Below are 47,984 nucleotides of genomic sequence, written 5' to 3'. Positions count from 1 at the left end.
GGTCCTCGCCACGCTCAACGGCAAGGGCAAGCTGGAGATGGAGCTGACCGTCGAGCGCGGTCGCGGCTACGTCTCCGCCGTGCAGAACAAGCAGGTGGGCCAGGAGATCGGCCGTATCCCGGTCGACTCCATCTACTCGCCGGTTCTCAAGGTCACGTACAAGGTCGAGGCCACGCGTGTCGAGCAGCGCACCGACTTCGACAAGCTGATCGTCGACGTCGAGACGAAGCAGGCCATGCGTCCGCGTGACGCCATGGCGTCGGCCGGCAAGACCCTGGTCGAGCTGTTCGGTCTCGCCCGCGAGCTGAACATCGACGCCGAGGGCATCGACATGGGTCCGTCCCCGACGGACGCCGCCCTCGCCGCGGACATGGCGCTGCCGATCGAGGAGCTGGAGCTCACGGTCCGCTCCTACAACTGCCTCAAGCGCGAGGGCGTCCACTCGGTGGGTGAGCTCCTCGCCCGCTCCGAGGCGGACCTGCTGGACATCCGCAACTTCGGTGCGAAGTCCATCGACGAGGTCAAGGCGAAGCTGGCCGGCATGGGCCTGGCCCTGAAGGACAGCCCGCCCGGATTCGACCCCACCGCCGCCGCCTTCGACGCGGACGACAACGGGGGTACGGGGTTCATGGAGACCGAGCAGTACTGACACGGCCGAGAACCCGGCCTGCCACGCCGGCCCCGTGGCCGCCGTGAGTACACGAACGGCCCCTTCGGAGACCACTCCGAGGGGGCCGTTCGGCGCATGTCGCCCAGGGGGCTTGATCGTTACGGGTTACTTCTTCTTGCCCTGGTTCTTGACCGCCTCGATGGCCGCCGCGGCCGCCTCGGGGTCGAGGTACGTGCCGCCGGGGGTGATCGGCTTGAAGTTCTCGTCCAGCTCGTAGGAGAGCGGGATGCCGGTCGGGATGTTCAGGCCCGCGATGTCGGCGTCGGAGATGCCGTCCAGGTGCTTGACCAGGGCGCGCAGCGAGTTGCCGTGGGCGGCGACCAGGACCGTGCGGCCGGCCAGGAGGTCGGGGACGATGCCGTCGTACCAGTAGGGGAGCATGCGGACGACGACGTCCTTCAGGCACTCCGTGTCCGGGCGCAGCTCCGGCGGGATGGAGGCGTAGCGGGCGTCGTGCGCCTGGGAGTACTCGGAGTCGTCCGCGAGCGGGGGCGGCGGGGTGTCGTAGGAGCGGCGCCAGAGCATGAACTGCTCCTCGCCGAACTCGGCCAGCGTGGCCGCCTTGTCCTTGCCCTGGAGGGCGCCGTAGTGGCGTTCGTTCAGGCGCCAGCTGCGGTGGACCGGGATCCAGTGGCGGTCCGCGGCTTCGAGGGCCAGCTGGGCCGTGCGGATCGCGCGCTTCTGGAGGGACGTGTGGAGCACGTCGGGGAGGAGACCGGCGTCCTTCAGAAGCTCGCCGCCGCGGACTGCCTCCTTCTCGCCCTTCTCGTTGAGGTTGACGTCCACCCAGCCGGTGAACAGGTTCTTCGCGTTCCATTCGCTCTCGCCGTGGCGGAGGAGGATCAGCTTGTACGGTGCGTCGGCCATGGGAAAGAGCGTAATCCACGGGTTCCGGGCGGCGCCGGGACCGGCCGATGGGTGGACGGTTGACGGCATCTGTTAAACGAGTGGCCACGGACAGACCCCGCAGGTAATTTGTGCCTACCGCTTGAGCCACTTACGGGACCCCTATCCGGGCGCCCCGCGATCCGTGGGGGGTCCTGTCATGTCCGCCGCTCGTCTCCGACGTGCCGCCCGGGAGAGCGTCTCCGGCCTCCCCCGCGAGTTCTGGTGGCTGTGGACCAGCACACTCGTCAACCGGCTCGGCGGTTTCGTGGCCACGTTCATGGCCCTCTACCTCACCCTCGACCGCGGCTACTCGGCCTCGTACGCCGGTCTCGTCGCCTCGCTGCACGGGCTCGGCGGTGTCGTCTCCTCGCTGGGCGGCGGGGTCATGGCCGACCGGCTGGGCAGGCGGCCGACCCTGCTGATCGCCCAGTCCGGCACCGCCGTCTCCGTCGCGCTGCTCGGTTTCATGACCGACCCGGTCGCCATCGCCGCCGTCGCCTTCCTCGTCGGCATGGCGTCCAACGCCTCCCGGCCGGCCGTGCAGGCGATGATGGCCGACATCGTCCGGCCCGAGGACCGGGTGCGGGCGTTCTCGCTGAACTACTGGGCCATCAACCTCGGGTTCGCCGTCTCCTCCATGGCCGCCGGGTTCATCGCCGAGGTCAGCTATCGCGCCGGGTTCCTGATCGAGGCCGGGATGACCCTGGCCTGTGCGCTCGTCGTCTTCCTGAAGGTGCCCGAGTCCCGGCCCACGGCGCACGTGAAGGAGAAGGACAGCGCCGTCAGCCTCGGGACCGTGCTCCGCGACGGGCGGTACATGGCCGTCGTCGGGCTCTCCTTCCTCGTCGCGCTGGTCTTCATGCAGGGCTCGGTCGGCCTGCCGGTGGCCATGGGGCGCGCCGGGTTCTCGCCCGCCGACTACGGTCTCGCCATCGCCGTCAACGGCGTCCTGATCGTCGCCCTGCAGATCCCGGTCACCCGGTTCATCGAGCACCGCGACCCGCGCACCCTGCTGGTCGTCTCCTCGGTGCTCGCCGGCTACGGCTTCGGCCTCACCGCCTTCGCCGGGTCGGTCGGCGTCTTCATGGTCACCGTGTGCGTCTGGACCCTCGCCGAGATCGTCAACGCGCCGACCCAGACCGGACTCGTCGTCCGGCTCTCCCCGGTGCACGGGCGCGGGCGGTACCAGGGCGTGTACACCCTGTCCTGGTCCGTCGCCGCGCTGGTCGCACCGATGATGTCCGGCGCGGTCATCGACCACCTGGGCGCACGGTGGCTGTGGGCGATGTGCGCCGCGCTGGGCACGGTCGCGGGGCTTGGGTACGGGGCGCTCATGCGCGGGCTGCCCGGGCAGAGCGCGACGGCGCCCGCCGCGGCCGTCGAATCCGAGCCCGAGGTCCGTACGGCCTGAGCGGCGCCCGGGGAGCCGCGGGACATGCCCCGCCCCGCACCGCGGACATCACGGTGCGGGGCGGGGCATGAAGGCACGGGCCGGCACTCAGTGCATGCTGGTCCGATCGAAAATGGATCCGACCTGGCCGAAGCCAGATGCATCCGGTCCGAAATCGGATTTGGCGTGCGAGGTGCTCCCGAAATCACCTCCGGCGTTCCCCATGGGGCTGCCCATGGAACCACCCCCCATGGGGTTGCTCATCTGGTTACTCATCGGGCTACCCATGTCGTCGTTGTCGTCGGCGAGGGCCTGGGCCGCACCTCCGAGCAGGACGGTCCCGGCGAGAGCGACGGCGGCCAGCACGGTGCGTGCGCGCATGAGCGTCTCCTTCGGTCGATGTGTGCTTGCGCCAGAGGTATGCCGTCGGCCCCCGTGCCGGAAGCGGTGACGTAGGCACAAGCACCCGAATAGGCGGCGCACGGGGCGCCACCCGCGTGGAACCCGTAGGCGTGTCACATTTCGCCCGGCGCTCGCGTCAGTGAGGCGCAAGCACAGCAGCCACCCCGCGGGAGCACGCCATGGACGTTCGTATGAACCTCTTCGCCAACCCTGTCACCGGCAAGTTCCTCAAGTACATGAACTCGGCGGGGAAGGTGGTCTCGGACTCCACCCTGCCGGCCGCGACGCAGGAGCTGGTGAAGATCCGCGCCAGCCAGATCAACGGGTGCGCGTTCTGCACCGACATGCACACCAAGGACGCCACCGCCGCCGGGGAGAGCGCGCAGCGGCTGCACCTGGTGGCGGCCTGGCGGGAGGCCGAGGTGTTCACCGACGCCGAGCGCGCCGCGCTGGAGCTGACGGAGCAGGGCACCCGTATCGCCGACGCGGCCGGCGGCGTCCCGGACGAGGTCTGGGCGAAGGCCGCCGAGCACTTCGACGAGGACCAGCTCGCCGCGCTCGTCTCGTTGATCGCCCTGATCAACGTGTACAACCGCGTCAACGTCCTCGTCCGGCAGCCCGCCGGCGACTACCGGCCCGGCATGTTCGACTGACCCGGCCCCCGGCGGCTCACGGGTGCATCCGCGCGCCCTTGAGCACCTTGTCCACGCCGCCCCGCGGGCCGTACACCGCGAGCCCCACCAGGTCCAGCTCGGCGGTCGGTACGGCCCGCACGGCCGCGCGGTTGTCGCGGTCGTTGCCCGTGGCGAACAGGTCCGAGGTGAAGACGGCGCGGGGCAGGGCGCGGCTCAGCGCCCTGCCGTGGGCCGCCTTCAGGGTCTCCTTCGAGCCCTCGAAGACCAACACCGGCTGGCGGAACATGGACAGGTAGCCGACGCCGTCCGCGTCCTCGTACGGCTCGCCGATCACCTCGGGGATCTGGTTGCCGAGGCCGCTGACCAGGAACGCGGTGACGTTGAGACGCTGCCAGGGCTCCAGGTCCCCGCGCAGCAGTACGGCGATCTTCGTGTCGAAGCGGACGGGCTCGGGGCGGGTCGGATCGGTGTTCATGCACTGAGACTGCCGGGCACCCGCAGCGCGGGTCTTGTACGTTCTTTGCGTGGCCGACCGGCAGGAAGTCTCCGCCTGGCGCCCGCGCGTACCGGGTGTCGTGGAGGTCTTCCACGCCCGCTTCACCGAGTACGCCTACCCGATGCACGTCCATGACGCCTGGACGCTGCTCATCGTGGACGACGGGGCCGTACGGTACGACCTCGACCGGCACGAGCACGGCACCCCGCTCGACGCGGTCACGCTGCTGCCGCCGCATGTGCCGCACAACGGCTCGCCCGCGACCCCGGACGGCTTCCGCAAGCGGGTCGTCTACCTCGACAGCAGCCGGCTGGCGGAGGACTTGATCGGGGCCGCCGTGGACGGGCCCGAGCTGCGCGATCCGCTGCTGCGCCGGCGCGTCGGGCAGCTGCACGCGGTCCTCGCCCTGCCCGGCGACGAACTGGAGGCAGAGAGCAGGCTGACCCTGGTCGGGGAGCGGCTGCGGGACCATCTGCTGCGGCGGCCGGACCCACCGCCGCACCGGCCCGATCCGGTGCTCGGCCGGCGGCTGCGGGAGCTGCTGGACGCCCGTGTCGTCGACGGCCTTCCGCTGGCGGAGGCCGCACGGCTGCTGCACGCCCATCCCGCCCATCTGGTGCGGGCGTTCAGCGGCGCGTACGGCATCGCCCCGCACCAGTACCTGATGTCGCGGCGGGTCGGACGCGCCCGGCGCCTGCTGCTGGACGGGCTGACGCCGGGCGAGGTGGCCTCGGCCACCGGGTTCTACGACCAGGCCCATCTCACCCGGCACTTCAAGAAGTCGGTCGGGGTGACACCGGGGCGCTACCGCAGCAGCTCGCGCTGAGCGTCGTGGAGGTTGCGCGGGCGCACGGCGTCCGTGGTGCCGTACAGCTCCAGGCGGGAGCGCAGATCGCCGGTGAAGTCGGGGACGTCGGTCTGGTCGAACTCGCTGACCGTGTTCAGCCCCACGGTCGCCGAGTACGGTGCCAGGCCGTCGATCTTCATCAGGCCCGCGCGTCCGTTGGTGACCCGGATGTTCCAGTGGGTGAAGCGGGCGCCGAAGAGCGGGCCCGCGTTGGCGTCGCCGCCGTGGCGGCCGTTGTTGTTCACGGTGATGTCCGTGCGGACGTCGGCGAAGGGCAGGCCGCGGTGGCTGTCGAAGGTGCCCATCTGCATGTCGCCGCGCGACCAGACGTTGTACGACGACAGTCCCTCGACGTTGATGCCGTGCAGCTGGGTGTCGGCCGGGGCCGGGACCGTGCGCTGCTCGACGGTGAAGTCCTCGACCAGGTTGTCGTGGGAGCCCTCGCGGCAGAAGTAGGGGTGGTGCGAGCCGCGGCCGGCGACGCGCGTGCGGCGCAGGGTGCAGGCGGAGGCGGCGACCAGGCCGAAGCCGTTGTCGACGTTGCGGACCGTGACGTCGTCCACCCAGCAGTCGTAGGCGCACTGCAGGACGACACCGTTGTAGCCCTTGTCGAGAAGGTGGGGGGACATCGGGGTCTCCACCACGTCCAGCGTCAGGCCCTCCACCCCTGAGCCGGTCAGCTCCTGGACGTGGGTGGTCAGTTGGGGGTTCCACTCGGGGCGCAGGTCGAGCGGGAGGGGGCGTTCGAGGGTGATCCGGCGGCCCCTGACGCGGGTGATGCGCACCGGCCATTCGTAGGGGACGTAGGACAGCAGTTTCGTCTTGTCGTCCCAGTGGTACGACGCCGGACCCGGGCCGCCGCCCGCCATGTGCTGCAGGAGGGTGTGCGCGGGGTCGTCGGCCAGGCGGAGGAGGACCAGCCGGCCGGGGTGCAGCGCGCCGGCGTCGGCGACGGTGACCGTCCAGGAGCCCTGCTTCGCCGGCTCCACCGCCGTCAGGGCCCTCCACTCGTCCCGCTTGTTGCCGGTCCAGCCCTCGAAGGGCCAGTCGCGGGCCCGGACGGCGGCGACGAGCGAGTCCCAACGGGCCTGCGGGGCCAGCCAGATGAGGCCGCCCGCCCAGGACCAGGCGGACTTGTCGCCGCCGTAGCGGGAGCCGTAGGCGCCGATCAGTTCGGTGAGGTTCTTCGTCGCGTGCAGGGTGGTGCGGCCGCTGCCGGCGCCGCGCAGGACGACGCCCGAGTCGCCGACGCGGATCAGGCCGTCGATGCGGAAGGCGCCGGGCGGGATGGTGACCGTGCCACCGCCGGCCCTTCCGGCGGCGGCGATGGCACGGTTGATCGCGGGGGCGCAGTCGGTGGTGCCGTCGGGCACCGCGCCGTGGTCCGTGACGTCGGCGACGATCCGGGGGCGCGGGAAGCGGGTGGCTCCGCCCCGGTGGCCGGCGCGGCCGACGTAGGGGATCTGGGGGTGGGTGAAGGGGGAGCGCCTGTACTCCTCCCAGATCCGCGGGACTTCACCCCGTTCGGCCGCTGCCGCCTTCACCGTCGTCGCGCCGAGCGCCACGGCCGTGGCAGCGGCCAGCAGGGTCCGTCTCGTCAGATGCGTACCGCTCATGCCCATCCGCCCCTTCATATTCATGCATATGAACGACGTTCAGGTTCTCGTCGGCCGTGAGCATGCCACTACCCCCGCAGCAGAGGGAAGGGGTCGTACCGTACGTCAGTCGGCGGAGCGTTCGATCAGATGCTTGAACGCGTCCAGGTTGCGCGTGGACTCGCCGCGGGACACCCGCCAGGCGTGCTCCTTGCGGATGGAGGTGGCGAAGCCCAGTTCCAGCAGGGTGTTGAAGGCGCCGTCGGCCGCCTCCAGGACCTGGCCGAGGAGGCGGTCGATCTCGTCGGGGGTGACGGAGGCGAGGGGGAGGCGGGCGGTGACGTAGATGTCGCCGAGGCGGTCGACGGCGTAACTCACGCCGTACAGCTTCAGGTTGCGCTCCAGGAGCCAGCGGTGGACGCCCGCCTCGTTCTCGTCGGGGTGCCGGACGACGAAGGCGTTCAGGGAGAGGGAGTGACGGCCGACGAGGAAGGAGACCGTCGTGGAGAGCTTGCGCGTGCCCGGAAGCCTGACCACGTAGTTTCCGGGCTCGGGGCTCTCCCATTCCAGCTCGGCGTCCTTCAGGGCATCTTCCAGGACCTGCCCGGTCTTCTCGACATCACCCATGGTGGGAGCGTACGCGACGGCGGTGCGAGTGGGTCGCGGCCGTGTAGACGTCGGCGGTCGCGGCGGCGGCCCGGTCCCAGCCGAAGGACTGCGCATGCCGGGCGGCGGCCGCGCCCATGGTCGCCGGGAGGGCCGGCTGGTCGGCGAAGCGGCTCAGCACGCGCGCGTAGTCGGCGGGGTCGTGACCGTTCACGAGGAAGCCGGTCTCGCCGTCGCGCACGGCCACCGGCAGTCCGCCGACGGCGGCCGCGAGCACCGGCGTGCCGGCCGCCTGCGCCTCGATCGCGACCAGCCCGAAGGACTCGCTGTACGACGGCATGACCAGCACGGACGCGGCCCGGAACCAGTCCGCGAGCTGCTCCTGACCGACCGGCGGGCGAAACCGTACGACGTCCGAGATGCCGAGCCGGGCGGCGAGTTTCTGCAGCCCCTCGGGCTTGGCGAGCCCGCTGCCGCTCGGGCCGCCGACGATCGGGACCTGGATACGGGAGCGCAGCTCGGGCCGCTCGTCCAGCAGCACCGCCACCGTGCGCAGCAGGATGTCCGGGGCCTTCAGGGGCTGTACGCGGCCCGCGAAGAGCGGGATCAGGGCGTCCTCGGGGAGGCCGAGGCGGGCGCGGGCGGCGGCGCGGCCGTCGGCCGGGCGGAAGCGGTCGAGGTTCACGCCCGGGTGGACGACGGCGACCTTCGCCGGGTCGGCGGCGTAGTGCCGGACCAGTTCGTCGGCCTCCTCGGCCGTGTTGGCGACGAGCCGGTCGGCGGCGGCCACGATCTGGGTCTCGCCGATGACACGGGCGGCGGGCTCGGGGGTGTCGCCGTCGGCCAGGTTGGCGTTCTTGACCTTGGCCATGGTGTGCATCGCGTGCACCAGGGGCACGCCCCAGCGCTGGGCGGCGAGCCAGCCGACGTGGCCGGAGAGCCAGTAGTGGGAGTGGACGAGGTCGTAGTAGCCGGGGCGGTGACCGGCCCAGGCCTGCATCACGCCGTGCGTGAAGGCGCACAGCTGGGCCGGCAGCTCCTCCTTGGCGAGGCCCTCGTAGGGGCCCGCGTCGACGTGCCGGACGAGGACGCCGGGAGCCAGCTCGACCGAGGGGGGCAGGCCGCCCGCCGAGGCCCGGGTGAAGATCTCGACGTCGATGCCCAGGGCGGCGAGCCGCTGGGCCAGCTCCACGATGTAGACGTTCATGCCGCCGGCGTCGCCGGTGCCGGGCTGGTGGAGCGGGGAGGTGTGCACGGAGAGCATCGCGACCCGGCGGGGTCGACGGTGGAGCCGGAGCCGTGACGCGGCCGACGGGGAGCGTCGCCCGAGCCTGCTGACGTACTGGCTCACGTGGCGGTCCTCCTTGCTGCGGGCATGCCGGACGGAGGAGCGACCTCGCCCTCCGAGGAGGTCCAACAGTGACCGGGTGCCTGCCATTTCCCGAACACGTACCTTTACTCAATCATGACCTTGATTCGATCAACCGTTCGGGTGCGGGTGAGGTCGGCGAGCCACCTGGCCGACCGCGTCCACGACCGGTGCCCGACCGGCCGCAGGAAGCTCTTCAGACCGGCCTTGACCTGCGACGACACCGTCTTCGACAGCCTGCCCACGGACCCTGGACACCGGCCGCCGCCCCCACCGGCCCCGGCCGGGCCGAGGCCGTACCGGCGCCCGCTTACCCTCGTAGACATGACAGCCCGCGCCGCGCCCCGCCCTCCCTCTCGGCTTCGCCCGAGCGGGGGGACCCCCGTCGTGGGAACGGTGACGCGCGGGACGACCAACCCCAACCGGCTGCGCCGCATGGACCGCTGGATCGCCGCCGCGCACGGCGGCGAACTGCGCCACGCCGAGGACCCGCTGGCGATCGACCTCGGCTACGGCGCCGCGCCCTGGACCGCCGTCGAGCTGCTCGGCCGGCTGCGGACCGTCGCACCCCGCGCGCGCGTGATCGGCGTCGAGATCGAACCGGAGCGGGTCGCGGCCGCGCGGCCCTACGAGCGGGAGGGGCTCGCCTTCCGGCACGGCGGCTTCGAGGTCCCGGTGCCCGGACGGCCGCTGCTCATCCGGGCCGCCAATGTGCTGCGCCAGTACGACGAGGACGAGGTCGCCGCCGTCTGGGAGCGGCTGTGCGCGCGCCTCGCCCCGGCGGGCGCCGGCTCGCGCGGCGGACTGCTGGTCGAGGGGACCTGCGACGAGATCGGGCGGCGGCACGTGTGGGTCGCGCTCGGCCCGCAGGGGCCGCGCACCGTCACCTTCGCCACCCGGCTGGGCTCCCTGGAGCGGCCCTCCGACCTCGCCGAACGGCTGCCGAAGGCGCTGATCCACCGCAACGTCCCCGGTGAGCCGGTGCACGCCTTTCTGCGCGACTTCGACCGCGCCTGGGCCGCCGCCGCGCCCTACGCCTCCTACGGTGCCCGGCAGCGCTGGCTGCGCGCGGTGCGGGACCTGACGGCCGACTGGCCGGTGACGGACTCCCCGGCCCGCTGGCGGCAGGGCGAAGTGACCGTGGCGTGGGCGGCGTTGGCGCCGCGGTCCTGACATCTCCCGTTCGCCGGCGACCCCGTTCGGGGAGCACGGGACGGAACGAATCTCGTGCGCCGTTCGTCACAACGGCGGGGAGATCGTCATGCCGGGGCGGTACGGGGGAAACACCTGCCTCTGTCGCTTTGCGGCACACCATGACACCATCCCCGAGGCACCGTAAGTTACTGACGGTAAATCAGCTTGGGGGCATCTGTGATGGGCTGGGGCAAGCGCGGCGTTCTCTCGGCCGCTGTGACCGTGGTCTGTGCGGTGACCGTACTCGGCGCACCCGGCACGGCCTTCGCCGATCCGAAGCCGACTCCGAGCGCCTCCCCGACTCCCCCGGCGAGCAAGGACCTTGAGAAGGTCCGCGAGACGCTCGACAAGCTCTACCACGACGCGGCGGTCGCCACCGACGCCTACAACGCGGCCGAGGAGAAGGCCAAGCAGCAGTCCGCCACGATCGTCGCGCTGGCGAAGAAGATCGACGCGGGTCAGCAGAAGCTCGCGAGGTACAAGGACCAGGCGGGCGCCGCCGCCCGCGAGCAGTACCGCACCGGCGGCCTGCCGCCCACCGCCCGGTTCCTGCTCAGCGACGATCCCGGACAGGTCCTGGACGGAGCCGGACTGATGCTCCAGAGCCAGCGGGCGACCAAGTCGCTGATGAGCGAACTGACCAGCACCCAGACGCAATTGCGGGCGTACGCGGACGACGCCGCCGAGCAGTGGAAGAAGCTGGACGCCGAGCGCAAGGCCAAGGCCACCGCCAAGAAGAAGGTCCAGCAGCGGATCGACGCCGCGAAGAAGCTGGAGTCACGGCTGGAGAAGAAGGAGAAGGAGCGGCTCGACCAGCTGGAGCAGCAGGCCGCCCTGAAGGCCCAGACGGACTGGCTGGACACCGGCATACTCAAGAAGATCCACGGCAAGGCCTCCGCGCAGGGCGAGAAGGCCGTCGCGTTCGCCACCGCCCAGCTCGGCAAGCCGTACGTATGGGGCGCCGAGGGGCCCGGGTCCTTCGACTGCTCCGGCCTGACCTCCCAGGCCTGGGCGGCGGCCGGCCACCCCATCCCGCGCACCTCGCAGGAGCAGTGGAAGCAGCTCAAGCACGTCGACGCGAAGGACATGCGCCCCGGTGACCTCGTCATCTACTTCGACGACGCCAGCCATGTCGCCATCTACATCGGCGACGGCGCGATCATCCAGGCCCCGCGCCCGGGGCGGACGGTGACGATCGCGGGCGCCGGCTCGATGCCGATCCTGGGGATCGTACGACCGGACGCGTAGGCCGCGCGGCCGGGGTGACGCACGCCATACGCACGCTCCCGGCGCACGCCGTCCACGGCCCCGTGACGCAGGCCATGTGACTCACCGCACCGCCAACCGCCGCCCCCCACCGGGGCCGGACGTGAGCTTCGTCATCCCCCACGCCGGGGCACCCTGTCCAACTGTCGTACGGAACGCGGCATATGACGGCGGCCTGAGCGCGAGCGACGCGGCTCACACCATTCCATCGAGGCGGGCAATGCCGCTATGGTCCCCGTCGGTGGCATCGAGACCCTCGGCGCCACCGTGCCCTCGGGGGGAGGGAAGGAACCCGACACGATGCCCGTACCCGTACCGCGGCAGAGAGCGATCCCGGCCGTGGAGAGTGGTCAGGCGCAGGCCGCCACCGCAGTCGGCGGCCCCCTCAAGGAAGAGGCCCACCGCGACGCCACGGCCACCGGCACCGCCGGCGCCACTCTCACCCTGCTGCTGATCGAGGACGATCCGGCCGGTTCGCCGATCGTGCCCGATCTGCTGGACTCCGCCGGCAAGCCGATCCGCGTGCGCACCGCCCGCAACCTCACCGAGGCCGAGCGGCTGCTCACCGACGACGTCCACTGCATCCTGCTGGACCTCGCGCTGCCCGCGCCCGGCGGCGACACCGGCGACGAGCTGGCCGTGCTCAAGCACGTGCTCAGGCTCGCGCCCCGGCACGCCGTGCTCGCACTGACCGGCTCCGGCGACGCCGAGCGCGGCGCCGAGGCCGTGCGCGTGGGCGCCCAGGACTACCTCTTCCGGGACGAGCTGGACGGCCGGCTGCTCAGCCGTGCCATTCGGTACGCGGTGGAGCGGAAACGTTCCGACTCGGCCGAGCGACGGCTGGCGGAGGGCCGGCTGCGCGCACAGGAGAACCGCCGACTGGAGCGCGGGCTGCTGCCCACGCCCCTGCTCGACGGCTCCGCGCTGCGCTTCGCCGCCCGCTACCGCCCCGGCCGTTCCCGGGCACTGCTCGGCGGCGACTTCTACGACGCCGTACGCACCCCCGACGGCACCGTGCACGCCATGATCGGCGACGTCTGCGGCCACGGCCCGGACGAGGCCGCACTCGGCGTGGAGCTGCGGATCGCCTGGCGCGCGCTGACGCTCGCCGGGCTGTGCGGGGACGAGCTGCTGGGCACGCTGCAGCAGGTGCTGGAGCACGAGCGGTCCGACGAGGAGATCTTCGCGACCCTGTGCACGGTGGACATCGCGCCGGACGGCCGCCGCGCCGGCCTGTGCCTGGCCGGCCACCCGGCTCCGCTGGTCGCCCGCCCCGGCCGGCCCGCCCGGCTGCTGCCGTACGACAACAACGGCCCCGCGCTCGGCCTGCTGCCCGGCGCCCGCTGGCCGCGGATGCAGGTGGAGCTGGGGGCCGAGTGGAGCCTGATGCTCTACACCGACGGTCTGATCGAGGGCCGGGTCGGCGGCACCGGGGAGCGGCTGGGCCAGGACGGGATGGTGTCGATGATCCGCCGCCAGCTCTCCGAGGGCCTGCGCGGAGAGAGCCTGCTGCGGGCCGCGGTGAGTGAGGTCCGAGACCTCAACGGCGGCGAACTGACCGACGACGTCGCGGTGGTCCTGCTGGACCGGACGCCGTAGGTCGGGGCATGTCGATCGGGGCTCGCGCTGCCGGCGAGCTCCTTGGCGTCGCCGGGTGCGGGTGGTTCGTGGCCGGTCGCGCCGTTCCCCGCGCCCCTCGGGTGGGCGAGCTGCAGCGTGCCTTAGAGGCGCGGCGAACTGCGTCTAGCGGCCGCCGTTCCAGGGGCCGTAGGGGCCGTCGCTGCTGCTGCCCCGGCGGCGGCGGAAGCCTCGGCCGCCCGATGCCTGCTGGAGAGCGGGCCGTACGTCCACGAAGAAGACGATCGTCGCGACCAGACCCGCGAGCTGCAGGAACAGCATCGGGACAAAGAGGTTCACGGCGACCGCGACGCCCAGGATGATCAGCCAGAAGCCCTTGTTCTGCTTGTCCGCGGCGCGGTACGCGTCCTCGCGGAAGATCGCGGCCATCACGAACGCCACGATGGCGAACGCCAGCATGGCGGTGAAGATCAGCCACATCACTCCGCCGACTGCCGTCATCAGCACAATGCCCACCACCCGAGTCGAGTCCGTACAGCCACCGTACCCGTACAACGGGCCGGACACCCCCAAGGTGCCCGGCCCTTTGTCACCTAGGAGGTGGGGTCACTTCGTCGGCGGCGTGGCCTTCTTCGCGGTGGTCGCCTTGCGGGCGGCCGGAGCCTTCTTCGCGACCGGCCTCTTCTCCGCGGCGGGCTCGGCCTTGGCCTCGGCCGGCTTCGGCTCGGCCTCCGCCTCGGGCTTGCCCTCGACGGCGATCGCGAGTTCCTCGATGTCCTCGGCGGCCTCGCCGCGCCAGTTCTTCACGGCCTGCTCGCCGTGCTCGGCGACCTTCTCGTAGGTCTCGCGGGCCTTGACGGCGTACTCGGCGGCGACGCCGACACTGCGCAGGGCGAGGTCCTGGGCCTGCTCGCCGAGCTTCTTCAGGTCGCCGTCGATGGTGCCGAGGAACCCGTTGACCTTGGTCTGCAGGTTCTCCTGCGCCTCCTTGGCGCGGGCGGCGGCCTTCTCCTGCACGGCCTTCGGGTCGGTGTTGCGCACGGCCTCGATGCGGGCCGGAGCCTCGGTGCGCAGCTGCTCGACCAGGGCGGGCACCTTCTTGGCCTGCTGCAGGGCGAGGTCGGCGGTGCCGGCGGCGAAGTAGAGCGGAGTCGGGTCGCTGAGGGTCTTGCGCAGGTCGTCGGTGATGGCCATCGTGATCAGGTCCTCCCGGATTCGCGTTCGGCTGAGGGTTGGTGTGGTCCGCGGTGGGGCGGCCGGCGCCCTGGTCCGGTTATCCGGCCGTCCGCCGTGGACCGGCATCGGCATCGTGTCCGCCGGCCGTGCCGGTGTCGCGCACGGCGGCCTCGTCGGTGTCCGCGCCCGTGTCCTGTGCCGCGTCCTCGACCGCCGCATCCGCGGCCGGCTCGTCGACCCCGAATCCGTTCTCCTTGCGGAAGGACTCGTAGATCTGGAGCAGCACCTGCTTCTGCCGCTCGTTGAGCGAGGGGTCGGCGAGGATGACGGCGCGCGTCTCGGCTTCCCGGACGCGGTCCTCCCCGTCCCGCTCGGCGTCGAGGATCCCGGCGCGGACGTACAGCGTCTCGGCGGAGATGCGCAGAGCCTTGGCGACCTGCTGGAGCACCTCCGCGCTCGGCTTGCGCAGCCCGCGCTCGATCTGGCTCAGGTAGGGATTGGACACGCCGGCGGCGTCGGCGAGCTGCCGCAGCGAGAGCTGGGCGCTGCGCCGCTGCTCGCGCAGATACTCACCGAGGTTGCCGACGTTCAGCGATGCCATGCCCCCACCTTGCCCCACCCTCGCTAACAATTGCAAGCACCCGCTTGCAAAAGTGTGTCGCGGGGGTGGGCGCGCGGCCGTGGCACCCGTCAGTCGGCGACCAGGTCCTCGGGGGCCGAGCGGGCGAGGGCGGCGAGGGTGCGCAGCGCCTGGGCGAGGACCTCCGGCTGTGCCGTGGCGAGGCCCAGGCGGACGGCGTTCGGCGCGTGGTTGCCGCCGACGGTGAACGCCGCCGCGGGCACCACCCCGATGCCGTGCCGCGCGGCGGCGGCGACGAAGGTGTCGGCACGCCACGGGCGCGGCAGCTGCCACCAGCAGTGGTAGGAGCGCGGATCGCTCCGCACGGCGAAACCGGCCAGCTCCCGGGCCGCGATCCGCTGCCGCGCCGTCGCCTCCCGCTGCTTGGCCCGCACCAGCGCGCCCACGGTGCCGTCCCGCTGCCAGCGGTGGGCGGCCTCCAGGGCGAAACGCATGGGTGTCGCACCGGCCGAGCGCAGCCCGGCGGCGATCTCTTGGGCCGGCGCGGGCGGCGCCACCGCGAAACCGAGGGTCAGACCGGGGGCGATGCGCTTGGACAGGCTGTCGATCAGGACGGTCCGCTCGGGGGCACAGGCGGCGAGCGGCGGCAGTTCGTCGCGCAGGAACGCCCAGACGGCGTCCTCGATCGCGGGCAGCGCGAGCCGGTCCAGCGCCTCGGCCAGTTCCGCGATCCGCCGCTCGGACATCGACAGCGAGAGCGGGTTGTGCAGCCTCGGCTGCACGTAGACGGCGTGCAGCGGCGCCGCGGCGTGGGCCTCCACCAGGGCCTGCGGAACCAGTCCGTCGTCGTCCATGGCCAGCGGTACGAGGGTGATGCCGAGCCGCGTCGCCACGGCCTTGACGACCGGGTACGTCAGTTCCTCGACACCGAGGCGGCCACCCGGCGGCACCAGGGCGCTGACGGCGGCCCAGACCGCCTGGCGTCCGTTGCCCGCGAACAGGATCCGCGCGGGGTCGGGGCGCCAGCCGCCGCGGGCGAGGAGGTCGGCGGCGGACTCCCGGACTTCCGGCGGGCCGGACGCGCCGACCGGCCGCAGGGCGTGGCCCAGCGCGTCGGGGCGCAGCAACCCGCCGAGCCCTTCGGCGAGCAGTGCGCTCTGCTCGGGCACGACCGGGTGGTTCAGCTCCAGGTCGACGCGGGCGGCCGCCGGTTCGGTGAGCGCGAGGGCGGCGGCGCCGCCCTCGGGCGCCGCGCGCACGAAGGTGCCGCGGCCCACCTCGCCGACCGTCAGGCCGCGGCGGGCCAGTTCCCGGTACACGCGCGTGGCGGTGGAGTTGGCGATGCCGCGCCGGCGCGCGAAGGCGCGCTGCGGGGGGAGCCGGTCGCCCGGGCGCAGGGCGCCGGACCTGATCTCCGCGGCCACCGCGTCGGCGACGCTCCGGTAGTCCTTCACAGCACGTGGTCCTTCACAGCGCGTCATCCCACCACAGAATTGCACCGAGCGCAATATTTTGATTGCACCGAGCGATTGCCCTGCCCTACGCTCGCGTCATTGCACCGGGAACGGCGCTCGACGAGGGGGTTTCCATGGTGGACGCAGGCGGGATCCTGGGCGTCTCAGTGGTGGCACTCGGCATGGTGCTCACCCCCGGGCCGAACATGATCTATCTGGTCTCCCGGAGCATCACCCAGGGCCGCCGCGCCGGGATGATCTCGCTCGCCGGGGTGGCGCTGGGCTTCCTGGTGTACCTGCTCGCCGCGAACCTGGGCCTGTCGGCCGTCTTCCTCGCCGTACCGCAGCTGTACGTCGCGGTGAAGCTGGCCGGCGCCGCCTACCTCGCCCATCTGGCCTGGAAGGCTCTGAAGCCGGGCGGCGCCTCGGTCTTCACCCCGCAGGACGTGCCGCACGACTCGCCGCGCAGGCTGTTCACGATGGGCCTGATGACGAATCTGCTGAACCCGAAGATCGCCATCATGTACGTCTCCCTCATCCCCCAGTTCATCGACCTGGGCCGGGGCCATGTGCTGCTCCAGGGACTCGTCCTCGGCTCGGTCCAGATCGTGGTCAGCGTCGCGGTGAACCTGACCCTCGTGCTCGCCGCCGGCACCGTCGCCGTCTTCCTCGCCCGCCGCCCCTCCTGGCTCAAGGCGCAGCGCCGGCTGATGGGCACCGTGCTCGGCGCCCTCGCCCTGTCCCTGGCCGCCGACACCTCGGGCCCGGCCTAGGTGTGCTGTCCCGGGTCGTTGGTGACACGCGTGCTGGGTGCTTGAACAGGTGAGGGCCTTCTGGGTTCGGTGTGGATTGCGACATCTACGACCGGCACTCAGGAGGCCCTCGTGTCCCACCGTAATGCCCCGCTGGCCCCGACCGGCCGACTGCGTCCGGCCCGGTGCGTTGTCGACGACGGCTGGCCTGTGCGGCGAGCTGCGGAACGCTTTCCTGCGACCGGGCCACCGGCGAACCCCTACGCCGATACGAACGCTCCCGGCCCGGCGAACTGGTCCACATCGACGTCAAGAAACTCGGCCGCATCCCCGACAGCGGCGGGCACCGCACCCAGGGCCGTGCCGAAGGCCGCCGCAACCGGACCGGAACCGGCTACGCCTACCTGCACACCGCCCTGGACGACCACTCCCGCCTCGCCTACACCGAAGACCTCACCGACGAGACCGCCCCGACCTGCGCCGCCTTCCTCACCCGCGCAACCACCTGGTTCGCCGCCCAAGGCATCACCATCGAACGCGTCCTGACCGACAACGGCTGGGCCCACACCAAGAACACCTGGCGCAACACCTGCCACCAGCTGGGCATCAGCCCCCGCTGGACACGGCCCTGGCGGCCGCAGACCAACGGCAAGGTCGAACGCTTCCACCGCACCCTGCTCGACGAATGGGCCTACCACCGGCCCTACACCTCAGACACCGAACGGCAGGCAGCGTTCCCCGACCGGCTGGACTGGTACAACCACCACCGACCCCACACCGGCATCGGCAGCCAAACACCAGCCAGCCGCGTCACCAACCTGTCCGAACAACACACCTAGGCGCTGTCCGACCGGTCATGTGACCAGGCCAGCATTCACATCGCTCCGGCCCGGCCGGTATGGGGCGGGGTGATCTGTCGGATCGGGAGTGGGCTCGGTTGGAGCCGCACTTGCCGAAGAACGTGGGACGAGGCGGGCGGTGGGAGAACCACCGCAGGGTGATCAACGGCATTCTCTTCCGTCAGCGGACGGGTGTGTCGTGGCGTGATCTGCCGGCACGGTTCGGGAAGATGCGCCGAGCAGGGGACTTTAGACCTTGAGTCTCTCAGCCGGGGATCAGCCCGTCGTCGCTAAGCATCTGGCGGACCTCATCAAGGGTTGCGTCTGGTGCCGGGAGGATCAGCTCGGACGGTTCCTGCGCATCATCGGGGAGCGGTTCGCCGAGTTCGCGCACCTTGTCAAGGAGTGCACCCAAAGCGCGTCGGAAGCCCGGTTCGTCACCGGATTCCATCTCTTCAAGCAACTCGTCGTCCAGCTTGTTGAGCTCAGTGAAGTGGCTGTCGGCCAATTTGACCTGGCTCTCGCCCATGATGCGGACGATCACGATGTTTGCCTCCTGATACGTACGACGAGCCGTTCTAGCTGGGACTGGGGGTCTTCCGGTTCGGGGCCATGCCGATTGGCTGGTGTCGAACAGTGCCAGTAGCTACCCCCGCCGGGTGACGCTCATACAACACGTCACTCCGAGGGAGCAATTCATGCCGATGGAGATCCAGGAGTCGGGTTCGCCATTGAACTGCACGGTCCGAACACCTCCGGACGGGCAGGACGGCCCGAACAGGATCTTCACCGGCCTCCTGGGCGGTGTCCGACGGGTCCTGTGCTGCCGGCCGACGACCCGTCGGGCAGGACTGAGGTCGCGTGCCTCTGTCGTTGGGTCGGGCGGGCTTGGTGCTGTTCCAGGCGCTGAACTGGGCCTGAACTGCCATTACGTGCTGTGACCATCTGTTTACACAACGTCCTGGTTGCGGCATGATCGAGTGTGTGACGACCGGGGGACGTCACGGCTTGCACGTGACCTAAGGAGTGCTCATGGCTGACCGGCAGAGCGGCACGGTGAAGTTTTTCAACGACGAGAAGGGATACGGGTTCGTCACCCCGGATGGAGGAGGTGACGATCTCTTCGTTCACTTCAAAGCGATCGAATCGGACGGGTTCAAGTCCCTGAGGGAGGGGCAAAAGGTGAGCTTCGTCGCCGGACGGGGACAGAAGGGCATGCAGGCCGAGCAGGTGCGGCCGGAGTGACGCGCTGACAGTTCGGCAGGGTGGGGACCACGCGCGTGGTTCCAGCCGAGCCCACTTCTGATCCGACAGATCGCCCCGCCCGACACTGGCCGAAACGATGTGAACGCTGGGCTGGTCACTCGACCCACCGGACAGTGCCTAACGCCGGCCCGGCCAGACCCGGCCAGGTCGGCAAGGTCGGCAAGGTCGTCAGGATCGGAGAAGCCGTGGCCGGGCCGCCCCCGCTAGCGTGGCCGTCATGGATCGCACCGCACCGCACGCAGCCGACAACCACGACCTGATCCGTGTGCACGGCGCCCGGGAGAACAACCTCAAGGACGTCAGCGTCGAACTGCCCAAGCGCCGGCTCACCGTGTTCACCGGCGTGTCCGGCTCTGGCAAGAGCTCGCTGGTGTTCGACACGATCGCCGCGGAGTCGCAGCGGCTGATCAACGAGACCTACAGCGCGTTCGTGCAGGGCTTCATGCCCAATCTGGCCCGGCCCGAGGTCGATGTGCTCGACGGGCTCACGACCGCGATCATCGTGGACCAGCAGCGGATGGGCGCCGACCCCCGCTCCACCGTCGGCACCGCCACCGACGCCAACGCCATGCTGCGCATCCTCTTCAGCAGGCTCGGCACGCCGCACATCGGCTCGCCCAAGGCGTTCTCCTTCAACGTCGCCTCGATCAGCGGCGCCGGCGCGGTCACCGTGGAGCGCGGCGGGCAGCAGGTGAAGGAGCGGCGCAGCTTCAGCATCACCGGCGGCATGTGCCCGCGCTGCGAGGGCCGGGGCTCGGTCACCGACCTCGACCTCGGCCAGCTCTTCGACGACTCCCTGTCCCTCAACGAGGGCGCGCTGACGGTCCCCGGCTACAAGTCCGGCGGCTGGAACTACCGGCTCTACACCGAGTCCGGCCTGGTCGACCCCGACAAGCCGATCCGCAGGTACACCAAGCGGGAGCTGCAGGACTTCCTGTACCGCGAGCCGACCCGGATGAAGATCGCGGGGATCAACATGACCTACGAGGGTCTGATCCCGCGCATCCAGAAGTCGATGCTCGCCAAGGACAAGGAGGGCATGCAGCCGCACATCCGGGCGTTCGTGGACCGCGCGGTGACCTTCACCGTCTGCCCCGAGTGCGAGGGCACCCGGCTCACCGAGGGAGCGCGCTCCTCGAAGGTCGCGGGCATCAGCATCGCCGACGCCTGCGCGATGCAGATCAGCGATCTGGCCGAGTGGGTGCGGGGGCTCGCCGAACCGTCGGTGGCACCGCTGCTCGCCTCGCTGCGGCACACCCTCGACTCGTTCGTGGAGATCGGCCTCGGCTATCTCTCGCTCGACCGGCCGGCCGGCACGCTGTCGGGCGGTGAGGCCCAGCGGGTGAAGATGATCCGCCACCTCGGCTCCTCGCTCACCGATGTGACGTACGTCTTCGACGAGCCCACCATCGGACTGCACCCGCACGACATCCAGCGGATGAACGAGCTGCTGCTGCGGCTGCGCGACAAGGGCAACACCGTGCTGGTCGTGGAGCACAAGCCGGAGGCGATCGCGATCGCCGACCACGTCGTCGACCTCGGCCCCGGCGCCGGTACGGCGGGCGGCACCGTCTGCTTCGAGGGGACCGTCGAAGGGCTGCGGGCCAGCGGCACCCTCACCGGCCGGCACCTGGACGACCGCGCCGCCGTGAAGGACAAGGACGCGGTGCGGGAGCCGACGGGTGCGCTGGAGATCCGCGGCGCGGCGACGCACAACCTGCGGAACGTGGACGTCGACATCCCGCTGGGCGTGCTGTGCGTCGTCACCGGGGTCGCCGGCTCCGGCAAGAGTTCGCTCGTGCACGGATCGATCCCGGCCGACGCGGACGTCGTGTCCATCGACCAGACCCCGATCCGCGGTTCGCGGCGCAGCAACCCGGCGACGTACACCGGGCTGCTGGAGCCCGTCCGCAAGGCGTTCGCCAAGGCCAACGGCGTGAAGCCGGCGCTGTTCAGCGCCAACTCCGAGGGCGCCTGCCCCACCTGCAACGGCGCCGGGGTCGTCTACACCGACCTGGCGATGATGGCCGGGGTCGCCACGACCTGCGAGGAGTGCGAGGGCAAGCGGTTCCAGGCCTCGGTGCTGGAGTACACGCTGGGCGGGCGGGACATCGCGGAGGTGCTGGCGATGTCGGTGACCGAGGCGGAGGCGTTCCTCGGCACGGGCGAGGCGCGCGTCCCGGCGGCCCACAAGATCCTTGAGCGCATGTCCGACGTCGGCCTCGGCTACCTCACCCTGGGCCAGCCGCTCACCACGCTGTCCGGCGGGGAGCGCCAACGCCTGAAGCTGGCCACGCACATGGCCGACAAGGGCGGTGTCTACGTCCTGGACGAGCCGACGACCGGCCTCCACCTGGCCGACGTGGAACACCTCCTCGCCCTCCTGGACCGCCTGGTCGACTCCGGCAAGTCGGTCATCGTGGTCGAGCACCACCAGGCGGTCATGGCCCACGCCGACTGGATCATCGACCTCGGCCCCGGCGCCGGCCACGACGGCGGCCGCGTCGTCTTCGAAGGCACCCCGGCCGACCTGGTCACGACGCGCCCGACCCTCACGGGCGAGCATCTGGCGGCCTACGTCGGCGCCTGAGGAGGGACGCGCCGGCACCGCCGGCCCCAGCCTCGGCTGGGGCCGGCGAAGCGAATCCGAGGATTGACCGGCCCGGGGAGGCTCCCGGACGATCGGCAGGTCGGCTCCCCGCCGGCTTCCCGCCGCCTCCCCGTGGACGGACGACCGGACGGACGCGGCGGAAACGAGGGACGGACGCGACGCACGTGACGGACGGAGGAAACCCGTGCCGGACTCCCCAGCCACCGCGGTCGCGTTCCTGCGTGACCTGGGTGCCGCCCGGGTCGCGCATCCGGGCGGCACGCTCCTCGCGCATCTGAACCGCGTCGAGCGGCAGCTCGCCGCGTGGGACGCACGGCCGGCTCTCCGGCTCGCGGGCCTGTGTCACGCCTGCTACGGCACCGACGGCTTCCCCCACCCCCTGCTGCCGCTCGGGGACCGCGCCGAACTCGCGGCCGTCATCGGCGCCGAGGCCGAGGCCCTCGTCCACCTGTACGGCTCCTGCGACCGCAAGGCCACCTATCCGGCGCTCGCCGAGGACGACGGCGTCTTCCACGACCGGTTCACCGGCCGCGCCCATGTCCCCGCGCCCGGCCCGCGCCGGGACTTCGCCGAGCTGACCGCCGCCAACGAACTCGACCTGGCCCGCCTGGACCCCGCCTTCCGCAGCCAGTGGGGCCCCGCCCTGCTCGGTCTCTTCACGCGGGTCCGGCCGCTGCTGAGCGGGCCGGCCTGGACGGCGTGCGAGACGGTGCTGGGCGGTTAGGTCCGGTCCCGCGGATCCTGCCGGACCGGACCCTGGCTCACACCGCCGACTCACCCCGCCGGCTCAGCCCGCGAAACCGCCCGCCGCCAGGATCTCGTCGATGCGCTCCCGGTGCGCCTTCTCCCAGTCGTCCAAGGTCTCCTCCGCCTCCTTGGCGAGCTTGGCGAGAGCCGTGCGCAGCACCTCCCGCGTCCGCGCCGCCGGCACGGCGACCACGCCCTCCTCGTCCGCCACGACCATGTCCCCGGGCTCCACCCGGACGCCCCCGCAGCGCACGGGTTCGTTCAGCGGGCGTACGGCCTTCTTGGCGCCGGGGATCGGGACGATGCCACGGGCGAAGACGGGGAAGGCGGCCTCCCGGACCTCGGCGAGGTCGCGGATCAGGCCGTCGGCGACGAACGCCGCCACGCCACGGCGCTGGGCGACCGCGCACACGTTGCCCCCGGCCAGCGCGTAGTCGAGGTCGCCGGACTCGACCACGACGATCGAGCCGGGCGCGGCCCGGTGGACGGCCGCGTGCAGCATCAGGTTGTCACCGGGCGGGCAGCTGACGGTGAACGCCGGTCCGGCGACGCGCGGCACCGGCCCCCACAGGGGCCGCATCCCGATGTCCATGACCTGCTCGCGGCCGAGCAGGTCGGCGAGGGTGGTGGTGGGGACGCCCCGGAAGGCGGCGCTGCTCTCGGTGTCGGTCATGGGCCGCACGCTACCGCCGTCAGAACGGCAGCGGGCGGGCGTGGACGACGTCCAGACGGGACACCGCACGGGTCAGGACCACATACAGCCGGTGCGCTCCGCGCTCCTCCGCCTCGGCGACGGCGGCCGGTTCCACGGCGACGACATGGTCGTACTCCAGGCCCTTGACCATGCTCGCGGGGACCACGGTCACCCGCGCGCCGAGCGCGTCCGGGCCGGCCGGGTCGAGGCCGGCCGCCGCGAGCGCCTGCCGTACCGCGTCCACGTCCGTGTCCGCCGCGACGACGCCGACCGACCCCTCGTGACCGAGGGCCTCGGTCACGGCGGTCACGGTCGTGCCGGGCACGTCGTCGGTCGGGCGGAAGGTCAACTCGCCGTCGGTGCGCAGGGATTCGGCCGACGGGACGCGGACGCCGAGGCGGGGCAGCAGGCGGTTGGACAGCTCCATGACGGCAGCCGGCACCCGGAAACCGGTGGTCAGCGGCACCACCGCCGCGTCCGGCCGGCCGAGGTGGCGCAGCTGGACCGACCAGTCGCGGGCGGCCCACGCGGTGGTGCCCTGGGCGAGGTCGCCGAGGACGGTCAGCGAGCCGAAGGCGGCCCGGCGGGCGATCGCCCGGCACTCCATCGGCGAGAGGTCCTGCGCCTCGTCCACGACGATGTGCCCGTAGCCCTCGGGGTGTTCGATCAGCCCGGACAGCTCGTCCAGGAGAACCAGGTCGGCGGCCGACCAGCGCGCGGACCTGAAGGAGCGCGGCGGGCGGGGCCACAGCAGTGTCGTCTGCTCGTCGGGGTCCAGCAGGCCGTCGGCGGCCCGGGACAGCACGGCGCCGTCGGTGAGGAGCCGGGCCAGCACCTCCTCGGGGCGGACCCTGGGCCAGACCGTGTCGAGATGTTCGGTGAGCGGCCTGGCCCGTTCGATGCGGCGCACCCAGGCGGCGGGCAGCACCCCGGAGCGCCGTTCGGCCTTCTCGCGCAGCCGCCGCACCACCCGGGTGCGCACCCGCTCGCGGCCGACGGCGTACGGCGGCTGTTCGGCGCGCACCTCGGCGACGACGGCGGCCAGTTCGGCGGCGGGCACCCGCCAGCGGTAGGAGCCGTCCGGTACGGCGAGGTCGCGCACGCCGTCGGTGGTGACGTGGGCGTACAGCGCCCGGCGCAGCACCTCGGCCATCCGGGGGTCGTGCTTGAGGACGGCGGCGGCCGTCGGGTCGCCGCCGGTCGCCGGGTGGCAGGCGATCTCCTCCATCAGGGTGGCCTGGCGTACGCCGGTCTCGCCGAGCGAGGGCAGCACCTCGGCGACGTAGTGGAGGAAGGTGCGGTTCGGGCCGAGGATGAGCAGGCCGGCGCGCTGGAGCCGCTTGGGGTGCGTGTACAGCAGGTACGCGGCCCGGTGCAGGCCGACGGCGGTCTTGCCGGTGCCGGGCGCGCCCTGGACGCACACCGAGTCGGTGAAGGCGGCGCGGACCAGGTCGTCCTGCTCGGGCTGGATGGTGGCGGCGATGTCCCGCATGGGTCCGACGCGGGGCCGTTCGATCTCGCGGGCCACGATGTCGCTGGTCCGCGCCTCGCCCCGGGCGAGGTGCTCGTCCTCCAGGCCGGTGAGGTCGGTGGAGTCGCCGTTGCTGCCGGGCGCCCAGCCGAACCGGCGCCGTACCTCCACACCCTGTGGATCACGGGCGCTCGCCTGGTAGAAGGCGCGGGAGACGGGGGCCCGCCAGTCGACGACGAGGGGTGGGGCGGCCGGGTCCTCGGTGATCCGGAGCCGGCCCAGGTGGTAGCGCTGCCCGCCGTGCCCGGGGGCGCCGTCGGCGAAGTCCAGACGGCCGAAGAAGAGGGGGCCGGGCGGGAGTTCGCGCATCGCCTTGGCCCTGCTGCGCAACCGGCGGCCGAGGACCTCGGCGTCGGCCCCGGAGGCGGAGACGTCCTCACCGACGACGACCTGCTCGGCGGCGCCCTCGACCATCGCGGCGAGGGCGGCACGGCAGGCGTCGTGGTGAGCGCGCTCGGTGTGCAGGGTCGCCGCGAGGGTGGGATCGGGTGCCGTCATGGCACCAGCGTACCGCCATTTCATTACCGAGTTACATTTTTAACCGAGTCTCAATCCCCGGTCTTCGCGCGCTTCAGTTCCGGCAGCCCCCGCGCCAGCCGCGAGAACGCCCGCTCGGCCGCCCGTACGGCATCCGGCGCCACCTGGGCGACCGGCTCCCCCGCCGCGACCCGCCGCCAGTTGTCCTGGGCGAGGATGCGCTGGACCGCGATGATCTGCCCGGCCGCCAGCCGGGCGTCCAGACCGCCCCCGAGCACCTCGGCCAGCGCGGCCTCCGACCGCTCCAGATGACCGTGCGCCCGTGCCACCAGGGACGGAGTGCCGTAGAGCAGGGTGTGGAAGGCGAGCACCTGGGGGTGGTCGTTCAGCCCGGTGACCGGGTCGCGGCGCTCCAGTCCGGCGAGGAAGTGCCGGCGCAGTTCGTCCACCGGGTCGGCCGACCCGGCGACCACCCGGGCCGCCTCCGCCTCGTGGTCCGCGATCCGGTGCAGGACCAGGTCCTCCTTGGCCGGGAAGTACCGGAAGAGGGTCGGCTTGGAGATCCCGGCCGCCGCCGCGACCTCGGCCACGGACACCGCGTCGAAGCCCCGCTCCAGGAACAGCCGCACGGCGATGTCCGACACGTCCCTGTACATCTGCTGCTTCTTGCGCTCGCGCAGCCCCATCTCACCCATGGGGGGAGCCTACGCAGCGCCGCCCGGACGGGTCGGCCGGACCAGGGCATGGGTGAGCTGCGGATCGCTGCGGTGCCGGGACGACAGCCCCAGGGAGGCGGTGGCCGCCGCCAGGGTCATCGCGTACGACTCCACCGCCCGGCGGACGTTGGGGGCGTCGAGGCTCGCGCCGGTGACCAGGCGGTCGAGGTCGACGTAGGCGGAGCGGACGATCTCGATCCACCGGTACACCCGCCAGTCCCGCTGCCAGTTCTCGGTGAACCGGGCGGGCAGCCGGCTCTCCCAGCGGCGGAACATCCGGTCGCGGATCTCCGGCCGGGTCGGGGTCAGATGCATGTGCCGGACCAGCTCGTACAGCGGGTCGCCGACCACGGCCAGCTCCCAGTCGATGAGGGTGAGCGCCAGATGGTCCTCGCGGCGCACCAGGTTCCAGGGGTTGAGGTCGCCGTGCAGCAGGGCCGGAGCGCGGTCGGTGACCTCGTGCCGGGCGAGGATCTCGCGCAGCCTGGGCGCGTCGGGCAGACCCAGCAGCCGGGCCGACTGCTGGGACTCCTTGGGCAGCGCGGCCACCAGTGCCACCAGCTGCTCGCACAGCCACGCGTAGAAACCGGGCCGGCCGGCCAGCGGGTCGACCAGGGTGCAGTCGACGCCGGTCAGCGCGTCCAGCTGGTCGACCAGGCGGTCCGCCTCGTGCGGGAGCAGGCCGTTCACCGGGTGCTCGGGCCGCCGGCGGACATCGGGCGGGCCCTCGTAGGTGTGGATGGCGAAGAGGTCCCCGGAGTAGGTCCGGATGCCGGAGAGATCCTTCGAGTGGCTCTCGCCCAGCGCCAGCACCCTCGGCGCGCCCACCGCCGCCCCGGACCGCTCGATGGCGCGGAGCACGCCGTGCTCGCTGAGGAAGCTGCGTTCGCGCCGGGTGACGTGCGCGACCTTGCGGCGCACGACGACCGGGAACGGGATGCCGGGGACCCGGAGCACCGAGTTGAGGTGCGCGGTGCCCTTGAACACCCGGTGGGCCGGGGCGGCGCCCTCCAGGACCAGCGCGTCGGCGACCGCGGAGTGGGGGAAGTCGGGGTGTTCCGGCACGCGCCGGTCCGGCTGCCAGTCGATCGCGGGGGCGCAGGGACCCGGCGGCGGCCCGGCACCGGCCGGCGCCGCGGCCCCGGCGCACGGCCCGGCACCGTGCCCCATGGACGCCCGCCAGCGGAACAGGATCCGCTCGATCTCCTCCCGCCCCGGCACCCGGCCCAGCCCCAGCGGTTCCGCCGCCGCCGTCACGGCCCGGTGCACCCACGCGGTCGCCTCGTCCAGGCGCCTCTGGTCGAAGGAGTCCTCCAGCGACGTCGCGGCCCGCATCACATCGGGATACACGGACTGCGCCCGTTCGAAGGCGACGTAGTGGCGCAGATCGCGGCCCACGCCGTTGACCGCGGCGGGCCGCACCGCGCCCATCGCGCCCGCCCAGGCCGCCACGACCTCGTCCCACTGGTGGTCCGGGTAGCGCATCCGGACCAGGTGGACGGCGAGGTCGTGCAACGGGTCGCCGTAGGTGGCCAGCTCCCAGTCGATCCGGACCAGGGGCGAGGCACCGCCGTACGACACGATGACGTTGTCGCGGTGCAGGTCGGCGTGGAGCAGGCCGTAGGGGCGGCGCGACATGGCGGGGATCCGCTCGGCCAGCCGGACCAGGGCGTCCTCGGGGACGCCGAGCGCGGTGAACAGGCCCCCGAAGCGGCGCCAGTTGGGCTCCCGGATCTGCAGGTCGGCCATGCGGGCCAGGGTCCGCAGAAAGCCCTGGCTGTCGGTGTGGTTGCGGGGCCACCCGGGCGGCAGGGGCGGCAGCGCGGCGCTGCGCACCTGGGCCGTCCGGGCGAGCAGGTCCGCGAGCGCCCCGATCAGCGGGGCGTCGAGCGGTTCACCGGTCCGGCGGACACTGGAGAGCGGTACGCCCTCCACATAGCTGTGGACGGCGAACCCGTCCGCCTCGACCAGGCATTCGGGCACGTCGGGCAGCACACCCTGGACGGCCCGCAGGATCTCCGCCTCGCGGCCCCAGGTCCGGATCACCACCGGCAGGACGCCCGCACGCGGCAGCCGTACGGTCACGAGGGTGCCCGGCGTCCGCCCGAGCAGCCGGGCCAGGGGCTCGGTGAGCGCCAGCACGTAGTTCTCGTTGTGGAAGCCGCCGCTGGTGCGCCCCCTCCTTGCGGCCTCCGCCAGGAAGGCCTCGCGGACGGCGTCGGGCAGCGCCCGCTCTGCGCGCCCCCCGGCCGTGTCGCGGGGGACGGGTGGTGCGCCCACGGGCCGCTCCGGGTTCGATCGCGCTGCGCTGGAGGGTGACGAGACGAGTGGGGGAGACGCTGACTCCCCGCACGACGGACAACACAACCTGCGGTCCGGACGAGCAGCCGGGCGGGTGGTCCGCCGCTCGCCCGCCGAGCCGGCAGAGGCTGGCACCTTCGCCATCTCTTGCGCGGAGACCCGAGCGGTCGCTCCGAGGGTTGGGCGGATGCTATCCCATGCCGGCCGGGTCCGGGCTCAACCGGAACGGCGGCGCGGGCAGCGGTCACCAGCCCCGCAGCGTCCGCAGCAACGGCTCCAGCGAGGCGACCACGTACCCGGCTCCGGCCTCCCGCAGAAGCTTGCCCTTGCGTTCGTTACGCGCGTAGCCCAGAAAGGGCACGCCGGCGTCGTTCGCCGCGGCGAGATCGGAGGCGGAGTCGCCGATCATCAGGGCCGCCGAGGGGGCGCAGCCCATCGCGGTGAGGGCCCGGTTGAGGCAGTGCGGGTTGGGCTTGAGGAGGTGCAGGTCGGCCGTGCGGCCGTAGATGTGGGAGGCGAAGCAGGGGGTGAGGCCGCGGCTCTCCAGGTAGGCGCGGACCACCTTCGGGGAGTTGTTGGTGGTGATGGCCGGCCGGGCGCCGACCGCGCTCCAGGTGCGGATCAGCGGGTCGGCGTAGGGGGTCGGCAGCGCGGTGCCGGCGGCGCGCAGCTCCTCCTGGGTGAGACGTTCCTCCAGCTCGGTCACGAGATCGCTGCCGGGGTGGCGCAGGTCCACGGCGCGCAGCACCACGTGCGGGTCCAGCAGCTCGCGCTCGGAGTCGGAGAGCAGGTTGTGCAGCCCGTGCCCGGCCAGCCACTCCACCAGCCCGGTGGCGACCCGTTCCGCCGTGTGCCGCGCGAACAGACGACAGATCGGTCCGTCGAAGTCCCAGAGAACCACCCGGGCAGGTTCGATCAGATCCCGTAGCTTCTCGATCTCGTTCGCGGTCTGTTCGGTCTGCGTCGATGCATCAGAAGTCACTAGGAGAGTGTCAGGTCCGTCGTGATGGTTTCCCAGAGGGCGTCGAACCACTTCTGCGATTGCTCCACGAACGCCGCGTCCCGCTGACCGGCCCGCTGCTCGAAGGAGAACAGCAGCGACTCGGAGCCGAGCGTGTCCCACATCTGCAGCGTTCCGGTGTCGGTCGGCTCCTCGCGGCGCGTGATCATGTAGTGCGCGAACAGCGCCTCGACCCCGTTGAGCAGATAGAGCTTCACCGGCGGTGTGAACGGCAGCGCCCGGAAGGTGACCTGGACGTCGATGTCGTGGGTTCCGCGCAGCGCCTGGAGGTTGTACTGGAGCACCTGCCCCTGGGCGTTGCGCATGGCCAGCCAGCGCTGGTGGACGGCGTCGTCCTCCGGGCTCCCGGCGTCCACCGACACCGGGAAGGCGAGGTTGATGTCGCGGGACGGCAGCAGGATGCGGGCGTCGATCCGCTCGGGGCGCAGCCGGCCCTCGTGGACCAGGCGCAGCGGCTCGCCGAGCGCGGGGATCAGGCTCTGCGCGGTCAGGCAGACGGCGTCGATGCGCACGTGCCCCGCGGAGAAGGCCTCGGTCAGCCGGGGCGCGAGGGCCACCATGGTCGGCTGCGGCTCGTCCCGGGCGGGCTGCGGCTCGGCAACCCGGGGCGGGCTTCCCTTGCTGACGTTGCTGAGCAGTCCGTCCTCCTGGAGCTCGCGCAGCGCCTGGCGCACGGCGCCTCGCTCGACCCCGAACTCCTCGGCCAGCTCGGCCTGCGTGGGCAGCCGCTCGCCAGGCCGCAGCGCACCGGTGCGGATGCGTTCACGGAGGCTTTCGGCGATCTCCCGGGAAGTGAGCCTTCTGCTGCCGTTCACTGCCACATGCTCCTGAGTCACGACCAAACGCTACAACTTTGATCCATCTACGGGGAGTTGCCCGGGAGTTGTTTATGGAACAGGACCAAGTGAGTTCAAGTAAGTGGGAGTTGCCCGCCAAGTTTGCCAAGTTGGCCGATCGGACCCTAGGAACTGAGCAGCAGATCCGAACTGATCGTCTCCCACAGCGCGTCGAACCAGCGCCGCGACTGCTCCACGAACACGGCGTCCCGCTGCCCGGCACGCCGCTCGAAGGCGAACAGCATCGAGCGCGTGCCGTCGGCGTCGTACAGCTCCAGATGCTCGTGCTCGATCTCCCGCTCACGGCGCAGCAGCGTGTAGTACGCGAACAGCGCCTCCGCCCCGTTGAGCAGATACAGCTTGACCGGCGGGGTGAACGGCAGGGCACGGAAGGAGACCCGTACGTCGACGCCGTGCGTGGCGTACAGGGCGAGGAGGTTCTGCCGCAGCACCATGCCCTGGGCGTTGCGCTGGGCCAGCCAGCGCCGGTGCAGCAGACCCCCGTCGTCGGCGGCCACCGCGGCCGGGAAGGCGAGGTCGATGTCGCGACTGGGCAGCAGCACCCGGACGTCGATCTTGGCCGGTTTCAGCCGCCCCGCATGGATCTGCCGGAGCGGCTCACCGACGGCCAGCGTGAGCGAGACCGAGGTCAGGCAGAGCGCGTCGATCCGCACGTGCGGGGCGGCGAAGGCATCCGCGATACGGGGCGCGAGACCGACCATGGTGGGCTGCGGCGGCGCCGCCGGCCCGGCCGGCGGCCGCATCGGCACGGGCACCGACGCCACGGTGGCCGGGCTGCCCTTGGAAACGTCGGTGAGCAGGCGTTCGGACTGAAGGATGCGCAACGCCTGGCGTACGACACCGCGCTCCACGCCGAACTCGTCGGCCAGCTCGGCCTGGGTGGGCATGCGCTGCCCCGGCCGCAGCACACCGGACCTGATCCGGTCGCGCAGTTCGTCGGCGATGTCCCGATGGGACGGGTGGGGCCGCCGTGCCCTCGTCCGTCCACTGGCGGAGACGCGCTCCGGGTCCACGGACAAACACTACAACTTCCCGCCAAGTTGCGGCAGTTCAGCGACAGCTGGTTATGAGTCGCGTCCCAGCGGTGATAAGTACAGTGAAGTTGGCTACCAACTTGCATGACATGGTCAAGCTTCCCAGTGGTTGGTCGGCCGGGCTCCCTTCCGGAGGGGAGCCGGGAGCCCGGACAGGGGACGGCCACCGAAGCGCACAGTCACAACTGAACACGACATCGCACAGCCACAACTGAACATGGCGCAGCACAGCCACAACTGAACAGTCAGCTACGGATGAACGGTCAACGCGTCGTCGGCGGAAGGGGCCTTTGGAAGATGTCCGGGCACCACGGCCGCCCGGACGAGCGGAACAGGGCGTCGGCCTGCCGGGCGGCGCCCTCTCGTTCTTCCCGGTGGCCGGCGCGCGGTGCCGCGCTCAGATCAGCAGGTCGTCCACCTGCGCCTCGCCCACCCGGTAGCGCCGGGCGATCTCCGCGCTGGAGTCGTCGGCGGTGCGCTGCAGATGCTGGCGGCGCCGGGACACCTCCTGCTCGTAGCGGACCAACCGCCCCATCGCACTGGTCAGTTCGAGGTCCGTGCGCGCCTGGAGGTCGGACAGCTCGACCTCGGCGAGCATCTCGGCGGCCAGCTGCCGGTACTCCTCGTTGTGCGGGGTGCCGAGCGTGACATGGCGGGCCGAGGAGCGGTGCCGGGCCGGGGCGTCCTTGAGGATCTCCGGGAGCCGGTCGACCACGGAGCCGTCCGTGGGCGTCGGCACGGAGGCCCGGCCGCGCCGGCACAGCTCCGCCCGCAGGATGTCGATCCGGCCCTGCAGCAGGCGCCGGACATAGCTGAGGTCCGCCTCGTCGCGCTGGGCGTCGCGGCGCAGGGTGCGCAGTTCGGGCAGGCTCAGCAGGGCCAGATCGGGCTCGGGTGGCGGCGCGGGCAGCGTCGCGCCCGCCGGAGTGTCGGCGCGCTGGACCGGCGCCCGGTACGTCCCCTGCGCCCCCAGCCACCCACTCGTACTCGGTGTGCTCATGTGCTTGTGACCGTCCCCTCGACCGGCGTGTGGAAGCATCGTGCCACCCCAACTGGCCGCTATGTGACCGAGTGCCCCCGAACGGCCCCAGATGGGGGGTAAGGGATCTATATTGGACCCCCTGTGACCGCGTACCGGGGACCCGGCATGATGGTCCGCATGCGTGCGGTGGTGCAGAGAGTGGACGGCGCGAGCGTCGTCGTGGACGGCGAGACGGTCGGCGCGATCGAGGGCGAGGGGCTGTGCGTCCTGGTCGGGGTGACCCACGAGGACACCAAGGAGAAGGCGGCGCAGCTGGCCCGCAAGCTCTGGTCGATCCGCATGCTGCAGGACGAGCGGTCGTGCAGTGACATCGACGCCCCGCTGCTGGTCGTCAGCCAGTTCACCCTGTACGGCGACGCCCGCAAGGGCCGCCGGCCCACCTGGAACGCAGCCGCGCCCGGCGATGTCGCCGAGCCCCTGGTGGACGAGGTGGTGGCTCGCTTGCGAGGACTGGGCGCGACGGTGGCGACGGGCCGCTTCGGCGCACAGATGCGGGTCTCCCTGACGAACGACGGCCCGTTCACGGTGCTGCTGGAGATGTAGGTGAGGGTGGGCTGCGGCGACTGCGCGGGCGACGGCACCGCAGTTCCCCAGGGGCGCGGGGAACTGCGCGACCAGCCACGGCGGACCCGCAGCCGGGCGACGGCCCGCACCCCGACGACGCGGCCTCGCACGAGCTACGGCTCGACCACGACCTCCTGCGCCGCCGCCGTCCCTCCGGCCAGGAGCCGCGCGTCGACGGGAACGTTCCGCTTCACCAGAGCCAACGCCACCGGCCCCAGCTCATGGTGGCGTACGGACGTCGTCACGAAACCGATCTTGCGCCCGTCCGGCCCCTCGTCCGCGACGCGGATCTCCGTGCCCGGCCCCGGCAGATGGACCTCGCTGCCGTCCAGGTGCAGGAAGACCAGCCGACGCGGCGGCTTGCCCAGGTTCTGGACGCGGGCGACCGTCTCCTGCCCCCGGTAGCAGCCCTTCTGCAGATGCACCGCCGTGCCGATCCAGCCCAGCTCGTGCGGGATCGTCCGGTGGTCGGTCTCGAAGCCGAGCCGCGGCCGGTGGTGCTCGACGCGCAGCGCCTCGTGGGCGAGCAGACCCGCGGCCGGGCCGTGCGTGGCCGCGAAGGACTCCAGGTCCTCGCGCGGCAGGAACAGATCACGGCCGTACGCCGTCTCCCGCACGACGACGCCCTGCGGCACCTCGCCGATGGAGCCGGCGGGCAGATGGACGACCGCGAAGTCCGCCGTGCGGTCGGCGACCTCCACCCGGTAGAAGAACTTCATCGACTCCAGGTACGCGATCAGCGCGTCCCGCGTGCCGGGCTCCACGTGCGCCCAGACGGTCGTACCGTCGTCCACCAGGTACAGCGCGTGCTCGATGTGACCGTGCGCGGACAGGATCAGCGCCTCGGTCGCCTCGCCCACGGCCAGATCGCTGACGTGCTGGGTGAGCAGCAGGTGCAGCCAGCTCAGCCGGTCGTCACCGCTGACGGTGACGACCCCGCGATGGGACAGGTCGACGAAACCGGTGCCGTCGGCGAGGGCGCGCTGCTCACGGAACAGGTCGCCGTAGTGGGCGGCGACACCTTCGTCCACGCCCTCGGCGGGGACGGCACCCGGCAGGGACAGCAAGGGGCTCTTCATACGGCCAGCCTACGACGTGGTAGTTGAACTCTTCAGCGAGCAGTCCTGGCACCGGCCGAAGATCGCGAAGTGCTTCATGTCCGTGTCGAAGCCGAACTGGGCGCGGAGCTTGGCGGTGAACTCCGCGGCCACCGCCACATCGGCCTCGATCACGCTCTCGCAGTCACGGCACACCAGGTGCAGATGGTGGTGGCGGTCGGCGAGGTGGTAGGTCGGCGCGCCGTGCCCGAGGTGGGCGTGGCTGACCAGGCCCAGCTCCTCCAGCAGCTCCAGCGTGCGATAGACCGTGGAGATGTTGACCCCCGACGCCGTCTTCCTCACTTCCACGAGGATGTCGTCGGGGGTCGCGTGCTCAAGGGTGTCCACGGCTTCGAGGACAAGCTGTCGCTGCGGCGTCAGCCGGTAGCCGCGCTGCCTGAGGTCGCTCTTCCAATCGGTGCTCACCACACCCGAAAGTCTAGGGGGTGTCGTTCGGATCAACCCGGGGTCGCGGGCCCTGGCACGCACATCTGCCGCGTTGTCGTCGGTCGCCGACGCCCCGCGTCGACTCCCTCCTCCGCCTTGCAGCTGCACGCACCAGACCCCGCTCTGCTCGGCCGGAAGGCACCGTCGCCCAAGGCCGGCCTGATCCGAACGACACCCCCTAGGTCCGCCCAGCCGCTCACGACATCGTCCGGCCCACCCAGGCTCCGGTGAGGTTCTGCACGGCCGAACCGTCGAGGTCGCCGAGCTTGGTGGCGACGAAGTCGCGGGCCCAGTCGGAGGTCTGCATCCGCAGCGGCGGACGCTCGGCGGTCAGCGCCTCCACGACCGGGGCGGCGGCCTCGGCCGGGCTCTGCGCACCGCTGAAGGAGGCCTGGGTGCGCTCGATGTACGACCGCAGCGCGGGCGCGTACGGTCCGGCGGCGGCCAGCAGTGCCGGGACGTCCAGGCTGACGTTGGCCACGAACTCGCTCGCGACCGCGCCGGGCTCGACCACGGTGACGTCCACGCCGACGGTGGCGGCGACCGGGGCGAGGGACTCCATGAAGCCCTCGACGGCGAACTTGGCCGCGCAGTACGCCTCGTTGAAGGGCTGGCCGATCACTCCGCCGACACTGGTGACGGTGATCAGACGGCCCCCGCGGGCGCGCAGATGCGGCAGCGCGGCCCGGGTGACCTGCACGACGCCGAAGAAGTTGACCTCCATCGCCGCCCGGACGTCGTCCACCGTGCCCTGCTCGATGGTGCCGACCTGTCCGGCGCCGGCGTTGTTGACCACCGCGTCGAGCCGGCCGTACTCGGCGATCACCTCGGCCAGGCAGGCGGCGATCGACTCGGGGTCGACCACGTCCAGGCGCTTGACCCGCACCCGCTCCCCCACCCCGGCGTCGGCGGCGGCCTTGCGCAGCGGCTCGGCCTTGCCCAGGTCCCGCATGGTGGCCACGACCTGCCATCCGGCGCGGGCGGCGGCCACGGCGGCGGCCAGCCCGATACCGGAGGAGGTCCCGGTGATCACAACGGTCTTGTCACTCATGGCCGAGCCTGCTTCCTGGTCCGTGGGACCGATGGCGGATTTCTGTGCGTGTACACACACCATACAGCCTTTGCGTGCACACGCACACAACCGCCTACACTGGACCCATGGACCGTGCCGACCTCACCCTGGGCGAACTCGCCGCCCGCGACCACGCCTTCTACGGCCTCGTCTGGGCCGGCACCACCCTCGCCGCACGCGTCGACCAAGCCCTGACCCGCGCCCACGACCTGCCGCTGTCGTGGTTCGAGGTGATGCTCTGGCTGCACGGGCAGAGCGAACCGGTCGCCGCCTCCGACCTCGGCGCGAAGACCCTGCTCAGCCGCAGCCAGGTCTCCCGGGTGATCAACGCGCTGCAGGACCGGGGCCTGGTGACCCGCACGGTCTCCCCCACCGACGCGCGCTCGGTGCACATAGCCCTCAGCGACACCGGCCGCCACGCCTTCGCCGAGGCGGACGCCACCCGCCGGGCGGCCCTGGCCGAGGTCTTCGACGACCGTCTCGACGACCGGGACGTCGAGGACCTCGAGCGGGTGTGGCAGAAGCTGAAGCAAAGGCCCGCCTGAGGCGGGCCCGAGCGCTGCGCACGCCCGCCGAGAAGGCGGGAACGCCTACTTGAAGAAGGCGATGCCGTCGTCGGGCATGTCGTCGGGCAGGGCCTTGGCCCAGCGCTCGACGTCCTCCGGGGTGACGACCTTCTTCAGCTGGGCCGACATGTACGGGCGCAGCTCGACGTCCGGGGTCTGCTTCTCGCCGACCCACATCAGGTCGCTCTTGACGTAGCCGTAGAGCCGCTTGCCGCCGCTGTACGGCTGCGCGGCGGCCGTCCGGGCGACGGCGTCCGTGACCAGGTCGATCTGGGGCTTCTTGTCGGCCATCTCGCCGTACCAGATCTCGATGACACCGTCGTCGCGGGTCATCGTCACCTCGATCTTGCGGTCGGCGTCGATCCGCCAGTAGCCGGACTCCGACTCCAGCGGACGGACCTTGTTGCCGTCCTTGTCCAGCACCCAGGTGTGCGAGTGGTACTCCAGGAAGTCCCGGCCGTCGTGGGTGAAGCTGACCTCCTGGCCGAAGTTGCACTTCTGCGAGCCGGGGAAGTCATGCACGCCGGCACCGGCCCAGTTGCCGAGCAGGAAGGCGAGCGGAACCAGGTCCTTGTGCAGGTCGGACGGGATCTCGATCATGAGGGGAGGCTTTCGTGGATGTGGGTCAGCGCTGGCCCTGGTACAGCTTCTTCACGGTCAGACCGGCGAAGGCGAGCACGCCGACGCAGACCAGGACCAGCAGGGTTTCGAAGAAGATCTCCACGGGTGCTCCTTGAGCGAGGGTGGGCGTACGACAGAGCCGGGGCCCAGCTTACGCGGCCCGGGGCGGGGCCTCTTGGCGAGGTGCGCCGTCCGGTGCGGGCTACCCTTCCGCCATGGCGAAGAAGCTCGTGATCAAGGTGACGGCCGGGTCCGATGCGCCCGAGCGCTGCTCGCAGGCGTTCACCGTGGCGGCGGTGGCCGTGGCCAGCGGAGTCGAGGTGTCGCTGTGGCTGACCGGGGAATCGTCCTGGTTCGCACTGCCGGGACGGGCCGCCGAGTTCGAACTGCCGCACGCCGCTCCGCTGCCCGATCTGATCGAGTCGATCCTCGCCGCGGGCCGCATCACCCTGTGCACGCAGTGCGCGGCCCGGCGGGAGATCACCGAGAAGGATGTCATCGAGGGCGTGCGGATCGCGGGCGCGCAGGTCTTCGTCCAGGAGGCACTCGCGGACGAAACCCAGGCCCTCGTCTACTAGATCCTGTCCGTCCACCAGATCCCGCCCGGCCGGTGCTCACTGGCCCATGACGTACGGGTGGTCTACCGGGGCGGGCGCTTCTTGCCGTCCAGCTCGTCCCACCACTCGTCGGACTGGGGATCACCGGACGGGTCGTCCCACCAGCGGTCCTCGGGACCCCGCCGGTTCGCGACCATCGCGGCGACCGGTGGGATGAGCATGGCCACGACACACATGCCGACGGCCGCCGGCACGGACCAGATACGGACAACTCCCCAGGCCAGGACGAAGAGACCGATGCAGGTCCCCATCATGGCGAAGTAGATGTGGCGCCGCCGCGCGTACATAGGTACAGGGTAGGTCCGGAGGTCCCTGTCACAAGTGATCCACAATCGCAGCTCGGGCCCGGCCACCAGGGTTACCGTGGCGTAGCCACACACCTTTTGTCGCCCCGGGGGGAAACACCACATGCGCGCCCTGCGAATAATCCTGATCGTCGTCGTGGTCCTGGGTGGGCTGTTCGCGATCGCGGACCGGGTCGCCGTGCACTTCGCCGAGGGCGAGGCCGCCGACAAGCTGAAGTCGACGGAGAACCTGGCCTCGACGCCCGACGTGAACATCAAGGGATTCCCGTTCCTCACGCAGGTCGCGGGCGGCTCCCTCGACGACGTCGAGGTCGGGATCAAGGACTACGACGCCGCCACCGGGACCGCCGGGAAGACGATCCGGATCGACGACCTGAAGGCCGACATGAAGGGCGTCTCGTTCTCCGGGGACTACAGCTCCGCCACGGCGGACACCGCCACCGGCACCGCGACGATCTCCTACTCCGAGCTGATGAAGACCGCCAAGTCCCAGCCGACCGAGGTCGCCCCCGGCATCACGGCCCGGATCGTCGGCCTGTCCGACGGCGGCAACGGCAAGATCAAGGTCATGGTGGAGGGCACCATCTCGGCCCTGGGGATCAAGCAGACCGTCCCGGTGCTCAGCTCGGTGACCGTGGAGAACGACCGGGTGCAGGTCCACGCCGACTCGCTGCCCAGGCTCGGCGCCGCCGCGATCGCCGAGAACCGCATCCGCGAGATCACCGACTTCCAGCAGGCCGTCGACCAGTTGCCCGGCGGCATCAAGCTGGACAAGGTGCAGGCCGCGCAGGACGGTGTGGAGATCACGGTGAAGGGTTCGAACGTCAAACTGGCGGGGTAACGGGGGTAGCAGTGGCGCCGGTGGACACCGATTGTCCGACTGGCGAGACGATGTCGTCCGTAGCGTAGATACGGAGACCGCACGAGCGCTCGGCGGGCCGCGAGACGGCCCCCGGGCGCTTTTCCTATCCCGCCATACGGACGATCGCGTCTCGTCATCTGACACACCGGTGACACGCCCGCCCGGACGTCCCTACGATCGACCGCATGAAGCGACAGGCGGACCTCACGAAGCGGCGGGCAGTGGACCTGTGCCGCGTTGCCGCCATGCTCTGTCGCCCCTTCTGAGCGAAAGTCCCCGACTTCCGCATCTCACCCCCCGCCCTGCTGGAAGGGCACCCGTGCGTCGCCCGGTCCCTGGGCGCGCGCACCCTCTCGACTTCGAAACGCCCCGCCGCAACTGCCCCGGAGGAGAAAGAGCATGAGCCGCACCGACGTCCTGGTCGATGCCGACTGGCTGCAGGAGCACCTGGACGACCCGGCCATCGCCATCGTCGAGGTGGACGAGGACACGTCCGCCTACGACAAGAACCACATCAAGAACGCGATCCGCATCGACTGGACCAAGGACCTTCAGGACCCGGTCCGCCGCGACTTCATCGACCAGGAGGGCTTCGAGAAGCTCCTGTCGAAGAAGGGCATCGCCAACGACACGCTGGTGATCCTCTACGGCGGCAACAACAACTGGTTCGCGTCGTACGCCTACTGGTACTTCAAGCTGTACGGCCACGAGAACGTCAAGCTTCTCGACGGCGGCCGCAAGAAGTGGGAGCTGGACGCCCGCGAGCTGGTCGACGGCACCGAGGTGCCCGAGCGCGCCGCGACCGACTACAAGGCCAAGGCGCAGGACACCTCGATCCGTGCCTTCCGCGACGACGTCGTCGCCGCGATCGGCGCGCAGAACCTGGTCGACGTGCGCTCGCCCGACGAGTTCTCCGGCAAGCTGCTCGCCCCGGCGCACCTGCCGCAGGAGCAGTCGCAGCGTCCGGGCCACGTCCCGAGCGCCAAGAACATCCCGTGGTCGAAGAACGCCAACGACGACGGCACCTTCAAGTCGGACGACGACCTGAAGGAGCTGTACGCCGAGGAGGACGTGGACCTCGCCAAGGACACGATCGCCTACTGCCGCATCGGTGAGCGCTCGGCCCTGACCTGGTTCGTGCTGCACGAGCTGCTCGGTGTCCAGAACGTCAAGAACTACGACGGTTCCTGGACCGAGTACGGCTCCCTCGTCGGCGTGCCGATCGAGCTGGGCGCCGGCAAGTAGCCCCAGGCGTCCCCTCCCTCCCCCATCCCGACCGACCTCCCGGTCAGACCCCTCAGGAGAAACAGCATGTGCGGAGCGAAGGCCGGCGGCCCGGACGCCTCGACGATCAAGCCCGGTGAGACCACGATCCAGGGTCACGTGACCCGCGACGGCGAGCCGGTGACGGGGTACGTCCGCCTGCTCGACTCGACCGGCGAGTTCACCGCCGAGGTCCCCACCTCCGCGACCGGTCAGTTCCGGTTCTACGCGGCCGAGGGCACGTGGACCCTCCGGGCGCTGGTGCCGGGCGGTTCCGCCGACCGCACGGTCGTCGTGGCGGAGAAGGGCGCGCTCGCCGAGGTCGCGATCGCGGTCTGACCGGTGCGGCAGTGACGGGCCGAAGGGCCGTACCCCAGGGGTTGGACACCAATGGGGTACGGCCCTTCGGCTTCCCGCCGTAAGAGGTTGCTCACCGTTGCCGGGCGCGGGGCCATCGTGGCTTGCGAACGACCCCCCACTGCTCGCACCCGGCAGCGGCGAAGTGCTCCTACGGCGCTCAGCCCAGGGCGCGTCCCAGCACCCACACCACCGGCGCGGCAGCCGACAGGGGCAGGGCCACGCCCGCCGTGAAGTGGACGAAGCGGGAGGGGTAGTCGTAGCCGGCGACCCGGTGACCGATGAGTGCGCAGACGGCCGCCGCCGCTCCCAGGGCGGCGCCCTTCGCGCCCGTCCCGGTCATGCCGCCCACCGCGATGCCCGCGCCGGCGGCCGCCAGCAGGGCCACCACCAGCGATGCGGGCGTGGGCAGCGGCAGGGCCCGTGCCACGACGGTCACCGCCACCGCCGCCGCGCCCACGGACACCGCGTGCGGGTCGGCGCCCAGATACCCGGTGGCCAGGACCGACAGTGCCGCCGAGACGACCGTCGCCATCAGGCCGTACATCCGCTCGTCCGGCGAGGCGTGCGAGCGCAGTTGCAGGACCAGCGAGAGCAGGACCCAGACGCCGAGCGGGCCGAGGATCGCGGCGGGCGCGTCCTCGCGGCCGGCGACCAGCACGGCCACGTCGGCGGTCACCCCGCCGAGGAAGGCCAGCGCGATGCCCTGCCGGGCCGGCCACATGCCGTTCAGCCGGAACCAGCCCGCCGCCGTCACCGCCTGCAGCACCACCAGGGGCACCACCAGCGCGTACGAGGCGATGGACGCCGTCGCGGCCAGCAGCAGGGCCAGCAGTGCGGTCAGCAGCGCCGGCTGCATACCGGGCTCGATGATCGGTGAACGGCCCTCCAGCCGTGCCCGCTGGGCGTCGGTGATCCGGGAGTTTCCGGCGAGCGTGGCGGGACCGTAGGCCGGCTCGGACTCGGAGGCGGCCTCCGGTGCGGGCGTCTGCGCCGGTGCCACCACGGGTTCGGGCTGCGGCTGCGGCTGCGGTGCTGCCTGAACGTGGGGCTGGGGCTGAGGCTGAGGCTGGGGCTGAGGTGCGGACGCGTAGGGGCCCGCGTACGGCTGCTGCTGGTACGTGCCTTCGAACGTCTGCTGCGGCGGATACGCGGTCTCGGCCGCCTGCGCCGGCATCTGCATCGACGCGTGCGTCTGCGTCTCCCAGGTCTGCCCCTGCCAGTGCTGGGTGAGCTGCGGGTCGTAGCCGGACTGCTGCCCGTGCGCCGCGTACTGGTCCTGCTGGGGCCACTGCTGCTGATAGGGGTCGTAACCCTCGTACGGGCCGCCCTGATACGGCTGGTCGCCCTGGTGGGGATGCCCCTGATACGGCGGCTGGTCGCCCTGATACGGATGATCGCCCTGATACGGCTGGTCGCTCATCGCCTCACCCTCCTGCGAACGGCGGGAGCACCTCGACCGTGCCGCCCTCGGCCAGCCGTACCGTCTCATGCGCGCGGGTCCCGACGGGGTCACCGTCGATGAGGAAGGAGCATCGCTGCAGCACGCGCGTGAGTTCACCGGGGTGTCGCACACGCACGGCGGCCAGCGCGTCGGCGAGCGTGTCCGCGTCGTACGGCTCCTCGGCGACGCCGGACGCGGCCTTGGCGGCGGCCCAGTAGCGCACCGTGACCTTGGGCATCTCGTTCCTCAATCGACGGCAAGAAAAGACAGGGACAGAAGACAGATGGTGTCAGGCTAGCCCGCCCGGGCCACTGCCCAGTCCGCGATCCGGGCGAGCAGGGCGTCGTCCGCCGCGTGCTCCGCGTGGCCCATGCCCGGCTCCGTCCAGAGTTCGCCGTGGCCACCGGCCGCCTCGGCGAGCATCCGGGGATGGTCGAGGGGGAAGTAGCCGTCGCGGTCGCCGTGGACTATGAGGAGCGGGGTCGGTGCGATCCGGGGAACCGCCTCGACCGGCGACAGGGGGATCGGATCCCAGTCGCGGGGGTGGATCCGGGTGCGCAGGCCGTAGCGGCCGACCAGCCGGCCCTCGGGCCGGGTGACCAGCCAGTGCAGCCGGCGCATGGGGGCCGTGCCCCGGTAGTACCAGCGGGCGGGGGCGCTGACCGAGACCACCGAGTCGACCGTGCCGGGGCGCAGCGCCGCGTGCCGCAGGACCACCGAGCCGCCCATGGAGAAGCCGACGGTCGCCACGCGCGCGTGGCCGAGGCCGCGGGCCCACTCGACGGCGGCGTCGAGGTCCAGGACCTCCTTGTCGCCGACCGTGGACCGGCCGCCGGAGCGCCCGTGCCCGCGGAAGGAGAAGGTGACGACGGCGCCGTAATCGCGCAGCACGCCCGCCACCCGTCGTACGTGCGGCCGGTCCGCGTCCCCGGTGAACCCGTGGGCGACGACGAACACCAGGTCACGGGAGGGGGAACGGAAGGCGTCCGGAGCGGTTTCGTATACGAATGCGCCCGGGTCGTATACGGAATCGACCGGAATCCCGTCGGCGGTGCGCAGAAACGTCCGGATAGGGGCCCGTCTGCCTGTCTCAGAGTTCGGACGAACGGTGGAACGTGCCACATGACCTGCCGGACCGTTGCTCATGTGGGCTATTCTGCTGGGCAGAGGACTCGGGCAGCGCAGCCCCCGGGTCCTTTTGTGCTTTCGGAAGCGTTGTATACGAAGCGGGAAACCTCAGGTGACCGCGGATGTACGGGGCCTTCGGGATCGCAGAGCAGTGCCCGTCCGCACAGGCTCGCAGGGACCGAGGAGGAACCAGACGTATGAGTTCTCTGCTGCTCCTGACCAACGCCCTTCAGCCGTCGACGGAGGTCCTCCCCGCCCTCGGCCTGCTGCTGCACAACGTGCGGGTGGCCCCCGCGGAGGGCCCCGCCCTGGTCGACACCCCGGGCGCCGACGTCATCCTCGTCGACGGCCGCCGTGATCTGCCGCAGGTGCGCAGCCTGTGCCAGCTGCTGCGCTCCACCGGCCCCGGCTGTCCGCTGATCCTCGTCGTCACCGAGGGCGGTCTCGCCGCCGTCACCGCCGACTGGGGCATCGACGACGTGCTCCTCGACACCGCCGGCCCCGCGGAGGTGGAGGCCCGACTGCGTCTCGCCATGGGACGGCAGCAGATCGTCAACGACGACTCCCCGATGGAGATCCGCAACGGCGACCTCTCGGTCGACGAGGCGACGTACAGCGCGAAGCTCAAGGGCCGGGTCCTCGACCTCACCTTCAAGGAGTTCGAGCTGCTGAAGTACCTCGCCCAGCACCCGGGCCGGGTCTTCACCCGCGCCCAGCTGCTGCAGGAGGTGTGGGGCTACGACTACTTCGGCGGCACCCGGACGGTGGACGTGCACGTACGACGGCTGCGCGCCAAGCTCGGCGTGGAGCACGAGTCGCTGATCGGCACCGTACGGAACGTCGGTTATCGATTCGTTACGCCCGAGAAGGGCGACCGGTCCGGCGAGGACGCCAAGGCCAGGGCGGACCGCGCAAAGGCGAAAGATGCGGACACATCCGCCGAGTCCGCCGTCCTGGACGGCACGCAGATGCACGCGGACGCCTAGCACACGTGTGACAGCCACTCGGGCAGGGCATCGCTCGCGCACATCCAAGCGCTGATACGCCCTGCCCAGAGCGGGTCCATCCGCGTAGACTCCGCGCGTGGCCAAGGTGACTCGCGATGATGTGGCACGGCTGGCTGGGACCTCCACCGCCGTCGTCAGTTACGTCATCAACAACGGACCCCGGCCGGTCGCCCCGGCCACGCGCGAGCGTGTCCTCGCGGCGATCAAGGAACTGGGGTACCGCCCCGACCGGGTCGCCCAGGCGATGGCGTCCCGCCGGACCGACCTCATAGGCCTGATCATCCCGGACGCCCGCCAGCCCTTCTTCGGCGAGATGGCGCACGCCGTCGAACAGGCCGCCTCCGAGCGCGGCAAGATGGTCCTGGTCGGCAACACCGACTACATCAGCGAACGCGAGGTCCACTATCTGCGCGCCTTCCTGGGCATGCGCGTCTCGGGCCTGATCCTCGTCTCGCACGCCCTGAACGACCTGGCCGCCGCCGAGATCGACGCCTGGGACGCCCGGGTGGTGCTGCTGCACGAGCGGCCCGAGGCCATCGACGACGTCGCCGTGGTGACGGACGACCTGGGCGGCGCCCAGCTCGCCGTACGCCATCTGCTGGAGCACGGCTACGAGTACGTCGCCTGTATGGGCGGTACGGCGGAGACGCCGGCCGTCGGCGACCCGGTCTCCGACCACGTCGAGGGCTGGAAGCGGGCCATGGACGAGGCGGGGCTGTCCACCGAGGGCCGGCTGTTCGAGGCGCCCTACAACCGCTACGACGCCTATCGCGTCGCCCTGGACGTCCTCTCCCGGCCCCATCGCCCGCCGGCGGTCTTCTGCTCCACCGACGACCAGGCGATCGGCCTGCTGCGGGCCGCGCGCGAGCTGCGCATCGACGTGCCCGGGCAGCTGGCGGTGGCCGGCTTCGACGACATCAAGGAGGCGGCGCTCGCCGACCCGCCGCTGACCACGGTCGCCTCGGACCGCTCGGCGATGGCACGGGCCGCGGTCGACCTGGTGCTGGACGACGGGCTGCGGGTGGCGGGGTCGCGGCGGGAGCGGCTGAAGACGTTCCCGTCCCGGCTGGTGGTGCGGACGTCCTGCGGCTGCGCGGCGGTCTGAGGCGTTTCTGAGAAGCGGATGAGAGGGGGCGCCCGCACCCCGAGTACCGCCTTTATATCGGGCAAACGAGCTTCTGCCGGGCTTCTCAGCGAGCACTCAGGAAGCTCTCATGGTCACCGGGGAGGCTACTTGCATGACCGAGAGCATCCGCCGCAGCGGCGAGTACGAGTACGACACCCCGCAGGGTGACGCCCAGCAGGGCGCGTACGGCCGGCAGGAAGTGTCCGCCCAGCAGGGCGGATACGCCCAGCCTCACAGCTACTCCGCTCCCGTGAACCCCGAGTGGCCGCCCCCGCCGTCGTACGACCCCCCGACGGCGACGGACGCCCTCCCGGCACCCGAGCCGAGGAGGAAGCGCAACCGGGGTCCGGTCGCCCTCCTCGCGGCCGTCGCGATCGTCGCGGCGGCGGTCGGCGGCGGAACGGCGTACGCCTTCCAGGAGCTGACCGGCAAGGACACGGCCGCCACCGCCGGCACGAGCACCCATGTGGTGCCGACCGGCAAGAAGGGCGACGTCGCCGCGATCGCGGCCGCGGTCAGCCCGAGCGTGGTCGAGATCCAGGCCACCCTCAGCAACGGCTCGTCCACCGGCTCCGGCGTGATCATCAGCTCCGGCGGCGAGATCGTCACCAACAACCACGTCATCTCCGGCGCGCAGTCCATCAAGGCGCGCACCAGCGACGGCAAGAGCTACACCGCCGAGGTCGTCGGCACCGACAGCTCCAAGGACCTCGCGCTGATCAAGCTGCAGGGCGCGTCCGGGCTGCGGCCCGCGTCGCTCGGCAACTCGTCGAACGTCCAGGTCGGTGACACGGTCGTCGCGATCGGCTCCCCCGAGGGCCTGACCGGCACCGTCACCAGCGGGATCGTCTCCGCCCTCAACCGGGACGTGACCGTCTCCACGGACGAGAGCCAGGGTCAGGGCCAGGGCCAGGGCCAGGGCGGCGGCCAGTGGCCGTTCGAGTTCGGCGGCCGCCACTTCAACGGCGACACGGGTTCGTCGACGACGACGTACAAGGCGATCCAGACCGACGCGTCCCTCAACCCCGGCAACTCCGGCGGTGCGCTCATCGACGCGAGCGGCAACGTCATCGGCATCAACTCCGCGATGTACTCGTCGAGCGAGCAGTCCTCGCAGTCCTCGGACGCGGGCAGCATCGGCCTCGGCTTCGCGATCCCCGTCGACACGGTCAAGTCCGACCTGGCCAAGCTGCGGGCCGGCAACAAGAGCTAGCGCTTCACCCTCAGTCCGCCGGGGGGCACGTCCAGCAGGGAGTACGTCATGATCACCAAGGTTTCGCACCAGATCTCCGACCGCGGTCCCGCCGACTTCATCCTGGCCCTCTGGGTCTCCCGGGACCTGCACGCGCCCATCCCGGCACCCCGCACACCCGAGTCGTCCTCCCGCGCCAACCGGCCGACGTCCCGCACCACCCGGCCTGCGACCCGCCGCGCACCCCGCAGGGCACCACGTGCGGCTCAGCCGACGGCCCACGCACCCGAGGACGTCGTGACGACGCAGTTCCCGGAACTGATGGGCCTGCGCACCGGCCCCGTCCGCACCCACCGCCGCAAGGTCCCCCTGAACCGGCTGACCGCGGTCCGGGCCTAGGCACCCGGCGGTGCCCCTGCCGGATGCCTCTGCCGGACCGCCGGTCGTGGCAGGCTGAGAGAGACCCGTTCCGTCCCACCCACCGCACCCTGAGGAATCGCGAGCGATGAGTCCCGCCGAAGGCGACCGTGACCCCCAGCGCATCCTGATCGTCGACGACGAGCCGGCGGTACGCGAGGCGCTCCAGCGCAGCCTCGCGTTCGACGGGTACGACACGGAGGTGGCCGTCGACGGCGCGGACGCACTGGAGAAGGCCACCGCCTACAAGCCCGACCTGGTCGTCCTGGACATCCAGATGCCCCGCATGGACGGCCTGACGGCGGCCCGCCGCATCCGCGGCGCCGGCGACACCACTCCGATCCTGATGCTCACCGCCCGCGACACGGTCGGCGACCGGGTGACCGGTCTCGACGCGGGCGCCGACGACTACCTCGTCAAGCCCTTCGAACTGGACGAACTCTTCGCCCGCATCCGCGCGCTCCTGCGCCGCAGCTCCTACGCGGCCGCGGTGTCGGCCGAGGCCCAGCAGGACGAGGCGCTGACCTTCGGCGACCTCCGCATGGACCTCGCCACGCGCGAGGTCACCCGGGACGGCCGCCCGGTCGAACTGACCCGCACGGAGTTCACCCTGCTGGAGATGTTCATGGCGCACCCGCGCCAGGTCCTCACCCGCGAGCAGATCCTGAAGGCGGTCTGGGGCTTCGACTTCGAACCCTCCTCCAACTCGCTCGACGTCTACGTCATGTACCTGCGCCGCAAGACCGAGGCCGACGGCGAGCCCCGCCTCGTGCACACGGTGCGGGGTGTGGGGTACGTCCTGCGCCAGGGCGGCGCCGAGTGAGGAAGCTGGTACGGCGGTACCGCGCACTGCCCATCAGGGCCCGACTGGCCATGCTGGTCGCGGCGGCGGTGGCATTCGCGGTGGCGGCGGTCTCGGTGACGGCTTGGTTCATCGTGCAGGGGAAGTTGTACGACCTGGTCGACAAGGATCTGCAGAACTCCTCGAAGCGTCCTGTGCGGGCCGGGCAGGTGCTCGACCTGCTGGCCGCGTGCCCGCAGAAGCCGGAGGGGTCCTCCAGCGGCCTGACCCGCAACACCCTCTACTCGCAGTTGGTCAAGGCGGACGGCACGGTGTGCGTCTCGTCGGACTCCCCGGGCACGGTGAAGACCACCCCGGCCGACCGGGCGATCGTCGGACGCGACATCAGCGAGGGCGGCATTCTCCGCAACGGCACGGACACCGACGGCAACCCGGTCCGGGTGCTCACCATGCCGCTCGTGGTCGTCACGGACACCGGACCCCAGTCGTATGCGGGAGCCGCCTGGATGACCGCCGAGCCGCTCGAGAACACCGAGAAGACCCTCAACGACCTCGCCCTCATCCTGCTCCTCGTGTCCGGGGTCGGTGTCATCGGCGCCGGTGCCGCGGGGCTCGCCGTCGCGCGGGCGGGACTGCGCCCCGTCGACAAGCTCACCGAGGCCGTGGAGCACGTGGCCAGAACCGAGGACCTGACCATCCGGATCCCCGTGGAGGACGACAGCGAGGACGAGATCGCCCGCCTCTCCCGCTCCTTCAACTCGATGACCACCGCCCTGGCCGGCTCCCGCGACCTGCAGCAGCAGTTGATCGCCGACGCCGGTCATGAACTGCGTACGCCGCTGACGTCGCTGCGGACGAACATCGACCTCCTCACCCGCAGCGAGGAGACGGGCCGCCCGCTTCCGCCGGAGGACCGCAAGGCACTGCTCGCCTCGGTGAAGGCCCAGATGACCGAACTCTCCTCGCTGATCGGCGACCTGCAGGAGCTGTCCCGCTCGGAGGGCCAGCGCGGTGAGCGCGTCCAGGTGGTGTCGTTCCAGGACACGGTCGAATCGGCGCTGCG

51 protein-coding genes and 2 pseudogenes are annotated in these 47,984 nt (G+C 71.4%); 26 read left to right on the top strand and 27 right to left on the bottom strand.

Features of this window, described 5'->3' with window-relative positions; genetic code table 11:
- On the top strand, nucleotides 1-649 hold a 649-nt coding region (locus tag AQI95_RS10275), incomplete at its 5' end, for a DNA-directed RNA polymerase subunit alpha (RefSeq protein WP_167361938.1).
- Between the two features lie 126 nt (nucleotides 650-775).
- On the opposite strand, the gene AQI95_RS10270 is transcribed toward AQI95_RS10275, so the two are convergent.
- Complete coding sequence (locus tag AQI95_RS10270; protein ID WP_067120643.1) at nucleotides 776-1,537, bottom strand: phosphoglyceromutase; 762 nt, start codon at nucleotides 1,535-1,537, stop codon at nucleotides 776-778.
- A gap of 178 nt (nucleotides 1,538-1,715) precedes the next feature.
- On the opposite strand from AQI95_RS10270, the gene AQI95_RS10265 reads away from it, so the two are divergent.
- Nucleotides 1,716-2,969 (top strand): MDR family MFS transporter, encoded by a 1,254-nt coding sequence (locus AQI95_RS10265; protein WP_067120641.1) that lies wholly within the window; start codon nucleotides 1,716-1,718, stop codon nucleotides 2,967-2,969.
- 87 nt (nucleotides 2,970-3,056) lie between these two features.
- Here the strand turns inward: AQI95_RS10265 and AQI95_RS10260 are convergent, their stop codons facing one another.
- Nucleotides 3,057-3,329 (bottom strand): hypothetical protein, encoded by a 273-nt coding sequence (locus AQI95_RS10260; protein ID WP_067120640.1) that lies wholly within the window; start codon nucleotides 3,327-3,329, stop codon nucleotides 3,057-3,059.
- A 200-nt stretch (nucleotides 3,330-3,529) separates the two neighbouring features.
- On the opposite strand from AQI95_RS10260, the gene AQI95_RS10255 reads away from it, so the two are divergent.
- Nucleotides 3,530-4,003, top strand: coding sequence for a carboxymuconolactone decarboxylase family protein (locus tag AQI95_RS10255; protein WP_067120638.1), 474 nt, complete (start codon nucleotides 3,530-3,532; stop codon nucleotides 4,001-4,003).
- Nucleotides 4,004-4,019: 16 nt separating this feature from the next.
- Here the strand turns inward: AQI95_RS10255 and AQI95_RS10250 are convergent, their stop codons facing one another.
- Nucleotides 4,020-4,460: a DUF2000 domain-containing protein gene (locus tag AQI95_RS10250; protein WP_067120636.1), complete on the bottom strand. Its 441-nt coding sequence runs from the start codon at nucleotides 4,458-4,460 to the stop codon at nucleotides 4,020-4,022.
- A 49-nt stretch (nucleotides 4,461-4,509) separates the two neighbouring features.
- On the opposite strand from AQI95_RS10250, the gene AQI95_RS10245 reads away from it, so the two are divergent.
- Nucleotides 4,510-5,307: a helix-turn-helix transcriptional regulator gene (locus AQI95_RS10245; RefSeq protein WP_067120634.1), complete on the top strand. Its 798-nt coding sequence runs from the start codon at nucleotides 4,510-4,512 to the stop codon at nucleotides 5,305-5,307.
- On the opposite strand, the gene AQI95_RS10240 is transcribed toward AQI95_RS10245, so the two are convergent.
- The 3 genes from AQI95_RS10240 to mshA form a co-directional block, all read right to left on the bottom strand.
- Nucleotides 5,286-6,950 carry a glycosyl hydrolase family 28-related protein gene (locus AQI95_RS10240; RefSeq protein ID WP_067120632.1) on the bottom strand — a complete coding sequence of 555 codons (1,665 nt, stop codon included), beginning with the start codon at nucleotides 6,948-6,950 and terminating at the stop codon, nucleotides 5,286-5,288. The two genes, AQI95_RS10245 and AQI95_RS10240, sit on opposite strands and share 22 nt — an antisense overlap.
- 99 nt (nucleotides 6,951-7,049) lie before the next feature.
- On the bottom strand, nucleotides 7,050-7,550 hold the full coding sequence (locus AQI95_RS10235; protein WP_067120630.1) for a type III secretion system chaperone family protein: 501 nt from the start codon (nucleotides 7,548-7,550) through the stop codon (nucleotides 7,050-7,052).
- Nucleotides 7,543-8,880 carry a D-inositol-3-phosphate glycosyltransferase gene (gene mshA, locus AQI95_RS10230; protein ID WP_067120629.1) on the bottom strand — a complete coding sequence of 446 codons (1,338 nt, stop codon included), beginning with the start codon at nucleotides 8,878-8,880 and terminating at the stop codon, nucleotides 7,543-7,545. Before mshA ends, AQI95_RS10235 begins: the two co-directional genes overlap by 8 nt.
- A 342-nt stretch (nucleotides 8,881-9,222) precedes the next feature.
- On the opposite strand from mshA, the gene AQI95_RS10225 reads away from it, so the two are divergent.
- The 3 genes from AQI95_RS10225 to AQI95_RS10215 all read left to right on the top strand — a co-directional run bounded on the left by AQI95_RS10225 (nucleotide 9,223) and on the right by AQI95_RS10215 (nucleotide 12,957).
- On the top strand, nucleotides 9,223-10,071 hold the full coding sequence (locus AQI95_RS10225) for a class I SAM-dependent methyltransferase (protein ID WP_425264872.1): 849 nt from the start codon (nucleotides 9,223-9,225) through the stop codon (nucleotides 10,069-10,071).
- A 201-nt stretch (nucleotides 10,072-10,272) separates the two neighbouring features.
- Complete coding sequence (locus AQI95_RS10220) at nucleotides 10,273-11,340, top strand: C40 family peptidase (RefSeq protein ID WP_067120627.1); 1,068 nt, start codon at nucleotides 10,273-10,275, stop codon at nucleotides 11,338-11,340.
- Between the two features lie 318 nt (nucleotides 11,341-11,658).
- Nucleotides 11,659-12,957, top strand: coding sequence for a PP2C family protein-serine/threonine phosphatase (locus tag AQI95_RS10215; protein ID WP_067121513.1), 1,299 nt, complete (start codon nucleotides 11,659-11,661; stop codon nucleotides 12,955-12,957).
- Nucleotides 12,958-13,101: 144 nt separating this feature from the next.
- On the opposite strand, the gene AQI95_RS10210 is transcribed toward AQI95_RS10215, so the two are convergent.
- The 4 genes from AQI95_RS10210 to AQI95_RS10195 form a co-directional block, all read right to left on the bottom strand.
- The gene (locus AQI95_RS10210; RefSeq protein WP_425264875.1) at nucleotides 13,102-13,416 is read right to left on the bottom strand and encodes a DUF2516 family protein; all 315 of its coding nucleotides are present in this window, start codon (nucleotides 13,414-13,416) and stop codon (nucleotides 13,102-13,104) included.
- Nucleotides 13,417-13,542: 126 nt separating this feature from the next.
- Nucleotides 13,543-14,130: a hypothetical protein gene (locus AQI95_RS10205; RefSeq protein WP_067120625.1), complete on the bottom strand. Its 588-nt coding sequence runs from the start codon at nucleotides 14,128-14,130 to the stop codon at nucleotides 13,543-13,545.
- A 79-nt stretch (nucleotides 14,131-14,209) separates the two neighbouring features.
- Nucleotides 14,210-14,713 carry a helix-turn-helix domain-containing protein gene (locus AQI95_RS10200; RefSeq protein WP_067120623.1) on the bottom strand — a complete coding sequence of 168 codons (504 nt, stop codon included), beginning with the start codon at nucleotides 14,711-14,713 and terminating at the stop codon, nucleotides 14,210-14,212.
- A gap of 89 nt (nucleotides 14,714-14,802) precedes the next feature.
- Nucleotides 14,803-16,146 carry an aminotransferase-like domain-containing protein gene (locus AQI95_RS10195; protein ID WP_067120621.1) on the bottom strand — a complete coding sequence of 448 codons (1,344 nt, stop codon included), beginning with the start codon at nucleotides 16,144-16,146 and terminating at the stop codon, nucleotides 14,803-14,805.
- Nucleotides 16,147-16,280: 134 nt separating this feature from the next.
- On the opposite strand from AQI95_RS10195, the gene AQI95_RS10190 reads away from it, so the two are divergent.
- From AQI95_RS10190 to AQI95_RS44670, 3 genes and pseudogenes are all read left to right on the top strand, one after another.
- On the top strand, nucleotides 16,281-16,919 hold the full coding sequence (locus tag AQI95_RS10190) for a LysE family translocator (protein ID WP_067120618.1): 639 nt from the start codon (nucleotides 16,281-16,283) through the stop codon (nucleotides 16,917-16,919).
- Nucleotides 16,920-17,030: 111 nt separating this feature from the next.
- Nucleotides 17,031-17,737, top strand: a pseudogene (locus AQI95_RS10185) (IS481 family transposase).
- Nucleotides 17,738-17,796: 59 nt separating this feature from the next.
- Nucleotides 17,797-17,985, top strand: a pseudogene (locus tag AQI95_RS44670) (transposase); the annotation flags it as partial.
- A gap of 17 nt (nucleotides 17,986-18,002) precedes the next feature.
- Here AQI95_RS44670 and pspAA read toward each other — a convergent pair.
- The gene (gene pspAA, locus AQI95_RS10180; protein ID WP_067120616.1) at nucleotides 18,003-18,281 is read right to left on the bottom strand and encodes a PspA-associated protein PspAA; all 279 of its coding nucleotides are present in this window, start codon (nucleotides 18,279-18,281) and stop codon (nucleotides 18,003-18,005) included.
- A gap of 488 nt (nucleotides 18,282-18,769) precedes the next feature.
- Here pspAA and AQI95_RS10175 point away from each other — a divergent pair, with 488 nt between their 5' ends.
- From AQI95_RS10175 to AQI95_RS10165, 3 genes are all read left to right on the top strand, one after another.
- Nucleotides 18,770-18,982: a cold-shock protein gene (locus AQI95_RS10175; RefSeq protein WP_067120614.1), complete on the top strand. Its 213-nt coding sequence runs from the start codon at nucleotides 18,770-18,772 to the stop codon at nucleotides 18,980-18,982.
- A 238-nt stretch (nucleotides 18,983-19,220) separates the two neighbouring features.
- Nucleotides 19,221-21,593, top strand: a complete 2,373-nt coding sequence (locus AQI95_RS10170; protein WP_067121509.1) for an ATP-binding cassette domain-containing protein — start codon at nucleotides 19,221-19,223, stop codon at nucleotides 21,591-21,593.
- 205 nt (nucleotides 21,594-21,798) lie between these two features.
- A complete protein-coding gene (locus tag AQI95_RS10165) occupies nucleotides 21,799-22,338 on the top strand; it encodes a DUF6817 domain-containing protein (RefSeq protein WP_067120612.1) in 540 nt (179 codons plus the stop codon).
- Nucleotides 22,339-22,401: 63 nt separating this feature from the next.
- Here AQI95_RS10165 and AQI95_RS10160 read toward each other — a convergent pair whose 3' ends face one another.
- The 8 genes from AQI95_RS10160 to AQI95_RS10125 form a co-directional block, all read right to left on the bottom strand.
- Nucleotides 22,402-23,034, bottom strand: a complete 633-nt coding sequence (locus AQI95_RS10160; RefSeq protein WP_067120610.1) for an RraA family protein — start codon at nucleotides 23,032-23,034, stop codon at nucleotides 22,402-22,404.
- 19 nt (nucleotides 23,035-23,053) lie between these two features.
- Nucleotides 23,054-25,084, bottom strand: coding sequence for a HelD family protein (locus AQI95_RS10155; RefSeq protein ID WP_067120608.1), 2,031 nt, complete (start codon nucleotides 25,082-25,084; stop codon nucleotides 23,054-23,056).
- 50 nt (nucleotides 25,085-25,134) lie between these two features.
- The gene (locus AQI95_RS10150; protein WP_067120606.1) at nucleotides 25,135-25,758 is read right to left on the bottom strand and encodes a TetR family transcriptional regulator; all 624 of its coding nucleotides are present in this window, start codon (nucleotides 25,756-25,758) and stop codon (nucleotides 25,135-25,137) included.
- Between the two features lie 9 nt (nucleotides 25,759-25,767).
- Complete coding sequence (locus tag AQI95_RS10145) at nucleotides 25,768-28,059, bottom strand: phosphotransferase family protein (RefSeq protein ID WP_067120604.1); 2,292 nt, start codon at nucleotides 28,057-28,059, stop codon at nucleotides 25,768-25,770.
- Between the two features lie 265 nt (nucleotides 28,060-28,324).
- On the bottom strand, nucleotides 28,325-29,062 hold the full coding sequence (locus AQI95_RS10140) for an HAD family hydrolase (protein WP_244188696.1): 738 nt from the start codon (nucleotides 29,060-29,062) through the stop codon (nucleotides 28,325-28,327).
- A complete protein-coding gene (locus tag AQI95_RS10135; protein WP_208614121.1) occupies nucleotides 29,062-29,943 on the bottom strand; it encodes a GntR family transcriptional regulator in 882 nt (293 codons plus the stop codon). Before AQI95_RS10135 ends, AQI95_RS10140 begins: the two co-directional genes overlap by 1 nt.
- 119 nt (nucleotides 29,944-30,062) lie before the next feature.
- Complete coding sequence (locus tag AQI95_RS10130; protein WP_067120599.1) at nucleotides 30,063-30,977, bottom strand: winged helix-turn-helix domain-containing protein; 915 nt, start codon at nucleotides 30,975-30,977, stop codon at nucleotides 30,063-30,065.
- Between the two features lie 412 nt (nucleotides 30,978-31,389).
- Nucleotides 31,390-31,992, bottom strand: a complete 603-nt coding sequence (locus tag AQI95_RS10125; RefSeq protein WP_067120597.1) for an RsiG family protein — start codon at nucleotides 31,990-31,992, stop codon at nucleotides 31,390-31,392.
- Between the two features lie 159 nt (nucleotides 31,993-32,151).
- On the opposite strand from AQI95_RS10125, the gene dtd reads away from it, so the two are divergent.
- Nucleotides 32,152-32,577 carry a D-aminoacyl-tRNA deacylase gene (gene dtd / locus AQI95_RS10120; RefSeq protein ID WP_067121505.1) on the top strand — a complete coding sequence of 142 codons (426 nt, stop codon included), beginning with the start codon at nucleotides 32,152-32,154 and terminating at the stop codon, nucleotides 32,575-32,577.
- Nucleotides 32,578-32,711: 134 nt separating this feature from the next.
- On the opposite strand, the gene ygfZ is transcribed toward dtd, so the two are convergent.
- The 3 genes from ygfZ to AQI95_RS10105 form a co-directional block, all read right to left on the bottom strand.
- Entirely contained in the window at nucleotides 32,712-33,677 is a 966-nt protein-coding gene (gene ygfZ, locus AQI95_RS10115; RefSeq protein ID WP_067120595.1) for a CAF17-like 4Fe-4S cluster assembly/insertion protein YgfZ, read from the bottom strand.
- A 9-nt stretch (nucleotides 33,678-33,686) separates the two neighbouring features.
- Nucleotides 33,687-34,124 carry a Fur family transcriptional regulator gene (locus AQI95_RS10110; protein ID WP_067120593.1) on the bottom strand — a complete coding sequence of 146 codons (438 nt, stop codon included), beginning with the start codon at nucleotides 34,122-34,124 and terminating at the stop codon, nucleotides 33,687-33,689.
- Between the two features lie 214 nt (nucleotides 34,125-34,338).
- The gene (locus AQI95_RS10105; RefSeq protein ID WP_067120591.1) at nucleotides 34,339-35,193 is read right to left on the bottom strand and encodes an SDR family oxidoreductase; all 855 of its coding nucleotides are present in this window, start codon (nucleotides 35,191-35,193) and stop codon (nucleotides 34,339-34,341) included.
- A 107-nt stretch (nucleotides 35,194-35,300) separates the two neighbouring features.
- Here AQI95_RS10105 and AQI95_RS10100 point away from each other — a divergent pair, with 107 nt between their 5' ends.
- Nucleotides 35,301-35,759: a MarR family winged helix-turn-helix transcriptional regulator gene (locus AQI95_RS10100; protein ID WP_067120589.1), complete on the top strand. Its 459-nt coding sequence runs from the start codon at nucleotides 35,301-35,303 to the stop codon at nucleotides 35,757-35,759.
- A 45-nt stretch (nucleotides 35,760-35,804) separates the two neighbouring features.
- Here AQI95_RS10100 and AQI95_RS10095 read toward each other — a convergent pair whose 3' ends face one another.
- Nucleotides 35,805-36,380, bottom strand: a complete 576-nt coding sequence (locus AQI95_RS10095; RefSeq protein ID WP_067120587.1) for a heme-binding beta-barrel domain-containing protein — start codon at nucleotides 36,378-36,380, stop codon at nucleotides 35,805-35,807.
- A 236-nt stretch (nucleotides 36,381-36,616) separates the two neighbouring features.
- Here AQI95_RS10095 and AQI95_RS10090 point away from each other — a divergent pair, with 236 nt between their 5' ends.
- Nucleotides 36,617-36,979 carry a DsrE family protein gene (locus AQI95_RS10090; RefSeq protein WP_067120585.1) on the top strand — a complete coding sequence of 121 codons (363 nt, stop codon included), beginning with the start codon at nucleotides 36,617-36,619 and terminating at the stop codon, nucleotides 36,977-36,979.
- A gap of 62 nt (nucleotides 36,980-37,041) precedes the next feature.
- Here the strand turns inward: AQI95_RS10090 and AQI95_RS10085 are convergent, their stop codons facing one another.
- Entirely contained in the window at nucleotides 37,042-37,305 is a 264-nt protein-coding gene (locus tag AQI95_RS10085) for a DUF3099 domain-containing protein (protein ID WP_067120582.1), read from the bottom strand.
- 121 nt (nucleotides 37,306-37,426) lie between these two features.
- Here AQI95_RS10085 and AQI95_RS10080 point away from each other — a divergent pair, with 121 nt between their 5' ends.
- The 4 genes from AQI95_RS10080 to AQI95_RS10070 all read left to right on the top strand — a co-directional run bounded on the left by AQI95_RS10080 (nucleotide 37,427) and on the right by AQI95_RS10070 (nucleotide 39,787).
- Nucleotides 37,427-38,164 (top strand): LmeA family phospholipid-binding protein, encoded by a 738-nt coding sequence (locus AQI95_RS10080; RefSeq protein WP_067120580.1) that lies wholly within the window; start codon nucleotides 37,427-37,429, stop codon nucleotides 38,162-38,164.
- A 206-nt stretch (nucleotides 38,165-38,370) separates the two neighbouring features.
- Nucleotides 38,371-38,451, top strand: coding sequence for an Ms5788A family Cys-rich leader peptide (locus tag AQI95_RS50340; protein ID WP_350751515.1), 81 nt, complete (start codon nucleotides 38,371-38,373; stop codon nucleotides 38,449-38,451).
- 133 nt (nucleotides 38,452-38,584) lie between these two features.
- A complete protein-coding gene (locus AQI95_RS10075) occupies nucleotides 38,585-39,430 on the top strand; it encodes a sulfurtransferase (protein WP_067120578.1) in 846 nt (281 codons plus the stop codon).
- A gap of 66 nt (nucleotides 39,431-39,496) precedes the next feature.
- The gene (locus AQI95_RS10070; RefSeq protein ID WP_067120576.1) at nucleotides 39,497-39,787 is read left to right on the top strand and encodes a DUF1416 domain-containing protein; all 291 of its coding nucleotides are present in this window, start codon (nucleotides 39,497-39,499) and stop codon (nucleotides 39,785-39,787) included.
- Nucleotides 39,788-39,965: 178 nt separating this feature from the next.
- On the opposite strand, the gene AQI95_RS10065 is transcribed toward AQI95_RS10070, so the two are convergent.
- Genes AQI95_RS10065 through AQI95_RS10055 form a run of 3 tightly spaced genes read right to left on the bottom strand, consistent with a single transcriptional unit; the run spans nucleotide 39,966 to nucleotide 42,395 of the window.
- Nucleotides 39,966-41,228: a hypothetical protein gene (locus tag AQI95_RS10065; RefSeq protein WP_067120574.1), complete on the bottom strand. Its 1,263-nt coding sequence runs from the start codon at nucleotides 41,226-41,228 to the stop codon at nucleotides 39,966-39,968.
- Between the two features lie 4 nt (nucleotides 41,229-41,232).
- Nucleotides 41,233-41,487 carry a MoaD/ThiS family protein gene (locus tag AQI95_RS10060; protein ID WP_053658162.1) on the bottom strand — a complete coding sequence of 85 codons (255 nt, stop codon included), beginning with the start codon at nucleotides 41,485-41,487 and terminating at the stop codon, nucleotides 41,233-41,235.
- Nucleotides 41,488-41,543: 56 nt separating this feature from the next.
- Nucleotides 41,544-42,395: an alpha/beta hydrolase gene (locus AQI95_RS10055; protein ID WP_107121596.1), complete on the bottom strand. Its 852-nt coding sequence runs from the start codon at nucleotides 42,393-42,395 to the stop codon at nucleotides 41,544-41,546.
- Between the two features lie 179 nt (nucleotides 42,396-42,574).
- Between AQI95_RS10055 and AQI95_RS10050 the strand changes: the two genes are divergently transcribed.
- The 6 genes from AQI95_RS10050 to AQI95_RS10025 all read left to right on the top strand — a co-directional run.
- On the top strand, nucleotides 42,575-43,363 hold the full coding sequence (locus tag AQI95_RS10050; RefSeq protein WP_067120570.1) for a response regulator transcription factor: 789 nt from the start codon (nucleotides 42,575-42,577) through the stop codon (nucleotides 43,361-43,363).
- Nucleotides 43,364-43,460: 97 nt separating this feature from the next.
- Nucleotides 43,461-44,489 (top strand): LacI family DNA-binding transcriptional regulator, encoded by a 1,029-nt coding sequence (locus AQI95_RS10045; protein WP_079071174.1) that lies wholly within the window; start codon nucleotides 43,461-43,463, stop codon nucleotides 44,487-44,489.
- A gap of 133 nt (nucleotides 44,490-44,622) precedes the next feature.
- A complete protein-coding gene (locus AQI95_RS10040; RefSeq protein ID WP_208614120.1) occupies nucleotides 44,623-45,723 on the top strand; it encodes a S1C family serine protease in 1,101 nt (366 codons plus the stop codon).
- Between the two features lie 48 nt (nucleotides 45,724-45,771).
- A complete protein-coding gene (locus AQI95_RS10035; RefSeq protein ID WP_067120566.1) occupies nucleotides 45,772-46,101 on the top strand; it encodes a hypothetical protein in 330 nt (109 codons plus the stop codon).
- Nucleotides 46,102-46,207: 106 nt separating this feature from the next.
- Nucleotides 46,208-46,942: a response regulator transcription factor gene (locus tag AQI95_RS10030; protein ID WP_067120564.1), complete on the top strand. Its 735-nt coding sequence runs from the start codon at nucleotides 46,208-46,210 to the stop codon at nucleotides 46,940-46,942.
- Nucleotides 46,939-47,984: histidine kinase dimerization/phospho-acceptor domain-containing protein (locus AQI95_RS10025; RefSeq protein ID WP_067121501.1), on the top strand; the 1,046-nt coding region annotated here is incomplete at its 3' end. The genes AQI95_RS10030 and AQI95_RS10025, both read left to right, overlap by 4 nt.

This window comes from Streptomyces yokosukanensis, assembly GCF_001514035.1.
Classification (GTDB): domain Bacteria; phylum Actinomycetota; class Actinomycetes; order Streptomycetales; family Streptomycetaceae; genus Streptomyces; species Streptomyces yokosukanensis.
This window is presented reverse-complemented; position numbering and strand designations above follow the sequence as displayed.

Coding starts and splice junctions, on each gene's coding strand:
- AQI95_RS10270 (WP_067120643.1), bottom strand. CDS start 1,537: ATGGCCGACGCACCGTACAAGCTGATCCTCCTCCGCCACGGCGAGAGC.
- AQI95_RS10265 (WP_067120641.1), top strand. CDS start 1,716: ATGTCCGCCGCTCGTCTCCGACGTGCCGCCCGGGAGAGCGTCTCCGGC.
- AQI95_RS10260 (WP_067120640.1), bottom strand. CDS start 3,329: ATGCGCGCACGCACCGTGCTGGCCGCCGTCGCTCTCGCCGGGACCGTC.
- AQI95_RS10255 (WP_067120638.1), top strand. CDS start 3,530: ATGGACGTTCGTATGAACCTCTTCGCCAACCCTGTCACCGGCAAGTTC.
- AQI95_RS10250 (WP_067120636.1), bottom strand. CDS start 4,460: ATGAACACCGATCCGACCCGCCCCGAGCCCGTCCGCTTCGACACGAAG.
- AQI95_RS10240 (WP_067120632.1), bottom strand. CDS start 6,950: ATGGGCATGAGCGGTACGCATCTGACGAGACGGACCCTGCTGGCCGCT.
- AQI95_RS10235 (WP_067120630.1), bottom strand. CDS start 7,550: ATGGGTGATGTCGAGAAGACCGGGCAGGTCCTGGAAGATGCCCTGAAG.
- AQI95_RS10225 (WP_425264872.1), top strand. CDS start 9,223: ATGACAGCCCGCGCCGCGCCCCGCCCTCCCTCTCGGCTTCGCCCGAGC.
- AQI95_RS10220 (WP_067120627.1), top strand. CDS start 10,273: ATGGGCTGGGGCAAGCGCGGCGTTCTCTCGGCCGCTGTGACCGTGGTC.
- AQI95_RS10215 (WP_067121513.1), top strand. CDS start 11,659: ATGCCCGTACCCGTACCGCGGCAGAGAGCGATCCCGGCCGTGGAGAGT.
- AQI95_RS10210 (WP_425264875.1), bottom strand. CDS start 13,416: ATGTGGCTGATCTTCACCGCCATGCTGGCGTTCGCCATCGTGGCGTTC.
- AQI95_RS10205 (WP_067120625.1), bottom strand. CDS start 14,130: ATGGCCATCACCGACGACCTGCGCAAGACCCTCAGCGACCCGACTCCG.
- AQI95_RS10200 (WP_067120623.1), bottom strand. CDS start 14,713: ATGGCATCGCTGAACGTCGGCAACCTCGGTGAGTATCTGCGCGAGCAG.
- AQI95_RS10190 (WP_067120618.1), top strand. CDS start 16,281: ATGGTGGACGCAGGCGGGATCCTGGGCGTCTCAGTGGTGGCACTCGGC.
- AQI95_RS10175 (WP_067120614.1), top strand. CDS start 18,770: ATGGCTGACCGGCAGAGCGGCACGGTGAAGTTTTTCAACGACGAGAAG.
- AQI95_RS10170 (WP_067121509.1), top strand. CDS start 19,221: ATGGATCGCACCGCACCGCACGCAGCCGACAACCACGACCTGATCCGT.
- AQI95_RS10160 (WP_067120610.1), bottom strand. CDS start 23,034: ATGACCGACACCGAGAGCAGCGCCGCCTTCCGGGGCGTCCCCACCACC.
- AQI95_RS10155 (WP_067120608.1), bottom strand. CDS start 25,084: ATGACGGCACCCGATCCCACCCTCGCGGCGACCCTGCACACCGAGCGC.
- AQI95_RS10150 (WP_067120606.1), bottom strand. CDS start 25,758: ATGGGTGAGATGGGGCTGCGCGAGCGCAAGAAGCAGCAGATGTACAGG.
- AQI95_RS10125 (WP_067120597.1), bottom strand. CDS start 31,992: ATGAGCACACCGAGTACGAGTGGGTGGCTGGGGGCGCAGGGGACGTAC.
- dtd (WP_067121505.1), top strand. CDS start 32,152: ATGCGTGCGGTGGTGCAGAGAGTGGACGGCGCGAGCGTCGTCGTGGAC.
- ygfZ (WP_067120595.1), bottom strand. CDS start 33,677: ATGAAGAGCCCCTTGCTGTCCCTGCCGGGTGCCGTCCCCGCCGAGGGC.
- AQI95_RS10105 (WP_067120591.1), bottom strand. CDS start 35,193: ATGAGTGACAAGACCGTTGTGATCACCGGGACCTCCTCCGGTATCGGG.
- AQI95_RS10100 (WP_067120589.1), top strand. CDS start 35,301: ATGGACCGTGCCGACCTCACCCTGGGCGAACTCGCCGCCCGCGACCAC.
- AQI95_RS10095 (WP_067120587.1), bottom strand. CDS start 36,380: ATGATCGAGATCCCGTCCGACCTGCACAAGGACCTGGTTCCGCTCGCC.
- AQI95_RS10090 (WP_067120585.1), top strand. CDS start 36,617: ATGGCGAAGAAGCTCGTGATCAAGGTGACGGCCGGGTCCGATGCGCCC.
- AQI95_RS10085 (WP_067120582.1), bottom strand. CDS start 37,305: ATGTACGCGCGGCGGCGCCACATCTACTTCGCCATGATGGGGACCTGC.
- AQI95_RS10080 (WP_067120580.1), top strand. CDS start 37,427: ATGCGCGCCCTGCGAATAATCCTGATCGTCGTCGTGGTCCTGGGTGGG.
- AQI95_RS50340 (WP_350751515.1), top strand. CDS start 38,371: ATGAAGCGACAGGCGGACCTCACGAAGCGGCGGGCAGTGGACCTGTGC.
- AQI95_RS10075 (WP_067120578.1), top strand. CDS start 38,585: ATGAGCCGCACCGACGTCCTGGTCGATGCCGACTGGCTGCAGGAGCAC.
- AQI95_RS10070 (WP_067120576.1), top strand. CDS start 39,497: ATGTGCGGAGCGAAGGCCGGCGGCCCGGACGCCTCGACGATCAAGCCC.
- AQI95_RS10065 (WP_067120574.1), bottom strand. CDS start 41,228: ATGAGCGACCAGCCGTATCAGGGCGATCATCCGTATCAGGGCGACCAG.
- AQI95_RS10060 (WP_053658162.1), bottom strand. CDS start 41,487: ATGCCCAAGGTCACGGTGCGCTACTGGGCCGCCGCCAAGGCCGCGTCC.
- AQI95_RS10055 (WP_107121596.1), bottom strand. CDS start 42,395: ATGAGCAACGGTCCGGCAGGTCATGTGGCACGTTCCACCGTTCGTCCG.
- AQI95_RS10050 (WP_067120570.1), top strand. CDS start 42,575: ATGAGTTCTCTGCTGCTCCTGACCAACGCCCTTCAGCCGTCGACGGAG.
- AQI95_RS10040 (WP_208614120.1), top strand. CDS start 44,623: ATGACCGAGAGCATCCGCCGCAGCGGCGAGTACGAGTACGACACCCCG.
- AQI95_RS10035 (WP_067120566.1), top strand. CDS start 45,772: ATGATCACCAAGGTTTCGCACCAGATCTCCGACCGCGGTCCCGCCGAC.
- AQI95_RS10030 (WP_067120564.1), top strand. CDS start 46,208: ATGAGTCCCGCCGAAGGCGACCGTGACCCCCAGCGCATCCTGATCGTC.